Annotated in this window: 55 protein-coding genes and 1 tRNA gene (1 of these 56 running past the window's edge); 31 read left to right on the top strand and 25 right to left on the bottom strand. The window is 64.6% G+C overall.

From position 1 onward, the window contains the following. On the top strand, nt 1-395 hold the 3' end of the coding sequence (locus GH681_RS07785; RefSeq protein ID WP_153160908.1) for a VapE domain-containing protein. The gene continues 1921 nt to the left of window position 1, outside the view; the window shows 395 of its 2316 coding nt (coding positions 1922-2316); its start codon lies beyond the left edge, outside the window; it ends in the stop codon at nt 393-395. A gap of 495 nt (nt 396-890) precedes the next feature. Next, nucleotides 891-1385, top strand: a complete 495-nt coding sequence (locus GH681_RS07780) for a hypothetical protein (protein WP_153160907.1) — start codon at nt 891-893, stop codon at nt 1383-1385. A 227-nt stretch (nt 1386-1612) separates the two neighbouring features. On the opposite strand, the gene GH681_RS07775 is transcribed toward GH681_RS07780, so the two are convergent. The 3 genes from GH681_RS07775 to serS form a co-directional block, all read right to left on the bottom strand. Then, nucleotides 1613-1703, bottom strand: a tRNA-Ser gene (locus tag GH681_RS07775). A 47-nt stretch (nt 1704-1750) separates the two neighbouring features. Then, entirely contained in the window at nt 1751-2113 is a 363-nt protein-coding gene (locus tag GH681_RS07770) for a carboxymuconolactone decarboxylase family protein (RefSeq protein WP_153160906.1), read from the bottom strand. A gap of 88 nt (nt 2114-2201) precedes the next feature. After that, the gene (gene serS, locus GH681_RS07765) at nt 2202-3488 is read right to left on the bottom strand and encodes a serine--tRNA ligase (protein ID WP_153160905.1); all 1287 of its coding nucleotides are present in this window, start codon (nt 3486-3488) and stop codon (nt 2202-2204) included. 246 nt (nt 3489-3734) lie between these two features. Between serS and GH681_RS07760 the strand changes: the two genes are divergently transcribed. Next, nucleotides 3735-4004: a hypothetical protein gene (locus tag GH681_RS07760; protein ID WP_153160904.1), complete on the top strand. Its 270-nt coding sequence runs from the start codon at nt 3735-3737 to the stop codon at nt 4002-4004. On the opposite strand, the gene GH681_RS07755 is transcribed toward GH681_RS07760, so the two are convergent. The 4 genes from GH681_RS07755 to GH681_RS07740 all read right to left on the bottom strand — a co-directional run bounded on the left by GH681_RS07755 (nt 3970) and on the right by GH681_RS07740 (nt 9086). Continuing rightward, a complete protein-coding gene (locus tag GH681_RS07755) occupies nt 3970-5328 on the bottom strand; it encodes a replication-associated recombination protein A (protein WP_153160903.1) in 1359 nt (452 codons plus the stop codon). The two genes, GH681_RS07760 and GH681_RS07755, sit on opposite strands and share 35 nt — an antisense overlap. Before the next feature lie 21 nt (nt 5329-5349). Beyond that, nucleotides 5350-5982, bottom strand: coding sequence for an outer membrane lipoprotein chaperone LolA (gene lolA / locus GH681_RS07750; protein WP_368666701.1), 633 nt, complete (start codon nt 5980-5982; stop codon nt 5350-5352). After that, nucleotides 5982-8273 carry a DNA translocase FtsK gene (locus tag GH681_RS07745; protein WP_153160901.1) on the bottom strand — a complete coding sequence of 764 codons (2292 nt, stop codon included), beginning with the start codon at nt 8271-8273 and terminating at the stop codon, nt 5982-5984. Before GH681_RS07745 ends, lolA begins: the two co-directional genes overlap by 1 nt. A gap of 141 nt (nt 8274-8414) precedes the next feature. Then, nucleotides 8415-9086, bottom strand: a complete 672-nt coding sequence (locus GH681_RS07740) for a Crp/Fnr family transcriptional regulator (RefSeq protein WP_153160900.1) — start codon at nt 9084-9086, stop codon at nt 8415-8417. Nucleotides 9087-9322: 236 nt separating this feature from the next. Here GH681_RS07740 and trxB point away from each other — a divergent pair, with 236 nt between their 5' ends. From trxB to GH681_RS07700, 8 genes are all read left to right on the top strand, one after another. After that, on the top strand, nt 9323-10282 hold the full coding sequence (trxB, locus tag GH681_RS07735) for a thioredoxin-disulfide reductase (RefSeq protein WP_153160899.1): 960 nt from the start codon (nt 9323-9325) through the stop codon (nt 10280-10282). A 73-nt stretch (nt 10283-10355) separates the two neighbouring features. Beyond that, nucleotides 10356-11360, top strand: a complete 1005-nt coding sequence (locus GH681_RS07730) for a Smr/MutS family protein (RefSeq protein WP_153160898.1) — start codon at nt 10356-10358, stop codon at nt 11358-11360. 250 nt (nt 11361-11610) lie between these two features. Continuing rightward, on the top strand, nt 11611-13563 hold the full coding sequence (gene nosZ, locus GH681_RS07725; protein ID WP_153160897.1) for a TAT-dependent nitrous-oxide reductase: 1953 nt from the start codon (nt 11611-11613) through the stop codon (nt 13561-13563). 211 nt (nt 13564-13774) lie between these two features. After that, the gene (locus GH681_RS07720) at nt 13775-15982 is read left to right on the top strand and encodes a NosR/NirI family protein (RefSeq protein ID WP_153160896.1); all 2208 of its coding nucleotides are present in this window, start codon (nt 13775-13777) and stop codon (nt 15980-15982) included. Next, nucleotides 15979-16401 carry a transcription regulator gene (locus GH681_RS07715; RefSeq protein WP_153160895.1) on the top strand — a complete coding sequence of 141 codons (423 nt, stop codon included), beginning with the start codon at nt 15979-15981 and terminating at the stop codon, nt 16399-16401. Before GH681_RS07720 ends, GH681_RS07715 begins: the two co-directional genes overlap by 4 nt. 49 nt (nt 16402-16450) lie before the next feature. After that, nucleotides 16451-16852, top strand: a complete 402-nt coding sequence (gene arfB, locus GH681_RS07710) for an alternative ribosome rescue aminoacyl-tRNA hydrolase ArfB (protein ID WP_153160894.1) — start codon at nt 16451-16453, stop codon at nt 16850-16852. 175 nt (nt 16853-17027) lie between these two features. After that, nucleotides 17028-17237 (top strand): hypothetical protein, encoded by a 210-nt coding sequence (locus tag GH681_RS07705; protein ID WP_153160893.1) that lies wholly within the window; start codon nt 17028-17030, stop codon nt 17235-17237. Beyond that, nucleotides 17234-18109, top strand: coding sequence for a PA4780 family RIO1-like protein kinase (locus GH681_RS07700; protein WP_153160892.1), 876 nt, complete (start codon nt 17234-17236; stop codon nt 18107-18109). The genes GH681_RS07705 and GH681_RS07700 overlap by 4 nt, the downstream gene beginning before the upstream one ends. A gap of 24 nt (nt 18110-18133) precedes the next feature. Here GH681_RS07700 and GH681_RS07695 read toward each other — a convergent pair whose 3' ends face one another. After that, nucleotides 18134-18409, bottom strand: a complete 276-nt coding sequence (locus tag GH681_RS07695; protein ID WP_153160891.1) for a type II toxin-antitoxin system HicA family toxin — start codon at nt 18407-18409, stop codon at nt 18134-18136. 125 nt (nt 18410-18534) lie between these two features. Between GH681_RS07695 and GH681_RS07690 the strand changes: the two genes are divergently transcribed. Beyond that, nucleotides 18535-18837: a monooxygenase gene (locus GH681_RS07690; RefSeq protein ID WP_153160890.1), complete on the top strand. Its 303-nt coding sequence runs from the start codon at nt 18535-18537 to the stop codon at nt 18835-18837. 112 nt (nt 18838-18949) lie between these two features. Continuing rightward, nucleotides 18950-20605: an ABC-F family ATP-binding cassette domain-containing protein gene (locus GH681_RS07685; RefSeq protein WP_153160889.1), complete on the top strand. Its 1656-nt coding sequence runs from the start codon at nt 18950-18952 to the stop codon at nt 20603-20605. 12 nt (nt 20606-20617) lie between these two features. On the opposite strand, the gene GH681_RS07680 is transcribed toward GH681_RS07685, so the two are convergent. From GH681_RS07680 to GH681_RS07660, 5 genes are all read right to left on the bottom strand, one after another. After that, nucleotides 20618-21247 carry a response regulator transcription factor gene (locus GH681_RS07680; protein ID WP_153160888.1) on the bottom strand — a complete coding sequence of 210 codons (630 nt, stop codon included), beginning with the start codon at nt 21245-21247 and terminating at the stop codon, nt 20618-20620. Then, nucleotides 21225-24473: a PAS domain-containing protein gene (locus tag GH681_RS07675; RefSeq protein WP_153160887.1), complete on the bottom strand. Its 3249-nt coding sequence runs from the start codon at nt 24471-24473 to the stop codon at nt 21225-21227. The genes GH681_RS07680 and GH681_RS07675 overlap by 23 nt, the downstream gene beginning before the upstream one ends. 83 nt (nt 24474-24556) lie before the next feature. Further along, nucleotides 24557-25942, bottom strand: coding sequence for a GGDEF domain-containing protein (locus tag GH681_RS07670; protein ID WP_153160886.1), 1386 nt, complete (start codon nt 25940-25942; stop codon nt 24557-24559). A 150-nt stretch (nt 25943-26092) separates the two neighbouring features. Further along, the gene (locus tag GH681_RS07665) at nt 26093-26605 is read right to left on the bottom strand and encodes a hypothetical protein (protein WP_153160885.1); all 513 of its coding nucleotides are present in this window, start codon (nt 26603-26605) and stop codon (nt 26093-26095) included. Nucleotides 26606-26676: 71 nt separating this feature from the next. Beyond that, the gene (locus GH681_RS07660; RefSeq protein ID WP_153160884.1) at nt 26677-26928 is read right to left on the bottom strand and encodes a hypothetical protein; all 252 of its coding nucleotides are present in this window, start codon (nt 26926-26928) and stop codon (nt 26677-26679) included. A 337-nt stretch (nt 26929-27265) separates the two neighbouring features. Here GH681_RS07660 and GH681_RS07655 point away from each other — a divergent pair, with 337 nt between their 5' ends. The 8 genes from GH681_RS07655 (at nt 27266) to GH681_RS07620 (ending at nt 33695) form a co-directional block, all read left to right on the top strand. Further along, nucleotides 27266-27913: an HAD hydrolase-like protein gene (locus GH681_RS07655; protein ID WP_153160883.1), complete on the top strand. Its 648-nt coding sequence runs from the start codon at nt 27266-27268 to the stop codon at nt 27911-27913. Between the two features lie 449 nt (nt 27914-28362). Beyond that, nucleotides 28363-29604: a nitrous oxide reductase family maturation protein NosD gene (locus GH681_RS07650; protein ID WP_228111838.1), complete on the top strand. Its 1242-nt coding sequence runs from the start codon at nt 28363-28365 to the stop codon at nt 29602-29604. Beyond that, nucleotides 29585-30502 carry an ABC transporter ATP-binding protein gene (locus GH681_RS07645; RefSeq protein ID WP_228111820.1) on the top strand — a complete coding sequence of 306 codons (918 nt, stop codon included), beginning with the start codon at nt 29585-29587 and terminating at the stop codon, nt 30500-30502. The genes GH681_RS07650 and GH681_RS07645 overlap by 20 nt, the downstream gene beginning before the upstream one ends. 652 nt (nt 30503-31154) lie before the next feature. Beyond that, entirely contained in the window at nt 31155-31970 is an 816-nt protein-coding gene (locus GH681_RS07640) for an ABC transporter permease subunit (protein WP_153161103.1), read from the top strand. Next, entirely contained in the window at nt 31967-32503 is a 537-nt protein-coding gene (locus GH681_RS07635; RefSeq protein WP_153160881.1) for a nitrous oxide reductase accessory protein NosL, read from the top strand. The genes GH681_RS07640 and GH681_RS07635 overlap by 4 nt, the downstream gene beginning before the upstream one ends. 22 nt (nt 32504-32525) lie before the next feature. After that, nucleotides 32526-32795: a hypothetical protein gene (locus tag GH681_RS07630; protein ID WP_153160880.1), complete on the top strand. Its 270-nt coding sequence runs from the start codon at nt 32526-32528 to the stop codon at nt 32793-32795. A gap of 10 nt (nt 32796-32805) precedes the next feature. Beyond that, nucleotides 32806-33177, top strand: coding sequence for a hypothetical protein (locus tag GH681_RS07625; RefSeq protein WP_153160879.1), 372 nt, complete (start codon nt 32806-32808; stop codon nt 33175-33177). Beyond that, nucleotides 33174-33695 carry a nitrous oxide reductase accessory protein NosL gene (locus GH681_RS07620; RefSeq protein WP_153160878.1) on the top strand — a complete coding sequence of 174 codons (522 nt, stop codon included), beginning with the start codon at nt 33174-33176 and terminating at the stop codon, nt 33693-33695. Before GH681_RS07625 ends, GH681_RS07620 begins: the two co-directional genes overlap by 4 nt. A 119-nt stretch (nt 33696-33814) precedes the next feature. On the opposite strand, the gene GH681_RS07615 is transcribed toward GH681_RS07620, so the two are convergent. The 4 genes from GH681_RS07615 to GH681_RS07600 form a co-directional block, all read right to left on the bottom strand. Next, the gene (locus GH681_RS07615) at nt 33815-34243 is read right to left on the bottom strand and encodes a hypothetical protein (RefSeq protein ID WP_153160877.1); all 429 of its coding nucleotides are present in this window, start codon (nt 34241-34243) and stop codon (nt 33815-33817) included. Nucleotides 34244-34756: 513 nt separating this feature from the next. After that, nucleotides 34757-36109, bottom strand: a complete 1353-nt coding sequence (locus tag GH681_RS07610; RefSeq protein ID WP_153160876.1) for a hypothetical protein — start codon at nt 36107-36109, stop codon at nt 34757-34759. A 353-nt stretch (nt 36110-36462) separates the two neighbouring features. After that, the gene (locus tag GH681_RS07605; RefSeq protein WP_153160875.1) at nt 36463-36951 is read right to left on the bottom strand and encodes a hypothetical protein; all 489 of its coding nucleotides are present in this window, start codon (nt 36949-36951) and stop codon (nt 36463-36465) included. A 277-nt stretch (nt 36952-37228) separates the two neighbouring features. Continuing rightward, nucleotides 37229-37603 (bottom strand): hypothetical protein, encoded by a 375-nt coding sequence (locus GH681_RS07600; protein ID WP_153160874.1) that lies wholly within the window; start codon nt 37601-37603, stop codon nt 37229-37231. 900 nt (nt 37604-38503) lie between these two features. Between GH681_RS07600 and GH681_RS07595 the strand changes: the two genes are divergently transcribed. After that, nucleotides 38504-38989: a hypothetical protein gene (locus GH681_RS07595; protein WP_153160873.1), complete on the top strand. Its 486-nt coding sequence runs from the start codon at nt 38504-38506 to the stop codon at nt 38987-38989. Nucleotides 38990-39013: 24 nt separating this feature from the next. Here the strand turns inward: GH681_RS07595 and GH681_RS07590 are convergent, their stop codons facing one another. The 4 genes from GH681_RS07590 to GH681_RS07575 all read right to left on the bottom strand — a co-directional run bounded on the left by GH681_RS07590 (nt 39014) and on the right by GH681_RS07575 (nt 43473). Further along, on the bottom strand, nt 39014-39535 hold the full coding sequence (locus tag GH681_RS07590) for a hypothetical protein (RefSeq protein ID WP_153160872.1): 522 nt from the start codon (nt 39533-39535) through the stop codon (nt 39014-39016). Next, nucleotides 39532-40341, bottom strand: a complete 810-nt coding sequence (locus GH681_RS07585) for a peptidoglycan DD-metalloendopeptidase family protein (protein ID WP_153160871.1) — start codon at nt 40339-40341, stop codon at nt 39532-39534. Before GH681_RS07585 ends, GH681_RS07590 begins: the two co-directional genes overlap by 4 nt. Before the next feature lie 431 nt (nt 40342-40772). Next, on the bottom strand, nt 40773-41177 hold the full coding sequence (locus GH681_RS07580) for a cytochrome c5 family protein (RefSeq protein WP_228111818.1): 405 nt from the start codon (nt 41175-41177) through the stop codon (nt 40773-40775). Between the two features lie 91 nt (nt 41178-41268). After that, nucleotides 41269-43473, bottom strand: a complete 2205-nt coding sequence (locus GH681_RS07575; protein WP_153160869.1) for a TonB-dependent receptor — start codon at nt 43471-43473, stop codon at nt 41269-41271. A 278-nt stretch (nt 43474-43751) separates the two neighbouring features. Between GH681_RS07575 and GH681_RS07570 the strand changes: the two genes are divergently transcribed. Together GH681_RS07570 and GH681_RS07565 are read left to right on the top strand one after the other, a co-directional pair. Then, entirely contained in the window at nt 43752-44960 is a 1209-nt protein-coding gene (locus GH681_RS07570; RefSeq protein WP_153160868.1) for an exo-alpha-sialidase, read from the top strand. A 36-nt stretch (nt 44961-44996) separates the two neighbouring features. Further along, nucleotides 44997-45470, top strand: a complete 474-nt coding sequence (locus GH681_RS07565; RefSeq protein WP_228111817.1) for a hypothetical protein — start codon at nt 44997-44999, stop codon at nt 45468-45470. Nucleotides 45471-45473: 3 nt separating this feature from the next. Here the strand turns inward: GH681_RS07565 and GH681_RS07560 are convergent, their stop codons facing one another. Together GH681_RS07560 and GH681_RS07555 are read right to left on the bottom strand one after the other, a co-directional pair. Beyond that, a complete protein-coding gene (locus GH681_RS07560; RefSeq protein ID WP_153160866.1) occupies nt 45474-46820 on the bottom strand; it encodes a fused MFS/spermidine synthase in 1347 nt (448 codons plus the stop codon). Between the two features lie 52 nt (nt 46821-46872). After that, nucleotides 46873-47790 (bottom strand): alpha/beta fold hydrolase, encoded by a 918-nt coding sequence (locus GH681_RS07555; protein WP_153160865.1) that lies wholly within the window; start codon nt 47788-47790, stop codon nt 46873-46875. A gap of 122 nt (nt 47791-47912) precedes the next feature. Here GH681_RS07555 and pqqA point away from each other — a divergent pair, with 122 nt between their 5' ends. From pqqA to pqqE, 5 genes are all read left to right on the top strand, one after another. Then, nucleotides 47913-47987 (top strand): pyrroloquinoline quinone precursor peptide PqqA, encoded by a 75-nt coding sequence (gene pqqA, locus GH681_RS24110; protein ID WP_139379539.1) that lies wholly within the window; start codon nt 47913-47915, stop codon nt 47985-47987. 57 nt (nt 47988-48044) lie between these two features. Further along, nucleotides 48045-48962 carry a pyrroloquinoline quinone biosynthesis protein PqqB gene (pqqB, locus tag GH681_RS07545; RefSeq protein ID WP_153160864.1) on the top strand — a complete coding sequence of 306 codons (918 nt, stop codon included), beginning with the start codon at nt 48045-48047 and terminating at the stop codon, nt 48960-48962. Further along, the gene (gene pqqC, locus GH681_RS07540) at nt 48959-49669 is read left to right on the top strand and encodes a pyrroloquinoline-quinone synthase PqqC (protein ID WP_153160863.1); all 711 of its coding nucleotides are present in this window, start codon (nt 48959-48961) and stop codon (nt 49667-49669) included. The genes pqqB and pqqC overlap by 4 nt, the downstream gene beginning before the upstream one ends. Before the next feature lie 155 nt (nt 49670-49824). After that, nucleotides 49825-50085, top strand: coding sequence for a pyrroloquinoline quinone biosynthesis peptide chaperone PqqD (gene pqqD / locus GH681_RS07535; RefSeq protein WP_153160862.1), 261 nt, complete (start codon nt 49825-49827; stop codon nt 50083-50085). Continuing rightward, a complete protein-coding gene (pqqE, locus tag GH681_RS07530) occupies nt 50085-51224 on the top strand; it encodes a pyrroloquinoline quinone biosynthesis protein PqqE (RefSeq protein WP_153160861.1) in 1140 nt (379 codons plus the stop codon). The genes pqqD and pqqE overlap by 1 nt, the downstream gene beginning before the upstream one ends. Before the next feature lie 15 nt (nt 51225-51239). Here the strand turns inward: pqqE and GH681_RS07525 are convergent, their stop codons facing one another. Beyond that, complete coding sequence (locus GH681_RS07525) at nt 51240-52055, bottom strand: endonuclease/exonuclease/phosphatase family protein (protein WP_194271171.1); 816 nt, start codon at nt 52053-52055, stop codon at nt 51240-51242. 22 nt (nt 52056-52077) lie between these two features. Here GH681_RS07525 and GH681_RS07520 point away from each other — a divergent pair, with 22 nt between their 5' ends. Together GH681_RS07520 and GH681_RS07515 are read left to right on the top strand one after the other, a co-directional pair. Further along, nucleotides 52078-52614, top strand: a complete 537-nt coding sequence (locus tag GH681_RS07520; RefSeq protein ID WP_194271170.1) for a GNAT family N-acetyltransferase — start codon at nt 52078-52080, stop codon at nt 52612-52614. A gap of 72 nt (nt 52615-52686) precedes the next feature. Further along, the gene (locus GH681_RS07515; RefSeq protein WP_153160858.1) at nt 52687-54261 is read left to right on the top strand and encodes a peptide chain release factor 3; all 1575 of its coding nucleotides are present in this window, start codon (nt 52687-52689) and stop codon (nt 54259-54261) included. A gap of 15 nt (nt 54262-54276) precedes the next feature. On the opposite strand, the gene GH681_RS07510 is transcribed toward GH681_RS07515, so the two are convergent. Beyond that, nucleotides 54277-55272 (bottom strand): integron integrase, encoded by a 996-nt coding sequence (locus GH681_RS07510; RefSeq protein WP_153160857.1) that lies wholly within the window; start codon nt 55270-55272, stop codon nt 54277-54279. Nucleotides 55273-55511: the final 239 nt, after the last annotated feature.

The raw sequence follows: 55511 nt of genomic DNA, 5'->3' as shown, positions 1-55511 counted from the left end.
TCGCGCGCTATCAGGACGGCGCGCGTTGGTGGCTTGACGACGCTGACCCGCGAGACGAAGCAATCCTGAGGTTGGCCGAGGGCGAACAGGTGCGCCGGGTCGGCGGAACGGTCTGGGACGAAATCGCCGCAGACCTCGCGGACAAGCTCATAGCGGGCGGGTTGGTCGAGGACGTGGGCGGCGCTGCAAGCCCGTTGGCGCATTTCAGCGTGGCGCAGGTCCGCGCGTGGCTGGTGGCGGCGACGCGTAATGAACTTGAAGTTTCTGATGCGAACTGGGCGCGCGTCGCCGAGGGGCTACGGCGGGCGGGCTGGGAGGCGCGCAAGATCGGCGGGCGCATGCGCTGGGGGCTGACGACGGAGCGCAGGGAGGCCGGCACCCTTTTCAGGCAGTAGGGTCGGGGATAGGGTCGAAAGCGGTGAATTTCACATCGTGAAATGACGTGGGGAGGGGTAGCGGTGATTTTTGGGGAGCCCCCCCTCCCCAGCCGGAGAGCTATAGCCGGCGTGGTTTTCCGGGCTTTTTCGCCAAAAATGTGGGGAGGGGTCTGCGAGCGGGTTCAACCCTTGGAAACCTAGAGCTGGTGCGGGTTTTCGAGGATTGGGGAGGGAACACCCGTGGTTAGCTTAAAGGAAAAAATTGGGTTTTAGGTAGGGTCAATGAACCCAACCCTTTGAACGCCCATTGAGCAAACCCGTAGCGAGCCCTCCAAACCCTCCCCAAAACGCTGGGGAGCCGCGCCAGCGCTGGGATTGGACGTGGGGAGGGCTGGATTTTGACCCCTCCCCACAAAGTAAGACACAAACCGCCTGAAACCCAGCAGTGACGCGGGTTTCCGGCTGGGGAGGGGGAGCTCCCCCCCTGCCCTCCCCAAACGAACAGAGGAAAATATGGATCGAAGTGAACTGATCGCGGCGCAGACTGAAGCGGCGCGGGCGTTGGATGCCGGGCGCAAGATCGCGGAGCGTGCCGTCAGGGCGCGCAGCGGGCGGCGGGCCACGGGGGTGGCTTCGGGTGGGGCCGACGTGGGCGAGGTCAAGGGCGCGGACCTGGGCCGGCTCATCGGCAGTCCGTCGGCGTTCTGGGCTGCAGCCTGCGCCGCGCAGGCGATGGACGCGGACGCCGTTGAAGCGCTGGATGCTGAAATCCGCTTGACGGCGGCGCAGATGGCCGCAGGCAGCCTTGACCGCGTGCGGGAAGCGCTCGTAGGTCAGTCGGCATGGCTTGGCCTGCTGGCCGTCAATCTCGCCAGCGGTGCGGCAGGTGCCAAAGATGAGGACGGGCGCCAGATCATGCGGCTTGCCCTCGCTGCGCAGCGTCAGGCGGCGCAGACCCTCGCCAGTGCGGCGGCGCTGGCCCGCCTCGAAGTGCAGGTCGGGGACTGAGCCCTAGCCCAAAATGGGGAAAGTTGCCGAGGGCGCCCGGAATTTCGATGAGGACAGGGGGCGGTAGGCGCCGATCCGACCGGAAAAATGTCTATCCCCCTTATCGGAATGCTTCCCATTACCAAAACTCAGGGGACCGGGAACTAGCCAAGCACTTCCTGTTTTGTGGGGCGGGATGTGGGGTAGAAAGCAAAAACGCCCCGAAAGGGGCGTCTTTACTGGTGCTTTGGCGGAAAGGGAGGGATTCGAACCCTCGATACGGCTAAACCGTATACCGGATTTCGAGTCCGGCGCATTCGACCACTCTGCCACCTTTCCGCTCGAAGCGCCGGATTATAGACACTCCGCCGGAAAAAGCCAGAACTTTATGCAGGCTTTGCGGTGCGGGCGGTAAATTCATCGTAGGCGCGCACGGCTTCGGCCGCGTACATCAGGCTCGGGCCGCCGCCCATGTAGGTGCAGATGCCCAGGGTTTCCATCAGCTGCTCGCGGGTCACGCCCAGGCGGATCAGCGCCTTGACGTGGAAACCGATACAACCGTCGCAACGGGCCGAGACGCCGATGGCCAGCGCGATCAGTTCCTTCTCGAGGGCGGTGAGCGCCCCCTCCTTCATCGCCTCCTTGGCCATCACGCCGAAACCTTTCATGGTTTCGGGGATTTCGGCACGCAGGGCTTCCATGCCCTTGCTGAGGTCGCCGGTGATCTGGACGAAGGACTTGCTGCTCATGTTTGCCACTCCTTTTATTAGATTTTACTAATATACAGGATTGGCAATCCAAGGAAAACCGCCGGCATCAAGCCGGCGGCAATTTGTCTCAGTTGGCGGGCTGCAGCACCGTGATGCCGCCCATGTAAGGCTGCAACACCGTCGGCACGCGCACCGAACCGTCGGCCTGCTGGTAGTTCTCGAGCACCGCGACCAGGGTACGCCCCACCGCCAGGCCGGAGCCGTTGAGGGTGGCGAGGGTTTCGTTCTTGCCCTGGGCGTTCTTGAAGCGCGCCTGCATGCGGCGGGCCTGGAAGCTCTCGAAGCACGAGCAGGAGGAAATCTCCCGGTAGGTGTTCTGGGCCGGCAGCCAGACTTCCAGGTCGTAGGTCTTGGCGGCGGAGAAGCCCATGTCGCCAGAGCACAGCACGATCTTGCGGTACGGCAGTTCGAGCTTCTGGAGGATCGCCTCGGCGTGGCCGGTGAGCTCTTCCAGGGCGTCCCAGGCCTTTTCGGGCTGCTCGATGCGGACAAGCTCGACCTTGTCGAACTGGTGCTGGCGGATCATGCCGCGGGTGTCCTTGCCGTAGCTGCCGGCTTCGGAGCGGAAGCACGGGGTGTGGGCAACGAACTTGAGCGGCAGCTGATCGAGCGGCACGATCTCGTCGCGCACGATGTTGGTCACCGGGACTTCGGCGGTCGGGATCAGGTAGAACTTGCCGCCGTCGGCCTTGGGCACGGAGAACAGGTCTTCCTCGAACTTGGGCAGCTGGCCGGTGCCGAACATGCTGGCGGCGTTGACCATATAAGGCGTGTAGAGCTCGGTGTAGCCATGCTCGGCGGTGTGGGTGTCGAGCATGAACTGGGCGAGCGCGCGATGCAGGCGGGCCAGGCCGCCCTTCATCAGCGTGAAGCGGGCGCCGGAGATCTTCACCGCGGTCTCGAAATCCAGCCCGCCCAGGCGGGTGCCGATGTCCACGTGGTCGCGCACTTCGAAGTCGAAGCTCGGGATGGTGCCCCAGCGGCTGACTTCGACGTTGTCTTCTTCGGACTTGCCGGCCGGCACGCTCTCGTGGGGCAGGTTGGGCAGGCCGGCGACGAAGGCGTTGAAGCGCTCCATCAGCTCGGCCAGGGCCACTTCGTTGGCCTTCAGCTCGTCGCCGATGCCGGCAACCTCGGCCAGCACCGCGGAGGCATCCTCACCCTTGCCCTTGAGCTGGCCAACCTGCTTGGACAGGGTGTTGCGGCGGGCCTGGAGTTCCTGGGTGCGGGTCTGGCGCGTCTTGCGCTCGTCCTCGAGGGCCTGGAAGGCGGCAACGTCGAGGCTCATGCCACGGGTGGCGAGGCGCTCCGCGACGAAATCCAGTTTGGCACGGAGCAGTTGAACATCAAGCATGACAATCCCTATTCGAATCTGAAACCGGTCAATCGATGGCGCTTCCGGCAGCGGCTTTGCGCCTGCCTGGACTGGTTGCACCGCAGCACGGCGAAACCGCTTGCACCACTAGCAGAAGTTATGAAAATCAGAAAGTTAATAGCCCAGAATTTTTAAACTTTTCTTGATTTCCGCAGCTCAAAAACCACACTTAAAGAAAGACGTACGCAGATGACGTCGCGCACCCAAACCATTGAGGAGACACCCATGTTATCGATACGCGACTGCCTGGATTACTGCGACCTCACCGACGAGGATGTTGCCATCATTGCCGAACACCACGACATCCCTGATGTCGCCGCCGCCCAGATCGCCTGCGGGCTCGTCCAGACCCGGGAAGGCACGTTGCTGCTGACCCAGTTCATGCAGGAGCTCGTCGAGGAAGCCGAAGAGCGCGGTGACCGCGACAAGGCGAAGCGCTTCCGGGCAGCCTGCGCCCGTTTCATCGCGAGCCATCCCGTCCAGACGACCCACTGACGCCATCCTGCCCGGCGCGTGACTCGGCCTCGCGGTCGAGTTCGCGCAGGCGCGCCAGCTTTTCTCCAATCTTCGCTTCGAGCCCGCGGTTCACTGGTTGATACCAGTCGGGCCGCGCCATGCCTTCGGGCAGGTAGTTCTCGCCGGCCGCGTAGCCGCCGGGTTCGTCGTGGGCGTAGCGATAGGCCTTGCCGTAGCCCAGCTCTTTCATGAGCTTGGTGGGCGCGTTGCGCAGATGGATCGGAACCGGGCGCGAGATGTCGTTGGCGACAAACTTTCGGGCCGCATTATACGCCTTGTAAACCGCGTTCGATTTGGCCGCGCAGGCCAGGAAAACCGCGGCTTCGGCCAGTGCCAGCTCGCCTTCGGGCGAGCCCAGGCGCTCGTAGGTCGAGCAGGCGTTGAGGCAGATTTCCAGTGCCCGCGGGTCGGCCAGGCCGATGTCCTCGATGGCCATCCGCACCAGCCGGCGTCCCATGTAGAGCGGCTCGGCGCCCCCGTCGAGCATCCGGCACAGCCAGTACAGGGCGGCATCGGGGTCGGAGCCGCGGATCGACTTGTGCAGCGCCGAGATCTGATCGTAGAAGGCTTCGCCACCCTTGTCGAAACGACGCAGGTTGCGCGACAGGGCTTCGTCGATGAAGGCCGGCGTGACCGGGTTGACGCCGGCCGTCTCGGCCGCCGTCTGCACCTGCTCCAGCAGGTTGAGGAGGCGGCGGGCGTCGCCGTCGGCAAAGCCGGTGAGGCGGTCGCGGGCGTCGTCCTCGAAGGCGAGATCGGGGCAGGCGTGGGCCCGGGCGCGCTCGAAGAGTTCGGCCAGTTCTTCGGCGGTGAGCGGCTGCAGCACGTACACCGCGGCTCGGGACAGCAGCGCGGAGTTCACCTCGAAGGATGGGTTCTCGGTGGTCGCGCCCACCAGCGTGACCAGTCCCTGCTCTACAAAGGGCAAAAACGCGTCCTGCTGGGCCTTGTTGAAGCGATGGACTTCATCCACGAAGAGGATGGTGTGGCGCCCGCGGGCCCGGGCGGCTTCGGCCTGGGCGATGGCTTCGCGGATGTCCTTCACGCCCGAGAACACCGCCGACAGCGCGGTGAACTCCGCATCGAAGGCCTTGGCCATCAGGCGCGCGAGGGTCGTCTTGCCGACACCCGGCGGGCCCCACAGGATCATCGAGTGGGGCTTGCCCGACTGGAAGGCCAGCGCCAGCGGCTTGCCCGGCCCGAGCAGGTGACGCTGCCCGATGACCGCCGTGATGGTCTGCGGACGCATCGCCTCGGCGAGGGGCAGTCGCGGCGGGTCGAGGGAGTCGAACAGATCGGCCATCGAGGGCTGCGACCGGCGCGCTTACTCGCCGACCACGTCGGCGCCCTTGGGCGGCACGAAGCGGAACAGGCCGGCGTCGAGCGACGGGTTGCGCTCGATCTGACCGAATTGCAGCGAGGTGGTCTGGCCGAAGTTGTCGTGGAGCACCATCGCCTTGAGCTGGCCGCCGGCAAAGCCCATGCGGATGCGCTCGAAGCTGCTGTCGTCGGACTTGGGCGTGGCTTCGACCCATTCCAGGCCGTCGGCGTCGCCGGCGTCCTTGAGCACGAAATTCTTGTCCAGCGAGTTATCACCGGCAAGAATTGCCGCCGGCGTGTTGCCCAGGGCCTGGCCGAGCTTCTTGGTGGTGACCTGATTGAGCTCCTGATCAAACGCCCACAGCTTGCTGCCGTCGCCCACGAGCAGCTGGGCGTAGGGCTTTTCGTACACCCAGCGGAACTTGCCCGGCCGGGAGAACGCGAAGGTGCCGCTGGCCTGCTGGGGCTTGCGGCCGGACTTGGAGAGCACCTGCTGGGTGAAGCTGCCCCGCGCGGTGCGCGTGCCATCCATGAACTGCTTGAGTTGGGCCAGCGCGTCGGCGTGGGCCTGCCCGGCGGCGAGCAGGCCGGCCAGCGCCAGCCCACGGACGACGGTGGCAATTGAAGTGCGAATCATCATTCTCCTTCGCGGGCGGGGGCGATTACCTCCCGGTTCCCGTTGGCGCCCATGGGCGAGACGAGGCCGGAGCGTTCCATCTGTTCGATGAGGCGCGCGGCGCGGTTGTAGCCGATGCGCAGGTGTCGCTGGACCAGCGAAATCGACGGCCGGCGGGTCTTGACCACGATCTCGACGGCCTGATCGTAGAGCGGGTCGGCCTCGCTGCCCTCCCCGCCTTCGCCGCCGCCCAGCAGGTCGCCGCCGTCGTCTTCGGGCGAGGCCAGGATGCCGTCCACGTAGTCGGCTTCGCCAGTGGCCTTGAGGTATTCGACCACCTTGTGCACCTCGTCATCCGCCACGAAGGCGCCATGCACGCGCACCGGCAGGCCGGTGCCCGGCGCCAGGTAGAGCATGTCGCCCATGCCGAGGAGCGCCTCGGCGCCCTGCTGGTCGAGGATGGTGCGGGAGTCGATCTTGCTGGAAACCTGGAAGGCCATGCGGGTGGGGATGTTGGCCTTGATGAGGCCGGTGATCACATCCACGCTGGGGCGCTGGGTGGCGAGGATCAGGTGGATGCCGGCCGCCCGGGCCTTTTGCGCCAGACGGGCGATGAGCTCTTCGATCTTCTTGCCGACGACCATCATCAGGTCGGCCAGCTCGTCGATGATCACCACGATGTAGGGCAGCTTGTCGAGGGGCTCGGGGCTTTCGGGGGTAATCGAGAACGGGTTCTTGAGGGGCGCGCCGGCCTTGGCCGCCTCGGCCACCGCCTTGTTGTAGCCGGCCAGGTTGCGCACACCCAGGGCCGACATCAGCTTGTAGCGCTTCTCCATCTCGGCCACGCACCAGTTGAGCGCGTTGGAGGCGTGCTTCATGTCGGTGACCACCGGCGCCAGCAGGTGCGGGATGCCCTCGTAGATCGACAGTTCGAGCATCTTCGGGTCGACCAGGATCAGGCGCACGTCGGCCGGCTCGGACTTGTAGAGCAGCGACAGGATCATCGCGTTGATGCCCACCGACTTGCCCGAACCGGTGGTACCGGCCACCAGCAGGTGGGGCGTCTTGGCGATGTCGGCCACCACCGGCTGGCCGCCGATGTCCTTGCCCAGCGCCACGGTAAGCGGCGAGTGCATGTCGTGGTAGGCCTTGGAGCCGAGGATCTCGGACAGGCGCACCGTCTGGCGCTTGGGGTTGGGGAGCTCCAGCGCCATGCAGGTCTTGCCCGGCACGGTCTCGACGACGCGGATGCTCACCACCGACAGGGCGCGGGCCAGATCCTTGACCAGGTTCATCACCTGACTGCCCTTCACGCCCACCGCCGGCTCGATCTCGAAGCGGGTGATGACCGGGCCCGGGTAGGCCGCCAGCACCTTCACCTCGACGCCGAAGTCGGCGAGCTTGCGCTCGATGAGGCGGGACGTGAATTCGAGGGTTTCGGGCGACGGCGGCTCCACGTCGTGGGAGGGCTCGTCGAGCAGCGCCAAGGGCGGCAGTGCGCCGCCGGGGAGCTCGGTGAACAGCGGGGTCTGGCGTTCCTTCTCGACGCGCACGGATTTCTCGACCTCGACGATCGCCGGCTCGATGCGCAGCGGCGGCGGCGGTGCGGCCTCTTCCTTCTTGCGCTTGGTCTCGACGACGGCCTCGCGCTTCTGGGCGACCTCGCGGCCGATGCGCCGGTCTTCGAGGGTCTGGAAACCGTTGGTGGCAAACAGCCAGACTTTCTCGAGCCCGGTGCCGATGGCTTCCGACGCCTCGACCCAGCTCACGCCCGAGAACAGGCTCAGGCCGCCGGCGATCAGCGCCAGCAGTAGCAGCGTGCCGCCGGTGAAGCCGAGATACTGGAAGGTCAGCGCGCCCAGTTCGAGGCCGATCAGCCCGCCGGGTTCGAGGGGCAAGGTGGCCTTCATCGAGTGAAAGCGCATGGCTTCGAGCCCGCTGCTGGCCAGCAGCACGACGATGAAACCGAATACGACCACGAAGAAGGATCGCCGGTCGGCCCCGAAACTGCGCTGCAGGCGCCGGAAGCCGATGGCCAGACCCAAGCCGAGAAACGCCACCCACCACCAGGCCGAGAGCCCGAAGAGGTAGAGCAGCAGATCAGACAGCCAGGCGCCGAAGCGGCCGCCAGGGTTGCTCACCCGCTCCATCTGAACGGCGTGGGACCAGCCGGGGTCGGCCTTGGAGTAACCGAAAAGCACCATGGCCACGTAGCAGGCCAGCACGCCGAGCAACAGCCAGCGCGCCTCCTGTAGCAGGCTGGCGATCTTTTCCGGAAGGGGGAGCGGACGGGTGGAGGGGCGATTGAGCATGACTTGGCGATACGGGGCCTTGCGAGGCGCGGCAAAAAACAAAAGCGCGGTTGGAAGCCGCGCTTTCGATTATAAACCAGGGTCTCTGGTTGTCCCTTCCCGGTCGTCGTCCAGACCATCAGGGAAGGATTTACGAACCAGTCACAAATCGTAAATTTTTTCGCGCAGGATCACGCCGCTGTCGGTTTCCTCGATCAGGCCGCGCAGGCCGAGATCCTTCATGACGCGGCTGACCATCTCGCGGGACGCGCCGATCATCTTGGCGATGTCCTGCTTGGAAACCTTCTTGCGGACCACCTTGAGGCCGTCCACTTCCTCGGACATCTCAAGGAGCAGGCGCGCCACGCGGCCGTACACATCCATCAGCGCCAGGCTTTCGATCTTGCGGTCGGCGTCGCGCAGGCGGCGGGTGAGGTTGCACATGACGTGCCACGCAAGCTCGAAGTTCTCCTGCATGAGACGCTTGAAATCGGTCTTGGCGATGGTCACCAGATCGGACGGAGACACCGCCACGACCGAGGCCGAACGCGGGCTGTCATCGAGCACGCCCATCTCGCCGAACATCTCGCCCTGGCCGAGAATCGTCAGGATCACTTCGCGACCATCCTCGTCGCTGACCATGACCTTCAGGTTGCCGGTAAGAACAAAATAGACGAAATCGGTGCGATCACCTTCATGTACCACCGCGGACCCCCGCGGAACCCGTCGCATCATCGCGCAGCGCGCGACGGCAGCCAGCCGGTCATCGCCCAGCCCCTGAAAGATGGGGAAGGTACGCAGGGCAATTGTGGACACGGAGCTGGTAACGGTCATAGGGCCTCTCCTGAGCAAAGGGCTAAATTGATTCTTGGCAATGTGACCAAGTTGTCATGTTGCTATCAACGGCCAAGTATAAAGCAAACTTGAGGGTCTCCGAATGACGCACGGGCATGCCCGGTCATTGGCGGCCGACGGGCGTCTTCATTTAGAAACGGTCACCGGGAACTCTGCCCCTTATAATCGCTCTTTGCTGTTCCACCGCCCATCAGACATCAGAGAGACCCACCACGATGGCCACCCGTCACATCAAGCTGCTCATTCTCGGTTCCGGCCCCGCCGGCTACAGCGCCGCGGTCTATGCCGCCCGCGCCAACCTGAACCCCGTGCTCATCACCGGCATCGCCCAGGGCGGCCAGTTGATGACCACCACCGAAGTGGACAACTGGCCGGCCGACCCGGACGGCGTGCAGGGCCCCGAGCTGATGGCGCGCTTCGAGAAGCACGCCGCCCGCTTCAACACCGAGATGATCTTCGATCACATCCACACCACCCACCTGTCGGAAAAGCCCATCCGTCTGGTCGGCGATGCGGGTGAATACACCTGCGACGCGCTCATCGTCGCCACCGGCGCCAGCGCCCAGTATCTCGGTCTGCCCTCCGAAGAAGCCTTCTCCGGCAAGGGCGTGTCGGCCTGCGCCACCTGCGACGGTTTCTTCTACCGCAACCAGGAAGTCGCCGTGATCGGCGGCGGCAACACCGCGGTTGAAGAGGCCCTCTACCTCGCCAACATCGCCAGCAAGGTCACCCTTGTGCACCGCCGCGACAAGTTCAAGGCCGAGCGCATCCTGGTGGACAAGATCCATGAAAAGGTGGCCGCCGGCAAGATCGTGCTCGAGCTCGATTCCACGCTGGACGAAGTCCTGGGCGACGCCACCGGCGTGACCGGCATGCGCATCAAGAGTACCAAGACCGGCGAGACCAAAGATATCGCCCTGAAGGGCGTGTTCATCGCCATCGGCCACAAGCCCAACACCGACATCTTCGAAGGCCAGCTGGAGATGGAAGGCGGCTACATCGTCACCAAGGGCGGGCGCCACGGCAACGCCACCGCCACCAGCGTGCCGGGCGTGTTCGCCGCCGGCGACGTGCAGGACCACATCTACCGTCAGGCCGTGACCAGCGCCGGCACCGGCTGCATGGCCGCCCTCGACGCCGAGCGTTACCTCGACAGCCTGGGCCTCGCCGGCTAAGCCGCGCCAGCCCCACCGAACGGACCGGGCCATCCCCGGTCCGTTTCCATTTGGACAATCACCTTTCGCAAGCATGGGCAAGGACAAGCGCAACTCCGGCCTCGACGCCCTGAAGGCCCTCCGCGACCGCGTGCCGAACAGCGTCCTGAAGACCGTCATCGCCCGCCCGGCGCCCAAGCCGGCCCCGGGCAAGGCCGCACCGCCGCCGGACGAACCCGACGACGCCACGCTGTTCCGCGCCCAGGTGGGCCGCATCCAGCCCCTGCGCGCCGACAACCACGCCGACCTTTCCCGCCCCAGGCCGGCCCCCACGCCGCGCCCAAAGGTTGTCGAGCCCGAGCCGGAGGCCCCGCGCCGCGCGCCGCGCATCGACGAGAACGACCCTTCCGCGGTGTTCCGCGCAGCGCTGGGCGAGATCGCCCCGATCCGCGATTTCAACCGGGTCGACCTGAGCCACCAGCGCCAGCACGCCAACCCGAACGTGCGTGCGATCGAACACTGGGAGCCCATCGCGCCGACTGTGGACGCCAGCGCCCTCCACGACCCGGCCGAGCTCTTCCGCCACGCCGCCGGCGAAGTGGCGCCGCTGAAAGACCGCAACCTCGCCGACCTCGACCGCCCCACGCCCGCCCCGCTCCCCCGCAAGCGCGAGGAAGACGAGCGCGAGGTGCTGCGCGAGGCGCTGGAGTCGCCCCTCACCTTCGAAGACCGCCTCGACATGGGCGACGAGGCCGCCTACCTGCGCGTCGGGCTGCCCCGCCGGGTGCTCACCGACCTGCGCCGCGGGCGCTGGGTGGTGCAGGGCGAGCTCGATCTCCACGGCCTGACCCGCGACGAAGCCCGGGCCAGCCTCGCCCAGTTCATCGCCCTCGCCCTCCAGCAGGGGCGCCGCTGCCTGCGGGTGATCCACGGCAAGGGCCACGGCTCGCCCGGCCGCCTGCCGGTGCTCAAGCACCTCTCCCGGGGCTGGCTGGCCCAGCGGGAAGACATCCTCGCCTTCTGCCAGGCCCGCCCCCACGACGGTGGCGACGGTGCCCTGCTCGTGCTGCTCCAGGCCGGCGGCGGCCCCAGAAGCTAAGCTGCCAGCAGCCCAAAACCATTAGCATTTTCTGATATTTAGCGCCAACGCCAGGGTTTTCGGTAGGACGGCGCACGTTTTTGGTGCCTCGTCGGCGATTCTTGCCCGCCATCAATTTTTTTCGGTCTCCACACCCCTAGAGTGCGCTGCGACAGATTGTCGCAGTGACATCACGCCGCAGGCCGTCACCGCGCAGCCGCCCGATCAGGCGGCCCATCGATTTCGGTTAGGGACAAACGGAGACCAAGAAATGAGCACTGAAGACATCAAGCACGACGATCAAACCCTTGTTCCGGGACGCCGCAAGTTCCTGAACAGCGCAGCCCTTGCCGGCCTGGCCGGTGCCGGTCTGTCCGTGGGCCTCTCCTCCTGCAAGCAGGAAGCCGCGCCGCCTGCCGCGGGCACCGCACCGGCCGCACCGGCGCCTGCCGCCGCCCACGCCGCCGACGGCCTCAACATCCACCCCGCGCCGGGTCAGCTCGACACCTACTACGGCATCTGGTCCGGCGGTCACTCGGGCGAAGTGCGCATCCTCGGCCTGCCCTCCGGCCGCGAGATCAAGCGCGTCCCCACCTTCAACATCGACTGCATGAGCGGCTGGGGCATCACCAACGAATCGAAGGCCATCATCGGCACCAAGGCCGACGGCAGCCTCAAGTACAAGACCGGCGACACCCACCACGTCCACGGTTCGTACACCGACGGCACCTACGACGGCAAGTACTTCTGGGTCAACGACAAGATCCACGGCCGCCTGGCGCGGATCAAGGGCGACACCTTCGAGTGCGACAAGATCACCGAGCTGCCCAACATCCAGGGCTTCCACGGCATCTTCCCCGACCGCCGCGACCCGGTGGACGAGAAGATCAACCACACCACCCGCGTCTTCTGCGGCAACGAGTTCCACCTGCCGCAGCCCAACGACGGGCGCGACATGGATGATCCGTCCAAGTACAAGACGCTCTTCACCTGCGTCGACGCCGAGACCATGGAAGTGCGCTGGCAGTGCCGTGTTGACGGCAACATGGATCTGGTCGCCACTTCCTACGACGGCAAGCTCGCCGCCGCCAACCAGTACAACGTCGAGGGCGGTGCCAAGTACGAGGACATGATGTCCGCCGAGAAGGACGCCTGCGTGTTCTTCCAGGTGGCCCGCATCGAACAGGCCATCAAGGACGGCAAGTTCGTCACCATCGGCGACAGCAAGGTGCCGGTGGTGGACGGCACCAAGGAAGCCAACAAGGATCCGAAGACCGCCCTCACCTGCTACGTGCCGGTTCCCAAGAACCCCCACGGCGTCAATGCCAGCCCGGACGGCAAGTACTTCATCTGCTCCGGCAAGCTGTCGCCCACCGCCACCGTCATCGAACTCACCAAGATCCACGACTTCTTCGACGGCAAGCTCGACGACATCAACAAGAGCATCGTCGCCGAAGTCGAGCTGGGCCTTGGCCCCCTGCACACCGCCTTCGACGGCCGCGGCAATGCCTTCACCACGCTGTTCCTCGACAGCCAGATCGTCAAATGGAACGTGGACACCGCGATCAAGTTCCACGCCGGCGACAAGAACGCCAAGTACGTGGTCGACCGCATCGACGTGCATTACCAGCCGGGTCACATCAACGCCTCCATGTCCGAGACGAAGGAAGCGGACGGCCAGTTCCTGTGCGTCGGCTGCAAGTTCTCGAAGGACCGCTTCCTGCCGGTGGGCCCGCTGCACCCCGAGAACGAGCAGATCATCGACATCCGCGGCGAGAAGATGAAGATGCTGGCCGACCACCCGGTCTATCCGGAGCCCCACGACTTCGTGATCGTCAAGCGCGACAAGATCAAGACGCGCCAGGTGTACAACGTCGACGAGTTCCCCAACGCCATCAAGGACGCCAAGGATGGCGGCGTGTTCCGCAACGGCAACAAGGTCACCGTCAAGCTCGTGTCCCAGGCGCCGGCCTACAGCATGCGCGAGTTCAAGGTGAAGAAGGGCGACGAAGTCACCCTCATCCTCACCAACCTCGACAAGGTGGAAGATCTGACCCACGGCTTCGCGATCCCGAAGTACGACATCAACTTCATCGTGAATCCCCAGGAGACCAAGTCGGTCACCTTCAAGGCCGACAAGCCGGGCGTCTACTGGTGCTACTGCACCCACTTCTGCCACGCCCTGCACCTTGAGATGCGCACCCGGATGATCGTCGAGAAATAAGCGATGACGCCGTAACGATTCCTTATCGAGAAGTAATTTGGGGAGACGCACGCGTCTCCCCTTTTTTCGTTCCGGTTCGCAGGCAGCTGCCTCCGAACCCCGCGTGGCCATGACGCAAACCCGCGCGACTGCGTCAAATTGACTCAGCTTAAGGCGCCCCCCGGGCCCGTTCATCAGAATCCGGCCACATACTGATTTGTGGAGTCACCCGATGATTTCCCTGCGCGCCCTGCGCACCTTCGCCCCACGTTTTGCCGCCCGTCTCGGCGCTGGCATCGCCGCCCTGGCCCTCTCCGGCAGCGCCCTTGCCGACACCTACGAAGTCAAACTCCCCCCCGAGCTGGCCTCCTCGCCGAAGATGTGCGACTACGCGCCCTGCAAGGACGTGATGCCCGGCGCCACCCACTTCTCCGAGCGCAAGGGCCAGCCGCCCTTCGTCGAGGCCTACCGCGATGAAGCCGGCGAGCAGAAGCTCATCGGCTACGTGATGCTGTCCACCGACATCACCGACATCCCCGCCTACTCGGGCAAGCCGGTGGTCACCCTGATCGGCATGGACACCGCGGGCAAGTTCACCGGGGTGAAGATCCTCAAGCACTCCGAACCCATCCTGCTGCTGGGCATCCCCGAATCGGCCCTCATCAAGTTCAACAACCAGTACCTGGGCAAGTTCGTCGGCGACAACATCGAGATCGGCAAGTCGCGCCCCGAGGAAAATCTCATTGGCCTCGACGCCATCACCGGCGCCACCGTCACCGTCATCGCCCAGAACCAGGTAATGATGGTCTCCGGCGGTGAGGTGGCCAAGCAGGTGGGCATCCTCAAGCCGGTGATCCGGCCCCAGGCCAAGTTCCCGCCCGCCGGCCCGGCGCCCAGCTGGGCGCAGCTGGTGGAAGACGGCAGCGTCCAGCGCCTCACCGTGAAGCCCGAGGAAGTCGGCCTTAAGAGCGACGGCCGACCCTACATGGACCTGTGGTTCGGCTACCTCAACCAGCCCACCATCGGCCAGGCCATCCTGGGCAAGGACGGCTACGCCAGCCTGATGGCACGCCTCAAGGAGGGCGAGCACGCCATCTTCATCGTCGCCGACAACAGCATGGACTCCTTCAAGGGTTCCGGCTTCGTGCGCGGCGGCATCTACGACCGGGTGCAGGTGCGCCAGGGCGGCGACAGCTTCACCTTCCGCGATCTGGATTACCTCAACCTGTGGGGCATCTCGGCCGCCGGCGCGCCCTCCTTCACCGAATCGGCGATCTTCATCATCCGCGGCAAGAGCTTCTCGGGCGCCTTCCCGTGGAAGCTGGTCTTCCTGGGCAACAAGATCGACAAGGAAACCGCCGCCAAGACCTTCGCCAACTTCGACAAGGAATACTGGCTCGCCGCCAAATACCTGGAAGGCGGCCGCCCGGTGGTGGTCAAGCCCGACCCCACCTGGCTCAAGGTCTGGAAGGAGCGGGCCGTCGAGATCGGCGCCTTCATCGTGGTGCTGCTCGCCCTCTCCGCCGCCTACGCCAGCCGCGACAAGCTGGTACGCCGCTCCACCCACAAGAACAAATGGCCGGTGAATGCCTTCAAGTACACCGGCTGGGTGCTCTCCATCGGCTTCGTCGGCTTCTACGCCATGGCCCAGCCGTCGATCACCCAGGTGCTCACCTGGTTCCACTCGCTGCTGTTTCAGTGGAAGTGGGAGCTCTTCCTGTCCGACCCCCTGATCTTCGTGTTCTGGATCTTCATCATCGTCACCACCTTCGTGTGGGGTCGCGGCTTCTTCTGCGGCTGGCTGTGCCCGTTCGGGTCGCTCTCCGAGCTGCTCTTCAAGGTGGGCCAGGCAGTGGGCCTCAAGCGCTTCCAGTTCCACCTGCCCCAGGCGCTCCACGACAAGCTCAAGTGGGTGAAGTACGCCGTGTTCTTCGGCCTGCTGGCGGTATCGTTCTTCAGCATGGGGCTGGCCGAGAAGCTCGCCGAGGTCGAGCCCTTCAAGACCACCTTCCTGGTCGGCATCACCAACCGCAGCTGGCCCTACAGCCTGTTTGCGGCCAGCCTGCTGGGCCTGGCGATCTTCATGGAGCGGCCGTTCTGCAAGTACCTGTGCCCGCTGGGCGCGGCGCTCGCCATGCCCACCACCTTCCGGTGGTTCGGCCTCAAGCGGAAGGACGAATGCACCAGCTGCAAGGCCTGCGCCAAGGGCTGCGGCTCGCTCGCCATCGACGCCAAGGGCAACATCGACCAGCGCGAATGCATGCTGTGCCTCGACTGCATGGTCTTCTACTACGACGACCACGCCTGCCCGCCGCTGGCCCAGGAACGCAAGCGCCGCACCAAGGCCGGTCAGCCCCTCACCCCCATCAACGGCAAGGGCTATTTCATCCCCATCCACCCGGCCCCGGTGGACAAGAAGAAGGAAGGAGCCGCAGCATGACCATCGCCGACCGCAACGAACTGCGCCAGCCCGCCTACGGCGAAGCCCACGGCGTCGCCTGGCTCGCTGCCGAGCTGTGGGATCACCTGTGGCCCTGGGCCGGCCGCGGCCAGCCTGCCCGCAAGGCCATCCAGGGCGCCGGCTTCGCGCTGGCGATCGCCGCCACCGTCGCCTGGGTGCTTGCCGCCATGGGCCGCCTGGAGGCCGGCGCGATCATCGGCTGGTGGTTCGGCTGGAGCGTCTTCGAGGTGATCGTCCGCCTCGACGCCAAGCCCTACGTGAAGGAGGGCCCGTGGTGGGGCCATCTCTACCGCCGTGCCACGGTGATGGACATGATCTGCTACGTGAGCTTCAAGAACCTGCTGATCGGCGCCGCGCTGTTCATCGGGCTGCGCACGCTGGGCATCGTGCAGGTGTAAGCCGGCTTTGGGCGAAGGCGCGCGGCGGCCTTGAGGTAAAGTGCCGCCCATGCGCCCCGCTCACCCCATCTCCGAAGACGAAGTCGAGTTCACCGCCATCCGCGCCCAGGGCGCCGGCGGGCAGAACGTGAACAAGGTGTCGAGCGCGGTGCATCTGCGTTTCGACATCGCCGCCTCGTCGCTCCCCGAACATCTGCGGGAACGCCTGCTCCGGCTGGGTGACCAGCGCATCAGCAAGGGCGGCATCGTCATCATCAAGGCGCAGGAATTCCGCAGCCTCGAGAAGAACCGCGCCGAAGCCCTGCGCCGCCTGCAGGAACTCATCGACAGCGTGTCGGTGGTGGCCAAGCCCCGCCGCCCCACCCGGCCGACCCGCGGGTCGGTCACCCGCCGACTGGAGGGCAAGGCCCGGCGCAGCGCCGTGAAGGCCAATCGCGGGCGTGTCGAATGAAGCGCCAGGACTACCGCAATAGACGATAATCGCGGCCTCGAGTCCCCAGCCCGGTGCTGTTCATCCTGGCCCCGGCACCTCGCCCCCATCCTCCCGCACGCCCATCGGGCACCCCGCCAGTCGCCCATGCCGACAGGCCTTTCCCCCTTCACGCCCGACCGGGCAGGACCACCCAATGCAATCGGAAAGCCACATCTTCCGCCAGGACGCCGCCCTCGAACACTCGATCGCCAACATGCAGGCCGCGACTGAAGCCCTCGGCGCTCACATCGAGGTGCCCTTCTGCGGCAAAACGTCGCCTGGCCGTGACCGGCAAGACTGCGACATGCAACAACATCTGCTGACGGCCTACGCCAAGCAGCCCCCGACGAGCACCTGCGCATGAAGACACCCGCGAGACTCGAACCGCTGGTCACCGACGGGCTGGTGGACAGCGTGCTGCGCCAGCTCATGAGCGGCAAGGAGGCCACGGTATACGTCGTCCGCTGCGGCGACGACATCCGCTGCGCCAAGGTCTACAAAGAGGCCAACAAACGCGGATTTCACACCGCGGTGGATTACACCGAGGGGCGAAAGATCAAGAACAGCCGACAGGCCCGCGCCATGGCGAAGCGCTCTCGCTACGGCCGCCAGGAGCAGGAGGCCGCGTGGCAGAGCGCCGAGGTGGACGCCCTGCGCCGACTCGCCGCCGCAGGCGTTCGGGTGCCCACGCCCTACAACTTCCACGAAGGCGTGCTGTTGATGGAGCTGGTGGCCGACGCCGACGGCGAACCTGCGCCGCGCCTCAACGATCTATCCCTCAGCGAGGAAGACGCGCTGGCCTACCACGCGGCGCTGATACGTCAGGTCGTGCGGATGCTGTGCGCCGGCATCGTTCACGGCGACCTCTCTGAATACAACGTGCTGGTGGATGCGGGCGGCCCGGTGATCATCGACCTGCCCCAGGCAGTGGATGCCGCCGCCAACAGCAACGCAAAGCGGATGCTGGGCCGCGACGTGGACAACCTCGCCGACTACTTCGGCCAGTTCGCCCCGCAACTGCTCACCACCCGCTACGGCGAAGAAATCTGGGCGCTCTATGAAGCCGGCTCACTCCATCCGGACAGCGTACTCACCGGCCGCTTCGAGGACCCTACCGACGACGTGAATCTGGATGAGGTCATCCAGGTGATCGAAGCCGCCGACGCAGAACACGCCGAACGCCTGGCCCGCCAACAGGCCGCCGAGGCGGTCGACGACTGGACAGCAGACACATGAGGCCCGCAGCCTGAACCGGAGAACTCAGTGCGCCTCGTCGTAGGCCGACAGGCTCACCCCCGCCGCACCGAGGCATTCGCGCAGGTGCTTGACCTCCTGCTTGGTGAATTCGTTGCCGTGATGGGGATGATGGATGAAGAACTCATGCTTGTTGAGCACGATGCGAAAGCGCGCGCCGTGGTTCGGCTCCACGTCGGCGCCGAGGTGATTGAGCAGGGATTCGACCTCGCGCCACTGGATGTTGCTGCTCACCGGCTCGCGGAAGATCGCCTCAAGGACGTGACGGTGCTTGTTGCTCATGGTTTGCTCCTCCGGTTGATCGTTGGCGATATTCTTGCACTGTGGGCCCGGCCCGCATACGGGCCGCAGGCTTGATCGCGCGGCCTTCGCACCACCTTTGATCCACGACAAAGAAAGACGTCACCATGCCCGTGCTGCTGCAAGTCGATTTCCCCTTTTCCGGCCCCTGGGGCCCGGCGATGACCGAAGCCCTGCAAGGCCTCGCCGCCTCCATCGCCCAGGAGCCCGGCCTGATCTGGAAGATCTGGACCGAGAACGCCGCCACCAATGAGGCCGGCGGCATCTACCTGTTCGCCGACCGCCCCAGCGCCGAGGCCTACCTGGCGATGCACACCGCGCGCCTCAAGGGCTTCGGCATCCCCGAGGTGAATGGCAAGATCTTCGACGTGAACGGCGAGCTCTCCGCCATCGACCGCGCGCCGCTCTAAACCCGCCGATCCCGGCCCGCGTCACCAGCCCACAGCACCGGGCCGGCAAAATAGTCATGGGCCGATCCCGCCGCGGTCGCTATCATGCGCGACCCCCACGCGGCATTTCCCCATGATCACCCTCAAAAACGTCACCTTGCGCCGCGGCGCCAAGGTGCTGCTCGACAGCGCTTCCGTCACCCTCAACCCCGGCGAGAAGGTCGGCCTGGTCGGGCGCAACGGCGCCGGCAAATCGTCCCTGTTCGGCCTGCTCAACGGCAGCCTTCACGAAGACGCGGGCGACTACTCGATCCCCAGCCAGTGGCACATGGCCCAGGTGGCCCAGGACATGCCCGAGACCGAGCAGAGCGCCACCGACTTCGTGATCGAGGGCGACACCGTGCTGCTCGCAGCCCAGCGCGAAGTGGCCGCGGCAGAGGCCAGCGACGACGGCATGCGCATGGCCCACGCCTACATGGAGCTCCACGACGCTGGCGCCCACGACGCGGAAGCCCGCGCCCAAGCTCTGATCCTCGGTCTCGGTTTCAAGGTGTCCGAGCTTTCCCAGCCGGTGAACAGCTTCTCGGGCGGCTGGCGGATGCGCCTGCAGCTGGCCCGAGCGCTGATGTGCCCGTCGGACCTGCTACTCCTCGACGAACCCACCAACCACCTGGATCTGGACGCGCTGGTGTGGCTCGAAGCCTGGCTCAAACGCTACGCCGGCACGCTCATCGTCATCAGCCACGACCGGGAATTCCTCGACGCCATCACCTCAGTCACGCTGCACATCGACAACGCCCGGCTGGTGCGCTACGGCGGCAACTACAGCACTTTTGAAGACATGCGCGCCGAGCAGATGCTGCTCCAGCAGGCTGCGGTGGCCAAGCAGGCCGACAAGATCGCCCACCTCCAGAAATTCATCGACCGCTTCAAGGCCAAGGCCAGCAAGGCCAAACAGGCCCAGAGCCGGGTCAAAGCGCTGGAGCGGATGGAGAAGATCGCCCCGGTGCTGGCCGACGCCGAGTTCAGCTTCGAATTCCAGGAGCCCGCCAACCTGCCCAACCCCATGCTGGCGATGGCCGACGTGAGCGTCGGCTACCCGCCGCCCGACGACGCCCCCGCCGGCACGCCGCCGACGACCATCGTGCGCAACATCAACCGCTCGGTGCATGCGGGCCAGCGCCTGGGCATCCTCGGCGCCAACGGTCAGGGCAAATCCACGCTGGTGAAGACCGTCGCCCGGGCGCTGGCGCCCATCAGCGGCGAGCTCACCGAAGGCAAGGGCCTCAACATCGGCTACTTCGCCCAGCAGGAACTCGACGTGCTGCGCCCCGCCGACACCCCGATGGAGCACATGATCCGCCTCGCCAAGGACACCATCGCCGCCGGCCGCAGCGGCTGGGTGGCCGGGCGCGAGCAGGATCTGCGCAGCTTCCTGGGCACCTTCAATTTCAGCGGCGACATGGTCAAGCAGCCGGTGGGCACCATGAGCGGTGGCGAGAAGGCGCGGCTGGTGCTGTGCATGATCGTCTGGCAGCGCCCCAACCTGCTGCTGCTCGATGAGCCCACCAACCACCTGGATCTGTCCACCCGTGAAGCCCTGAGCGTGGCGCTCAACGAGTTCGAGGGCACGGTGATGCTGGTGAGCCACGACCGGGCCTTGCTGCGCGCGGTGTGCGACGAGTTCTGGCTGGTCACCCGCGGCGGCATCGAGCCCTTCGACGGCGACCTGGACGACTACCAGCGCTTCCTGCTCAACGAGGCCAAGCGCGCCCGCGAAGCCGCCTGAGCACCGCGGCGGTCAGCCGAGGCGGTGCTCGATCACGTAGCGGGTGAGTTCGGCGTTCGACTGGACGCCGGGCTTCTCGATGATCCGCGCCCGGTAGGTGCTCACCGTCTTCACGCTCACGTGCAGGATCTCGCCGATCCGCGTGAGCGAGGTGCCCTTGCTGAGCATCAGCAGCACCTCGGTCTCGCGGCGCGACAGGGCTTCGTGGGCAAGCTTGCGTCCGGTCGGCGCAACGCCGGCCAGCAGCTTCTCGGCGAGCGTCGGGCTCAGGTAGCGGGCGCCGCCCACCACGGTGCGGATCGCGGTGAGGATCTGGTTGGGCGGGCTGTCCTTGTTGAGGAAGCCCGACGCCCCCGCCTCGAGGGACGGGATCGCAAACTCGTCTTCCGAGAACATGCTGAAGATCAGCACCGGCAGACTGGGCCGCAGGCGCTTGATCTGCTTGAGCACCTCCAGGCCGTTAAGGTCCGGCAGCGCGATGTCGAGCAGCACCAGACTCCACTCCCCCTGCTCCACCAGCGAGATCGCATCGAGCCCCGACGCCGCCTCGGCGGTGATCTCCAGATCGTCGGTATCCGCCAGAAACTGCCTCAGGCCGCCCCGCACCACGGCATGGTCATCAACGATCAATACGCTCGCCATCCACTGCTCTCCAGCCTTCTGCCCAGTCTTCGAACGGAATGTGCAGGGTCAGGCAGGTGCCCGCCCCGGGTTCGCTGCTGATCGACAGCCAGCCGCCGAGATACTGGGCCCGCTCCTGCATTCCGATCAGACCGAAGGAATCCAATTTGTCCCGCTCGCCATCTGCGAGCCCGATGCCATTATCCCGCACCTCCACGTCCAGCATGCCATTCTGAATCTCCATCACGATGGAGGCCCGCGTAGCGTGGGCGTGCCGGGCGACGTTGGTCAGCGCCTCCTGCACGATGCGGAACACCGCCGTGTTACGGACTACCGAAAGCGTCAGACGTTCGGGCATCTGCAGGTCGATGGCGATGCCAGTCATGCGCGAAAAATCCGCCGCGTACCACTTGACCGTCGCGATCAGCCCCAGCGTGTCGAGCATCGCGGGGCGCAGCCCGGCCGAGATGCGCTTGACCGTCTTGAGCGCCGAATCCACCTGCTCGAGCAGACGATCGAAGCGGGCCTGGGTAGCTGCCGGCAGCGACAGCCCATCCACCGTGGTGGCCAGCCCGAGCTTGAGCATGGTGAGCGTGCCGCCGAGCTCGTCGTGCACCTCGCGGGCGATGGTGGTGTTCTGCTCCTCACGCACGGTTTCCAGGTGGGCCGCCAGTCGCTTGAGGCGCGCGGCGCTCTCGGCCTGCTCCTCGGCTGCCAGCTTGCGTTCGGTGATGTCCTCGTGCACGGCCACCAGACGCAGGGGGCCGTCACCCTGAAAACAGCTCAGGTTGAGCACGAACCAGCGCCGCTCAGTTGGCGAGGCGCACTCGTATTCGATGGACACATCGTCACGGCGCCCCGCCACCGCACTCCGGATGGCATCCGCCACCTGGCCGGCCACCGGACACTCCGCCAGGGTGACCGCATCGCAGATCGCCAGGTAGTTGGCGCCCTCGCTCATCAGCGACGGATCACCACCGTTGCCGGCTGCAAACTCGCGCCACGCACGATTGACCGCGATGATGACGCCGTTCGCATCCAGCACGCACAGGGGCGAATTGAGGGCGTCGATGGTGGCACGGGTGAAGCGTTCGGACTCCAGCAGCGCCCGGGCCCGCTCCTCCGCCTCGAAGGTGCGTTCGGCCACCTTCTCCTCGAGGGTGTCGTTCATGCGCATCAGCGCCGCTTCAACCTCCTTGCGGGCGCTGATGTCGGTCAGGCTGCCCACCAGCCGGATCACCCGCCCCCGGGCATCGCGGATGATCCGGACGCTGTCGGAAATGTGCACCCACCGCCCACCGTCGCAGAGCAGGCGGTATTCGGTATGCAGGCGGTCACTGCGCTGCTTCAGGCAGGCCAGCACCATCGGCCTGATCCGCCGCAGGTCTTCCGGGTGGATCCGCGCGTGCCACCAGCGCCGGTCGAACTTCACTTCGCCAACGCCACCAAAAACCTTGGTAAAGCCGGCCGAACAGTAGAACGAATCGCTCTCCCGATCCCAGTCGAAGACCATCCCGGCGACCGCCTCCATGGCCAGCCGGAAACGGGATTCGCTCGCCGCCAGGGCGGCCTCGGCCCGCTTGCTGTCGGAGATGTCCTGGGTGCAGCCCATGCCGGCGATCGCCTTGCCGCTGGCGTCAAACTCCAGCTCGACCCGCTCCTTCACCCAACGGATCTCGCCATCCACCACCAGGCGGTGCTCGATGTCGTAGGGCGCGCCGTTCATCGCGGCCTTCCAGGCGCTGTCCACAAACTCGCGGTCGTCCGGATGGACGACGGACAGAAAGCTCTCGTAGGTCAGCGGCACGCCCTTCGGCACGCCGAAGATGCGGTGGTTCTCGTCGGACCAGCGCAGCTCGTTGCGCGCGAGATCCAGCCGCCAGCTGCCCGTGCGGGCCACGGCCTGGGCGCGCTGCAGCTCTTCCTCGCTCTCACGTAGGGATTGCTCGACCCGCTTGAGGCGGCTGATGTCGAGGTTGATGCCCGCCCAGTGGGTGATCTCGCCGCGCTCGTTGCGCACCGGCACGCCCCGCGCCAGGATGTGGTGCCAGTTTCCGTCGGCGCCGCGAAACCGGTGCTCCACATCCCACAACGAGCCCCGCTTGACGCATTCCATCCAGCGGGCGAGGGTTCGTTCGGCATCATCCGGATGCAGCAGGCTGGACCACCCGAAATCCGAACACTGGGCCTGGGTCATGCCCACCAGCTTGAGGAAGGACTCGCTGGCGTAGATGTTGCGGCCGTCCGGCGCGCACACCCACACCCCGTAGTCGATGGATTCGCCGATGGCGCGGTACAGGCGCTCGCTGTCCCGCAGCGCGACCTCCATGCGCTTGCGTTCGGTCACGTCGCTGAGGAAGCCGTGCCACAGGATGCTGCCATCCGCCTCCCGCTGGGGCATCGAATGGCCTTCGATCCAGCGCTCGCCCTTGGTCGGATGGATGACGCGATACTCGGCCCGCCAGGCCGTCAGGGTGCTGGCCGAGGCCGCGACCGTCTCGCTCACGTAGCCCACGTCGCCCGGGTGTATCCGCGCGAAGATCGGCGCGGAGTCATCCACCACGTCTTCCGGCCGCAGGCCATAGAGCTGCTCCAGCGCCGCGCTGGCGTAGGGCATGCAGGACGAGCCGTCCGGCCGCACCCGGAACGAGCAGATCACCCCGGGCACCGTCGCGGCGATCTTGGTCAGCTGCGCCTGCAGCTCGTACTTCTCGCGCATCAGCGCCTCGGCTTCCTTGCGTTCGCCGATGTCGCTGAGGGCCAGATTGAGCACCGGCTGGCCGCCGGCGTCCCGCACCGCGCTGGCTTCCACCAGCATCCACACGCGGCGCCCGTCTTCCTGGCGCATGCGCACTTCGCAGGATTGCAGCGTGGCGGTATCAAAGATGCGCCGGCAATAGCGCGCAAAGGGCGCCCGGTCGCTCTCGCAGACAAAGCCCGCCACCGGCTGGGTGATCAGCCTGCCCAGCGAGACCCCCAGCAGGGTCGCGGCGCGGATGTTGGCCTGCAGGATCGTGCCCCGCTCGTCGATGGTCAGAAAGCCCACCGGCGCAAGCTCGTAGAAATCGAAGTAGTTGGCCCGGGCAGCCTCCAGGCCGATGAGTGCCTGCCGCAACTCGGCGTTCTCGAGCTCCAGCTGTACCTCGCGGGCCGTCAGCGCGTCGAGCTCGCGGCACATGTCTCCGAGGGGAAGCGCGTCGTCGTTCGCGCCCTCGGCCCATCTATCGTCGTCGGCCATCTGGTTCATCCATCGCTTGCCTTGCCGGGATTCTCGCGCCGTTCTGCCGCCGGTGGTGCGAAATCGCGCCGGAGGCTGGTCGATCGCTCGATCTACGCCAACCTGCCCTGATTCCCCGGCTGACGCAGCACCACCTGATTGCGTCCTTCGCGCTTGGCAGCGTAGCAGGCATCGTCGGCGATCTTCAGGGCGGCGGCGCTGCTATCCACCGACGCGTCGATCTCGGCCAGCCCGAAGCTGGCGCTCACCCTGAACTCGCGGCCTTCCCACCGGAAGCGCAACGCCGAGATCGCGCGGCACAGGCTGTCGACGATCCGGCAGGCGTCATCGGTGCTGCAGTTGCGCAGGAGCAGCGCAAACTCGTCGCCGCCGATGCGGCTGGTCAGATCCTCTGTCCGCACGCCTTGCTGGATCAGCCCCGCCACCTCGCGCAGCAGCGCATCACCGGCCGCGTGGCCACCGATGTCATTGACGGTCTTGAAGAAATCCAGATCGATGAAGCACAGCACGCAGCGGTCGGAAGCCCGCCGCGACGCCGCCACGGCCTCATCCAGCGCCTTGTCGAAGGCCCGCCGGTTGGGCAGCCCGGTGAGATGGTCGTGCATGGCCTGATAGGCGAAGCGGTCGCGGGCTTCATCGACCCCGGCCTGCACCGCGCGGCGTGTCCCCTCCAGCGTGCCGATCAGCGCGTTGATGCCCTCGTTCAGCTGCTGCACCTCGCGGCCGACCGCATCCACCGGCAGCCGCACGTCCCACTGCCCGGCACGTACGCGCCTCACCGCATCGGCCACCCGCAGCATCGGGTCACCCCAGGCGTGGCCCAGGCGCAGCGCCACATAGATGCTGCCCGCAAGCGCTGCCAGCGTCAGCAGGGCATGGCGCAGGAACAGCTGATCGCCCGCCGACACGGGCGCGGGCGCATCAATTTCCAGCAGCACCCAGCCTGCCGCATTGGGTTCGACGAGGGTGAACAAGGCATCGCCGATGCCATCGTCGCGGGCGGCCGGCATGGACATCACAGGCGCGGCAAAGGCCATCCGCCCGCCCCGTTCGTCGATGAAACTCGCGGTGCGCACCGCGCGAACCCGCTCCCGCGTGGCGACCGTCGGCCGGCCCCGCTCCACCAGCGGACGGCCGCTGTGGTCGTAGATCGCCAGGGCGCTCACGTTGTCGGCGCCACCAAGGGCATCGACAAACTGTTCAAGTTGATGGGGACGGCGGAAGTACACGCCGGTCTCTACCGCGGTGGCAAGCAGATGCACGGAGGCCACGCCCCGGGCCAGCCTCGCGGGCTCATGGGACACCTTCGGCTCCACCTCATGCACCATGAAAAACGCCACGAGCAGAAAAGGCAGTGGCGTCAGGGCCAGCAGCAGATGCTGGGTCAGCGAGAGGCTCCGCAGCCAGCCGGTGCAAACGGACCGGGACATGTCCCGCCATTTGACCTCATGTGCGAACTTGAGCAGGTCCATCGCCATGACTGCCTCCCGTCACGCTTTCGACTAGGCCCGGCAAGCGGCAGGCCCGTCGGTCGGCCGGGGCGACCCCGGCCGGAACAGTGCTGCGAGCGGCGAACCGTCGCGTCGCCGCTCGCCCCCAGCCGGCGACGCGACGGCCACCAACCCAAGCTACGCGGCTTTCTTCACGGTACCCGGGCGGGCCTTCTCGACCACCCCGAGGCTGGCCTCGGTGATCTCGCGGGACGTACCGATCAGCTTCTCGTAGGTGCTGCTGGCGGCGTTAAGCGCCGAATGCAGCGCGTCAGAGAAAGCCGTCTGACCACCGGACGCCGACGACAGGCACTGCTTTTCCACCTCGGCGGCGAGCCGGCGGGTGACTTCCTCGGCGTTGGCCGAACCCAGCGAGAACACTTCCGCCTGGGTTGCAACAAAGACCTCGCTCACATCGCGGAGATACTCGCTGACCCGTTCAAACTGACGGAGCTGCGTACGAAGCTGTTCCTGATAGTCGCTGCGGGTGTCGCCGACGGCGTAGCCTTCGATGAGGGCCCGGGCAAAATCAGTGTTGAGCGAATAGATGCGCTCGGTTGCCTTGAGGGTGACGCCATAGATCGACTTGCAGGCATCCCCGTTGATGGCGACGACTTCGGCAAATCCTTGCAGGGTGTGGGTAAAGTCCATGGTGCTGTTCTCTTCTAAAAAAATACATTGACCGCCCTGCGCGCGCTGCCCTGCGGCAGGGATGATTCTGGCTAGAGCAAACCCAGTGACAGGGCACTGGTACGGATGAAGTTCACTGCCTCGCTGGTGACGAAAGGCCCGAAGGCGCACAGGGTCACCAGCTTTTCGCTGGCGCTACGTGCTTTCCTGCGCCTTTTGGGCAAAAGAAAGTAGTAGCGGCCAGATGCACGCCCCCCTGCGCTGGAGGCCAGTTGATCCGCCGACAGGGATGTGACGGCCCCCCAGGTCGGAACGCACACCAACGGATTGCCATGATTGGTCAAGGTTGTCTCCTCCACGTCTCGCGTCTTTTTTTGGTCCGGGGAATCCCGAGCCAGGTCATCTCCCGCCACCGGCCTTCTTCGAGGCTTCCGGTCATGCGGGGTGACGGATTTGTGGAGTGAATGATTTCATTAGCGGAACACCATGTCTGTCAGCAGCTCACCAGATGTGTGTCGGAATTGAACAGTTGGGTTGTAGGATTTTTCTGACGCATCCGACGCGCGAGCCCATCCGGAAGGTGCGCCGGGCCGTCATCTCCCGCGTTTCGGGCCGGGCTGGCGCTGCCCGCAAAAAACAGCGATCCTTGCGCCCCGCTCCGCCGCAGCCAACCCCGCCTCCATGACCTGCAAGCTCGTCGTCTTCGACCTCGACGGCACCCTCGCCGACTCCTTCGACACCTTCCGCATCTGTCTCGACGAAGCGGCAGCGGAGCACGGCTTTCGCAGCCTCGCCGGTGAAGACACGCAGCGCATCCGCCGCATGTCGAGCCGGCAGCTGATGGACCACCTGGGCGTGCCGATCTGGAAGGTGCCCACCCTCGCGGTGGACATGCGCCGGCGGATGTTTGCGCGCATCGACGCCATCCGCCCCTTCCCCGGCGCCGACGCCACCCTGCGTCGCCTGCACGACGACGGCTTCGCCCTGGCGCTCCTCACCTCCAACACCCGCGACGCCGCCAGTGCCATGCTGGGCGCCGACACCCTGGCGCTGTTCCAGCACCTGCACTGCCGCACCAGCCTGTTCGGCAAGCGCTTCAAGCTCCGCGAGCTGCTGTGGACCACCCGCCACGCCCCCGAAGCCGTCACCTGCATCGGCGACGAGATCCGCGACGCCGACGCCGCCCGGGCGGTGGGCATGGGATTTCTCGGTGTCGCCTGGGGCTACACGCACCCCGAAGCCCTGCAGGCCCATTGCGACGCACCGCTGCTTACAAGTCTGGAAGCGCTGCCCGAACGCCTGTCCTGCACCTCAACAACGGCCGACTGAAGCCGCCCCCACATCACCCCCAACCCTGTAGGTCGGACTTCAGTCCGACACCACGGCTTGAGCCGGCCAAGCGTTGTCGGACTAAAGTCCGACCTACAGGCACAAGCCAGACCGAGGGCTACGGCCCGCAAAGCACCCATCCCTTCTGGAAGGCCGACTGAAACCGCCCCCGCACGGGACACAAAGCGGCTTTCGCACCCCGCCCCCAGATCACCCCACCCTGTAGGTCGGACTTCAGTCCGACACCACGGCTTGAGCCGGCCAAGCGTTGTCGGACTAAAGTCCGACCTACAGGTACAGGCCAGGCCGAGGGCTACCGACCGCATCGTCAGCCGGTCAACTTCACCCAAATCAAGGCCCGCTGCGACATTCCGCCGCACACTGCACGCCATCCGGACTTCCCCGTGCCTGTTGCCGTGCCCCTTTCATTCCGCCCGCTCCGCCTTGCTCTGGCCCTCCTCGCTGCAGGAACGGCCGTCGCTGCCCAGGCAGCCGGCTGGGACGTCAAGCCGGGTGAGTCGATCCAGGCCACGATCAACCGCGCTGCGCCCGGCGACACCGTGCGCGTTGCCCGCGGTCACTATCTCGAGAACCTGCGCATCGACAAGCCGCTCACCCTCGTCGGCATCGACCGCCCCACCATCGACGGCCGCGGCAAGGGCGACACCATCCGCGTGATCGCCACCGATGTCGCCATCGAGGGGCTGATCGTTGCGGATTCCGGCGCCGATCTGGGCGAGCAGAACGCCGGCATCTACATCCAGCCCGGCGCCCACCGGGCGCGTGTTGCCCACTGTGACTTCAGCTACACCCTGTTCGGGCTGTGGATCGAGAAGGTCGAAGATGTGGTGATCGAGCACAACCTCATCACCGGCAAGCGCGATCTGGATTCGTCCCAGCGGGGCAACGGCATCCAGCTCTACAACACCACCGGCGCGAAGATCATCGGCAACGACATCAGCTTCGTGCGCGACGCCATCTACGTGGATGTGTCCCACCGGGCGCTGTTTCGCGGCAACAAGATGCACCACAGCCGCTACGGCACCCACTACATGAACTCCTACCACAACGTGTGGGAGGACAACGACACCTACTTCAACCGCGGCGGCCTCGCGCTGATGGAAGTCCGCGACCAGATCGTGCGCAACAACCGCGCCTGGGGCAATTCGGACCACGGCATCATGCTGCGGACCATCCAGGACGCCGTGGTCGAGAACAACATCGTCGCCGGCAACGCCCGCGGCTTCTTCATCTACGACGCCGAATACAACACCCTGCGTAACAACCTGGTGGTGGATAACCAGGTGGGCGTGCACCTGTGGGCCGGCTCCAAGCACAACGTGGTCGAGCAGAACGACTTCATCTCCAACCGCGAGCAGGTGAAATACGTTGCCTCGAAGGACGAGACCTGGGGTGCCAAGGACGGCAACCACTGGAGCAACTACGTGGGCTGGGACCGCAACGGCGACGGCACGGGCGACGTGCCCTACGAGGCCAACGACATGGTTGATCGCCTGTCGTGGAAGCACCCGATGGTCAAGCTGCTGCTCGCCAGCCCGGCGATCCAGACCCTGCGACTCATCAGCCAGCAGTTTCCGCTGCTGCGCGCGCCCAGCATCGTGGACCCAAAGCCACGCATGCGCCCCGAACATTCCGACTGGAGAAACTGGCTTGGCAAGCACTATCGTTGAAGCCCGCGGGGTGACCAAGGATTTCGGCACCGTTCAGGCCGTCAAGGGTGTCGACCTCGACATCGCCCCCGGCGAACTGTTCGGCCTCATCGGCCACAACGGCGCCGGCAAGAGCACCCTGTTCAAGATGATGCTCGGGCTCATCCCCGTCACCCGCGGCCAGATCCGCCTCGACGGCGAATCCGTCACCGGCCCGCGTTTCCGCGAGACCCGCCGCAAGATCGGCTACCTGCCCGAGAACGTCGTGCTCTACGACAACCTCACCGGGCTCGAAACCCTGTTCTTCTTTGCCGACCTGAAAGCCGTGCCGCGCAAGCAGTGCGCCGCCCTGCTGGATAAAGTCGGCCTCTCCCACGCCGCCGGCCGCCGTGTGCGCGAATACTCCAAGGGGATGCGCCAGCGCCTCGGCTTTGCCCAGGCCCTGCTTGGCACGCCGCGCCTGCTGTTCCTCGACGAACCCACCACCGGCCTCGACCCCGGCGCCATCCGCGACTTCTACCGCATCCTGCGCGAGCTCAAGGCCGAGGGCGTGACCATGGTGCTCACCTCCCACATCCTCGCCGAGATTCAGGAGCGGGTGGATCGCCTCTCCATCATGGAAGGTGGCCTCATCCGCGCCACCGGCACCGTGCAGGATCTGCGCGAAGCCATGAACCTGCCCCTCACCCTCGAGATCGCCGGCGGCGCCGGCCTCAAGGAGCAGGTCACCCGCCTCCTCGAAGGCATGGCCGTCGAAAGCATCGAGGAAGCCGGCAGCGTGCTGCACATCCGCCTGCCCCGCGAAGCCAAGATGCCCGCCCTCACCCGCCTCGCCACCCTCGGCGACACCATGCGCGATCTCCACGTACGCGAACCGTCGCTCGAAGACGTGTTCTTCGGCTACCGGAGCGGCACATGAACAGCACCGCCGCCCCTGTAGGTCGGACTTCAGTCCGACACCCCACGCCCAGCCAAGCACCGTTTTGTCGGACTAAAGTCCGACCTACAGGACGGCAGCGCGGCGCCGGGATGCCTGGCCTCAACCAGCAGCAACACCGTGCACGAGCCGTTGCAGGAGAGTGTGTTCATCCGCAACCAGTCCAGTGCATGAGCACCACCGCCCCTGTAGGTCGGACTTCAGTCCGACACCCCGCGCCCAGCCAGCCACCGTTTTGTCGGACTAAAGTCCGACCTACAGGATGGCAGCGCGGCGCCGGGATGCCTGGCTTCAACCAGCAACAAAACGATGCACGAGCCGTTGCAGGGGGACGTGTTAATCCGCAACCGACGCAACGCATCAGCACCACCGCCCCTGTAGGTCGGACTTCAGTCCGACACCTTGCGCCCAGCCAGCCACCGACTTGTCGGACTAAAGTCCGACCTACAGGATGGCAGCGCGGCGCCGGGATGCCCGGCCTCAACCAGCAGCAACATCGCGTGCAACACGTTGCTGGACGATGCCTTCTCTGGATACCGCTCAGATAGCAGGTAACAGGACGTGGGACGTGGGTGAAACCACCTCCGCCCACTCCCCACTACCCAACCCCACTCCCCAAAACACCATGCTCTCCATCGACTTCAGACAGATCGGCATCATCGCCGGCAAGGAATTCTGGGACCGCATCCGCAATCGCTGGGTGCTGGCGGTGGCCATCGTGTTCACCGTGTTCGCCCTCGTCATCGCCTACTTCGGCGCGGCCCAGCAGGGCGCGGTGGGCTTCCGCTCCATCGATCTCACCATCGCCTCCCTCGTCAGCCTGGTGATCTACCTCATCCCGCTCATCGCACTCATCCTCGGCTTCGACGCCATCGTGGGCGAGCGGGAGCGCGGCTCGCTCGACCTGCTCCTCACCCTGCCCATCACCCGCAAGGAGCTCATCCTTGGCAAATACGCCGGGCTTGCCGCGGCGCTGGCGTTTTCCACCATCGCCGGCTTTGGCGCGGTGGGGCTGATCCTCTCGCCCCAGCTCGATCTCAACGCCCTCTTCCACTACGCCGGCTTCATGGGCTCGGCCATCCTGCTCGGCTTTGCCTTCCTCAGCCTGGCGGTGATGCTCTCGGTGTTTGCTGGTGATCGCACCCGCGCCTCGGGCCTCGCCATCGGCACGTGGTTCTTCTTTGTGCTGGTGTTTGATCTGCTGCTGCTGGGCGCGCTGGTCGTCACCGCCGGCGACTACGGCGGCGCGATCTTCCCCTACCTGCTGCTCCTCAACCCCGCCGATGTGTTCCGCGTGCTCAACGTCTTCAGCCTTGAAGAAGTGCGCACCCTCTACGGCCTTGCCACCGTCTTCCCCGAAGCCCTGAGCCACCCCGTCACCCTCGGCGGCGTGATGCTCGCCTGGATCGTCGGCCCCCTGGCCGCTGCCATCTGGAGATTTGAACGATGAAACTGCCCCGCTCCGTGCCGCCTCTCGTCCTTCACACCGCCGCCCTGCTGGTGGCCGTCAGCCTGCTCAGCGCCTGCGGCAAGCAGGCCGGCAACAGCGTTGGCCCCGCCGAGATCACCAAAGAGAGCGCCTGCGCCCTCGACGGCATGTACCTCGCCGACTACCCCGGCCCCAAGGCGCAGATCCTCTACGAAGGCGCCCCCGCCCCCGAGTTCTTCTGCGACACCATGGAAATGTTCTCGCTGTATCTCAAGCCCGAACAGGCCCGCAAGGTGGCCGGCATCTACGTGCAGGATCTCGACAAGACCCCCTGGGAAGCCCCCAAGGGCAGCTGGATCGACGCCCGCAGCGCCTTCTATGTGGTCGGCTCCAAGAAGCGCGGCGCCATGGGCCCCACCATCCCCTCGTTTGGCACCCGCGACGGCGCAACAAAGTTTGCCGAAGCCAACGGCGGCAAGGTCTATCCTTTCGCCGAAGTCACCGCCGACATGGCCCGCCTCGACGGCGGCGCCCTCCACGACCAGCGCATGTAACCCTCACCGCCCCCACACGCCCATGGACAGCTTCTACGACCGCCTCGACTTCGACGACGCCATCGAGATCGAACAGCTCTCCCGCCTGATGTACGAAGTCCGCGTAGCCCGCGACAACCTGCTCGCCCAGCTGGGCGCCGGCACGCCCGAACAAGCCCTCGCCGCCATCCGCAGCGGCAACCTGCCCGAGCACCCCGGCTACGAGCAATACCTCACCACCCGCCTCCTCACCGATCTCCACGCCAACGTGCGCGCCCGCCTGGCCGAACGCACCCAGGCCGCCAACCGCTGACCGCCCCGCCATGAGCCTGCACCTCGACCTCGCCGCAGCCATCGAAGAACAGTTTGGCGAACACCTGGAAGCCCCGGTGGACGTCAAGCTCGACGCCCTCATCGCCCGCCTCGACAACGGCGCCGTCCTCGAAGCCCGCATCGCCGCCCCCGACGCCTACGCCATCGCCTGGGCCTGGGGCGAAGCCGAACTGCGCATCGACACCGCCCCCCTGCACAGCGATCTGGCCACCTTTCCCAATCACCTGCACGCCGCCGACGGTAAACTGCGCGCCGATCCCCTCACCCACTGCGGCGATGCCCCCATCGACAACCTGCGCCGGGTGATCCACGCCATCCTGCAAGACCCGCTGCTCGACAACACCCCCGGAGCCCAGCCATGATCCGCCGCGTTCTGCCCGCAATCGGCACCGCCATCATCCCCGCACTCCTCGCCGCCACCGTCATCGGCCAGCCCATTGCCGCCCAGGCGGCCGATCTCTCCCCCCAATACGTCCAGCGCTCCACCCGCTGCCCCGTGTGCGGCATGTACCCCTACCGCACCCCCCAATGGACAGCCCAGATCGTCTTCAACGACCAGACCGCCAGCAGCTTCGACTCCCCCGCAGACATGTTCCGATTCGTGGGCAACATGATGCTCTTCGACAAAACCCACAAACCCGCCGACATCGGCGCCATCTGGGTTGCCGACTACACCACCAAAGCCTGGGTGGATGCGAAGAAAGCCTTCTTCGTCCTCGGCTCCAAAGCCCGCGGCCCCATGAACGAACCCAACCTCCCCGCCTTCGCCAGCCGCGAAGCGGCGGATGCACATGTGAAGGCGGAGGGCGGCAAGGTGCTGGGGTTTGGGGAGGTGACACGGGATATTGTGAAGAGCCTGGCGGGGGCGCATAACCACTAGGCTGGCGACTCCCAAAAACAAAGCGGGCTGGGCATCCTGAGATCAGGGATGACCAGCCCGCTTTTTTATTGACTCCGAAGAGCAGAGGTGGGACTGACCTGCCCCGCAATAAACTTAACTTAAAAGGCTGTTGGATTAATGTAAAAATCTCCATTCGAGCCATAGCCAATGCGAAAACTCTGCTCCCTACCTTTCACTAGCGTTAGCCTCGACTCGCTCATTCCGCCACCACACATACCATTAGGCCAAACACTCACGATATATTCACCCTCAAGCAAATGAAGCTCTACCTTCTCGCCACTGTCAATATCCGCAATTGGAGCCGCATTAAGAAAAAATCGACTTGAGCATGCCGAGCCTAAAACACCCACATCTCTCTTAACAGTCACCTTCGTGGTCAGCGAACCCGGCTTCGCGTAATCACTATTAAGCAATCTATCAACAGGAACAATCTTCGCCTCGAAACTCGAGACAGGACGGGTAGCACATCCCCATAAAAAAGAAACCAAAACAACGAAAACCAAGAAATTTACTTTATTCTCAATCATAATATTTCAAAGAAATAAAAACTCGACTTTAACCGACGTCCACCACCAAAAATTAAGATTACGTCAATCAGATTAGCGCAGCGTAACCTGACATGATCAACAAAAGCCCACCTGAATGAGCCTCACTGCGCGGTCGCCGCCAAATCTGGCCGCAGCACATCCAGCATTTCCCGCGTCACCGCCCCTAAAACGAACACCCTACGCGGATGAACGCCGTCTCCCCGTTGTAAGGCTTGCCCATCAGCTCCAGCTCCACCGACTTAGGTTGGGCAAGCCCCGCCCAGCCACCTCACTAACAAGCTGATTCAAAAGTAAAAATCATGGCCAATAAAAATATGACAACCTCTCAAAACGGCCTATATGCGGCATTTTTGTTCGGTAGGGGTGAAGAGCCCCCGGAAAACAACGTAAATGACGGCACCAAATAGTTTTGCATTAACCTGCTAACCCAGCCAAGCAAAGCGGGCTACCGCAAGGTTGACTTCTTGGAAAATTACATCGCCCCTCCGAAAATTAATTAACGTGAGTTTCCAGAGGACCGCCATTTTCGTCACGCGAAGGAACGGATGAGCGCGAGGCGTCTTCAACGGCTTTGGCTATTTCATCTCTAAAGCTGCGCCCATAGACATTCTGGTAACCTTCTTCAAATTCGTTAGAGTCTCTAAACTTTTCAAAAAGAGGCCATTGATGATAGGAAATTTCATTAACGATCTCACCGTTCTTTCCTATTTCCTGCATCAGACGATTTGCTAAACTGTAATCTTCTTTGATAACTGCCACCGCAAGCCGAAAATCACGGAGCGACGCTTTCCAGTCCATGCTATCTAAAAGTTCGTTCGCCTCATTTTTCTTGTTGATGCTATGAAAGGCAAAAGCTGTATTAATAATTCTTACCCGCAGACTTGTCTCACTAATTCCTTTCTTCATCCCTTCCGTTAAGGAAAACAAGCCAAAATGCAGCGCGGCATTCCATTTTTTCTTTGTCAACTTGTCGTATACAGCACTCTCCATTGACTCCGATATCAAATCTCTCTCAGACGGATTTGTCTTCATCCATAAAGTGTGACCGAGCATAAAACCTATTTTGCTAAGAATAGTCGTCGCGCGCAACAAGTACTCTGGCTCTATGTGGATAAAACTTCCAGCCTGACAACCCTTATCAATTTTAACACCCTCTTTCTTGCAGACGGTTAAGTATTGCTGACTAACTCTTCCGCCGTTATGAACAATTAAATTTCGGCGTTGCGTCATTTCAACGAACTCTTCCCACTCATCGAATTTGCGCAGAGTCCTAATATCAAACCGCCTCTCCAATTCCGCGAATTGCTCTACATAGCTCTCTCGCCGAATGGAGTCAATCTCCTTCTCCAGCATATCCATTTTTACTGCCTCAATATTGCCCAAATCTAGTATTTCGCATAGCGCAAGTTCTCTTCTTATCCCTTTAAAAAGCTCAGGCTTAGAAAGATATATGTTTGTCAACAAATCCCCGGTAAAAAAATCCAGCTCACTAAACAGACTGACAAACAAACTATTCAATACGGCTTTAATTGTATTTGATTTTTGCAGGTAACCCATAGAACGAACAGCACTCAACATCTTGCTAGCCGCATGAGCACCGCTAGCCGCAAGTACGGCTGTCCCATCTTCTTTCTTTTCGGATAGATAACTATCCAACAGCCTCTTAGTTTCTTTTAGCTCTTGATTGTGTTTGGTTATCAGCAAAGGCAGCGTCGTGATCACTGCGGCTTGATGATCTTCAATTGCAATTATAAATTTATGAATCGATTCACCGATTGGATGAGGTTGAGATAGCTCAGACTTTGACAAAGGATCAATTAATTCCGCTTTGATATTTTTATCCATGATCATGACTCTTATTTGATCTGAAATTTGGGCTTAACTTCGCCAACCCTGTCGGCCGGCAAGGAGGTTGATATGAATATAGTTAGTTAAATACTCAGGGGCTCACTGAGATTTGAGAATGACGCTGCTTCGTTGAATTCTAACGTTCGCCATCTTCTATATTGTGAAGATGCCACCCAAACCTGCTCAAACACGTCGACAAGCATTAGCATCGAAGCTACAACATAAGCCTGCCGCTTATGGCACATTGATTGCAGATAGGAAATATCGAGCTACGCTGCGCGAACCCAACTTACTCAGCTATTGGCCATTCAGCAAACGATACGATTATAAGTTGAGGAAAATTCTGTAATTCACCCCTGCCAAACTTGGAGATTCCCACTTCTCCATATCTCGCCATCCCAAGATATGACATCACTTAGGTGTTTGCACATCTTATGCTGACGAAGGCGAGGAGAGCCATCTTTCTTGAACCACTTGCTAACCAATGTTATTGGTTTGGGTGGAGACGCTTTCTTTTTCTCGTTAAGAGCTGGCTGCCAAAAGTATATTATTATTGATTCTGCAATTTCAAGATAGTGCCTTGAAGCATCGCTAGGATAATTTACGTAACCCAGCCAATATTCTTGCTCTCTGTTGATTTTGTGTATCTTATGATGAACTTTAAATCTGTTAACAAAACTTCCCTCGGTAATTCCACAGTATTGAATCGTAGCGTCCCGCCCATACCTTAGCTTTCCCGTAGCCAGATAGAGCCCATTACCCCATTCTGGATTCTCTTCAATGTCGGAATAATTGTATGGCCCCTTCCAGTCAATAATCACGGTGGTGTGAGATGTCACAATTTATCTCTCATATATAATCATTCTGGCAACAGCTCTATCGAACAACATAAAAAACCGGACATCAAGGCCGAAAAGTTATGGTTAAACAATGCACAATACAAAATAGAAAAGCAGCAGCCGACATCATATAAAGATGATTTGACCCATTTAGCCGTAGGGAAGCCCACGCCGTTCCGCCCGAACGGCCCCTATCTAGGCCGCTCTTGGCTAGTAGCCCCCAGCCAGCCCAACCGCACCGACCGGGGGTTCTTCACGCCTTACCTAGCGGTTCTCCTCACCCGGCATCCTTCCCCTTCTTCCCCCGGCCGCCGCCGGTCTTCTTTTCGGACTTCTTCTTCAGGCCCATCGACGCAACTTCGTCGGAGTCTTCGCCGTAGGTGGCGCGGACCTGGTTCTTGCAGCCGTTCATGACGTTGTGGCGCTTGTTTTCGGCGATGGCGCGGGCGTCGCGGATGGCTTTGAAGGTGTTGTAGGCGACGGTTTCGGCTTCGTTCAGTCGCAGGCATTCTTCATGGGCTGCGGTGGCGGCTTCGAGGCTGAATTCGGGATTGGAGGATTTGTAGTCGGCGATGCTCTTGAGGCCGTAGTAGGCGGCTTCGTCGGCGCGGAGGACGGCCGGGGCGAGGTTCTTGAGTTGCACTTTCGTCATGATGGCTTCCGATACTGGATTGAACATGGAATGTGGCGCCACAACGAAATGTTACAGTTGGGCGGCATGTTGAGGAATATGCCATAGGATATAGAACGCTCAAAAATCCGATAAAAAGTCGGGATTTTTTTGCACGGATGGAGGTTGTCTGCCGGATTTTTCTGGGTAAGTGGCGGGCATGGTGTGATTGCCGTAACGGCAATTGGACGATGCGGCGGCGCAGCAATGGTGGCTGGGGTTGACGGGCTTGTCGGGTATGGCGAGGGCCGGGTTTTGCGGGGGCCGTCTTCATGTTGGCGGTGCAAACCTTCATGTTGACCTGCGTAACCCTTATGTTGACCGTCGCTACCTTTATGTTGGGCCGTGCACTGTTCTTGTTGACGGCGCTAACCTTTCAGTTGACCGCCGTAACCTTTATGTTGGGTCGTCAACTAAAGGGTTAGGACGGTGCACTGTTTCAGTTGACGACCCAACATAAGGGTTTGGCTTGCCAACATCGTCTGTTGCGTCGTGCACTGCTTTCTGCGGTGGCTTGATCGCCTTGATCCGGGGGCCGGCAGACGATGTTGGGTGGCGTGATGAAGGATGGCGCCGCAGGATTGAAGGGCGTGGGCCGGCAACCGCCGGGTTGGCGGGTGCGACTGCCTGGGTGTGGGGGCGCTTGCTGCGGTCGTGGCGTTGCGAGGGGGCGTGGCGGGCCGCCTGCCCTTTTTCGTGGCTCGGTCAGGTGCTTCGTCGCCATACAATCCGTGCCCCCGGCGCCGCCTTCAGGCATCATGTCGGCCCTTACCGCTCACGGGGAAACGCCGGGGTCTTTCCGCGTTTCCTGGCCCCCTTGGGGGCGGGCCCGGCATCGCCCGGCCCCGGAGCCTAGAACAACCCGCCCACAAAGGCCCGATCATGTACCCCATCAACGACATCGACGCCCAGCTGCTGCTGGCCACCCTGATTGCTTCCAAGCGGCGCCCGGCCGAGCTGGTGGAGATTGTGGCGGCGGCCGATGTGCTGGGCTGCCCGGTGACGTCGGGCAACCTGTGGGCAGAATCCTTCCGGCGTTTTGCCACCCATGATTTGATGGTGACGGTGGATGGCCGCTACACGCTCACGCCCGCGGCCCTGGCGCTGGGCGAGAAGCTGCCCAAGAAGGCGGATACCGCTGAGCGGGTGTTTCTGGTGCGCGAGCGCCTGTCGGAATACACGCCAGCCGAAAAGACCGCATCGATTCCCATGAGCGTGGAGCAGATGGAAGCCGCCATGGCCGAGCATGCCGCCAATGCCAAGCAGGGCGGCAAGAACCTGCTGATGCCCAAGCCCAAGCTCACCGAAGAAGAAGAACAACGCCGCCGCGGCCCCCATCGCCGCTTCGGCGGCCGCGGCCGGGGCTGATCGCCCCGCGCGCGGCCTGATGGTTCAGGGTGCTTCGCTGCCCTGCGCCACCCACCAGCGCCGTCCGTTCCAGTAAAGCAATACGTCCGGCCCGGCTTCGGTGCCGAGCAGCACGCCATCGCCTTTCCAGCGGCGGGAGACGCGCGGCCAGTCCTTGATGGCGGGGTCGCTGCGCAGCAGCAGCTTGAGGGGCTTGTCGTCTTCTTCCCAGATGGGCGTGGCAAAGAAGCGCTGTTTCTGGATGAGGTCGCAGTGCTTGCCGTGGGCGATCACGATGGTGAAGAGCCCCGGCTCAAAGCGCCGCCGAAAGCCCGACCAGGGATCGGACGCCCGGTCCGCCACCGGGGCCGACACCGTGCCCGGCGGCAGCACCCACAGGCGGTCGGGTTTGCGGTCGCCATCAAAATCACCTTCCCAGACTTTGGCGGGTTGGCCGTTGTAGGTGGGCGGCCCCGCATCGCACAGGCTGGGGGTGGCAATGGCGGCGCCGCTGGCGGCAAGACTTGCGATGAAGGCCAGCGCGAGCCGGCGGGGGGCAAAACTCATGGGGTGGCGAGCCTCGTTTTCCAGTCGTTGAGGAAGGATGTCGGATCGATGAGATCGGTGCGACGCATGAAGGGTACGCCATCGCCGCGCCTGGCGGAGCCTTCCGCCGACTTGAGGCTGAGGCTGCCGCTGGCTTTGCCCGTGTACATCTCGAGGTGCAGCATGGCGCTGGGCACGTTGATGCCAATCAGCAGGCCCACCTTGGCAATCGGCTGGCCGATCTTCACGGTGTCGCCCTTCTTGAGGGTGCAGCCGGGCTTGATCTCGCCATAGCGCAGCACGAAGTCACCGTGGTCGATCTCCAGGGCATCGGTTTCGGCGTAGAAGGCGTAGGGGTCGCGCAGCACCACGCCATCCCGCACCGCGTAGATGGTGCGGCCCACCGGGGCGTAAAGATCGCAGCCGGCGTGGGCGCGCTTGCCGCCGTTGCGGTTTGATCCGAAGGATCGCGGCGAGTGGGCCCAGTCGGCCGTGGCGGGCTGGGCGAAGGGAAAGCACGTGTCGCCGGGCGGCGGCACGCTCACGCTGCCCTCCACCACCGCAGCAAGGCGCTGCCAGGTGCGCCCGCCGGGATCAATGCGGCCATCGACGCCAAAGCCCGAAAGGCTCTGGAAGGCGCGGATCGCCTTGACGGTACCGGACGAACGCGGCGGCCGCCCGATGGCGCCATCCACGCCGCCAGGGTCGAGCTCGGGCCGCCCGAGCAGTTGGGCGGCCTGGGTAAGCAGCTGCTGGACGACCGTGACATCCGGGGCGAGGTTCTTGGCGCCCTTCTCCCATGCGCCAACCGATGCGGTGATTTCCATGATGGGTTCTCCAGGGTTTGGGCATCAACAGCAAAGGACTGCATCGCCCCTGCTGTTTAGCATAGTCGCTGACGGCGGCTTTTTGATGCACGGCCTTGCATGTCATGCAGGTCATGTAGGTCGGACTTTAGTCCGACAACCGCGCGTCAATCGGGCCGCGATGTCGGACTGAAGTCCGACCTACAGGATGGTGGTTGGGGGAGCGTCGTTCAGCACGCACGGGCCTTGTTGCGGGCGGTGAGGCACCCGGACTGATCATGCACAGCCCTGTAGGTCGGACTTTAGTCCGACAGCGGTGCGTCGATCGGGACGCGATGTCGGACTGAAGTCCGACCTACAGGATGTTGATATCTGTGCGAAAAAAAGCCCGGTCATTGCTGACCGGGCTGTGGCGCGCTGGGAGGAACGCGCTTGAGGTAAACGTGGTGGGCTTATTCGGATCTGGCGATCATGAAGTCGACGATCAGCTTGACCTCGTCGTCCTTCAGGGCCGGGTTGCCGCCCTTGGCGGGCATGGCGCCCTTGCTGCCGTTGAAGCCTTCGATGGCGTGCTTGTAGAGGGTGTCCTTGCCCTGGGCGATGCGCGGGCCCCAGTCGGCCTTGTCGCCGAGCTTGGGTGCGCCGGCCACGCCGGTCTGGTGGCACATGGCGCAGGTCTTCTTGAAGAGGGCTTCGCCCTGGCCACCGTCGGCGGCAACCGCGGCAACCGGCGCAGGTGCCGGCGCGGCGGCGGCGGCGGGTGCGGCGGCGGGGGCTTCGGTCTTGGGGGCTTCAGACTTGCCGCAGGCGGCGAGCAGGCCAACGAGGATCAGGGGGAGCAGTTTCTTGGGCGACATGGTTTCTCTCATGATGAATCGGGGGTGAGGTGCATGGTATGCGGCCAGGCCGCCGCGCCTCATTGACCCGAATCAATTGCCGCATTGCGCCTCAGAAACGCACCCGCACGCCCGCCGTAAGCGTCCGCGGCTGCGACAGCGTGCGGTTGTAGGGCTGGTTGTAGGTGTAGGTGTTTTCGGAATAGCCGCGGTCGAAGAGATTGACCACGCTGCCAAACACATCGACGGATTTCTCGAGCGCGTAGGTGGCGCTGGCATTGACGATGGTGTTGGAACCCTGCCCGAAGCGCGTGGTGCTGCTGTTGCTGGTGGTGTCGAGCAGCATCGCGCCGATGTAGCGGACTTCGGCAAAGGTGCGCAGGCGCGGGGTGGGCTTCCAGTTGGCGCCCAGGCTGGCGAGATCCTTGGGCACGCCGGCCAGTTGCACGCGCAGCGGATCGGTGACGATGCCACCGTGACGTGTGAGGTAGGTTTCGGTGTGGGTGTACCAGGCGTCGAGGCTCAGGTTGTGGTTGATGCGCCAGTTGCCGGAGAGCTCGATGCCGTGGGAGCGGCCGTCCTGGTCGTTGGTGTAGTACTTGGCCGCGCCACCGCAGCCGGGCAGCGCCGCGCCGCCGCAGATGAGCTGTACCTGGGCCGGCGCGCTGCCGGCCTTGGCGGTGTAGGTGGCGATCATGTCCTTGATGTCGTACATGAAGTAGGTGGCCGAGAGGCTCAGCGGGCCCTTGCGGTAGTCGCTGCCCACTTCCCAGCCGGTGAGGGTTTCGGGTGCCAGATCGGGGTTGGCGATGGTGGTGCTGGTGCCGGTGCCGAAGGTGCGGGTGAGGTTGTTGAAGCCGGGCGCGCGGAAAGCCTTGTAGGCGGCGGCGCGCAGGGATGCGGCGTCGGTCAGCTCGTAGCGCAGCGCGAGGCTGGGGTTGAAGGCGGTCTTGTCGCTGGCGGGCAGATCGCCCCCGGTGGTGACGCCGGCGGCGGTGGTGCGGGTGTTGGCCCGGTCGCTGATGCGCCAGGTGTCGTAGCGGGCGCTGAGGGTGATCTCCAGCGGGTCGATGGGGAAGACGCGGGTCTGGCCGAAGAGGCCGGTGAAGGTCTGGCGGCCTTCGCCGGAGGTGGTGCTGTTGAAGTTGCCTTGCGGGTTGGCGGGCGATCTGGGCGTGGTGTAGAAGTATTCGGTGTCTTCGGCCTTGAGGCCGCGGTAATCCACGCCGGCCTCGAAGCCCGTCCATTTGCCCGACAGGCGCTGGCTGTAGGTGAGCGAGGCGCCCTGCTCCTGGTAACGCTGGTGGCCGTACTGGGTGTAGAACTCGACGACGTTGGAATTGACGCTGGCCGGGGTGAGGCTGGCGCTGTTGCTGTTCACGCAGCTGGTGCCGCCCTGGTAGTAGCAGCTGCTGCCGTTGTACTTCTCGAAGCGCACCTGCTGGGCCCAGGCGTTGGCGCTGAGGCTGCTGGTGCCGAAGGCCTTGGTGAGATTGGCGGCAAAATCCGGGCTGCGCTGGACGTTGCTGCCGTTCTCGTAGCTGATGTCCTGGTCCTGCACGTGGTAGCCCAGGCGCACGAAGCCCGACAGATCCGCCGCGGGCTTGAAGTAGGTGGTGAGCTGGACGTTGCGGTTCTCGGTGACCACCGCGCCCTTGTGGGGGAAGCGCCACAGGTATTCGGAGGGCGTCGTCTGGTAGCCGTCGGTGTGGTAGATGTCGGCCGCCAGATGGAAGCTCAGGGCTTCGGACACCGCAAAGTTCTTCGATACCGCCACGTTGGCCGTGCCACGGCTGCCCACCGACACCACGGCCTCGCCGGCGTTGTCCTTGACGCGCTTGCTCACCACATTCACCACGCCGGCCACGGCCATGTTGCCCCACAGGCTGGAGTTGCCGCCGCGCACGATCTCGACACGCTCGATGTTGGAGAGGGGCAGCTTGAACCACTGGGTGGTCATGTAGAACGGATCGTGGATGGGCACTCCATCGAGCAGCACCAGCACCTTGGAATTGCCCAGGCCGCGCATCTTGGTCTGGTGGCCGGTGGGGTCGGACTGGCTGGCCGGCACGCCGGAGAAGTTCATCCCGGGGATGTTGCGCAGGAGCTGGTCGAGGGTTTGCGCGGGGGATTCCTCGATCTCGGTACGGGAGATCACGGTGGTGTGGAGCGGCATCTCCTCGACGCGGGTTTCGCTGCGGCTGGCGGAGATGGTCACCGCGTCGAGCTCGCGCGGCTCGGCATTGTCGGCGGCCAGCGCGATAGGAGAATTCATCAATGCAATTGCGATGGCCAGCGGCCGGAGGGTGGTGTTCATGCCAGCTCCTATTTGTTCTTATTGGGGGTTTCAATTACAGGACTATTGGCAGGATTATCGACGCGACACTGCGACAGCCCGGTGCGGCATATCGCCACACCCGTGCCGCAGCGCGGCTGTAAAACACTGATTCATAAGAATTTGATGATAAACACAGGGCAAGAGAAGGATGGACGCCACCCACCCCGGCGGCTACCATTCATTTCCTTGGCCAATCTGGATTCGGAAACGCCAATTAACAGATGAAAATAGAACCGGAATTGATCTGAAATAAGTCGATGATTAAGTCTGCGCTGATTGAAATCCGTTCCGTGCTGGGCGCGAGCCTCATCGCCGCCATGATGGTGCTGCCGCCCTACACCCTCGCCCACGACGCGGCGATGCACGCTGCGCCCACCAAGGCCGCGCGGGTCGAACTCGCCACCGCCGCAGCTTTTGGCCCGGATGGCCAGCTCTACGCGGTGAGCAAGAATGGCGGCCACCTGCAGCTCATCCGCAGCCACGACGACGGCAACCACTGGAGCGCACCGCTGCGGGTGAACGCCCAGCCCGAGCCCATCGCCGCCGACGGCGACAGCCAGCCACGCATCGCCTTCAACCGCGATGGCGACCTGCTGGTGAGCTGGACCAAGCCCCTGCCCCGCCCCTACACCGGCGAGATCCGCCTCGCCCGCCTGCCTGCCGGCGCTGCCGCCTTCGATGCGCCGATCACCGTGCACCACGACCGGGCCGAGATCACCCACCGCTTCCAGAACATCCTCGCCAGCCCCGATGGCCGTGTGACTGCGGTGTGGATCGACAAGCGCGACCAGGAAGCCGCCAAGGCAAAGCGGGAGCCCTACCGCGGCGCGGCGATCTACGCGGCCGTCTCTACCGACGGCGGGCGCAGCTTTGCACCCGAGGTGCGAGTGGCCGATCACTCCTGCGAGTGCTGCCGCATCGCCTTTGCGGCAGACCGCGACGGCGCGCCCATCGCCCTGTGGCGCCATGTGTTTGCGCCCGACGAGCGCGATCACGCCATCGCCCGCCTGAAGCCGGACGGTTCGCCCGAGCGCGTCGACCGCGCCACCTTCGACCGCTGGCGGGTGGATGCCTGCCCCCACCACGGCCCGGCGCTGGCGGTGGATGAGGCCGGCACACGGCACGCCACGTGGTTCAACGTGAAGGACGACGAAGGCCGTGTCTTCTACGGGCGGATCGGCGTGAACACCGTCGAGGGGCAGATTCCGGTGGGCGGCCCGCGGGCGGCCCACGCCGACATCGCCATTGCAAGCGGCGTGCTGGCGATCGTCTGGAAGGAGTTCGACGGCGAGCAGAACCGCCTGCGGGGGATGCGCTCCACCGATGGCGGGCGCAGCTTTGAAACCTTCGAGATCGCTGCCACCTTTGGTGCCGCCGACCAGCCCCGGGCGCTCGTGAAGGGCGGCAAGCTCTACGCCTTCTGGCGTCAGGCGAACGAAGGCTTCAAGCTTTATCCGCTGCCCTGAGCACCCGTCACCCCACCCACTGGCCTGCTGATCCCGATGATGAAATCCACCCTCGCCGCCCTGCTCCTGGCCCTCGCCACCAGCGCGGGCGAGGCCACCGACGCCGGCAGCTTCACCCTGCTCGACCGCCACACCGCCAGGGCAGTGACCGCCCCGCGCAGCGACGCCCGCCCGACGGTGGTCGCCCTGTGGGCATCCGACTGCGCCTACTGCAAGCAGAACCTGCACACCCTGGCGACACTCGCCAAGACCAACCCGCAGCTGCGCATCGTCACCGTGGCGGCCGAGCTGCCCACCGCCGACACCCGGCCGGCGATCGACAAGACCGGCGTGAAGGGCGAGCGCCTCGCTTACGGCGACGACGTGCCTGAAGCCCTCGCCTACGCCATCGACCCCAACTGGCGGGGCGAGCTGCCGCGCACCTATCTCTTCGACGGCAAGGGCGGCATGCAGGCCCGCTCGGGCGTGATCGACGCGGCGGGCTTCAAGGCGGCGCTGGGGCTGAGGTAAGCCTCAGCGCGAGCGGGCCAGATCCACGTCGGCCCCGTTGCGCTCGTCGGTGTAGGGCGCGGTTTGCGCCGGCTGGCTGCTGGCGTGGCAGCTGACGATCACGTTGGAGAGCGGCTTGTCCCGGTGGAGCACCTCCACGGCACAACGCCCGAACACGCTCTCGATGGTGGCCAGCAGGTTGCGGGCGTAGGGTGTTTCCAGCCGCCCGTCGAGGATCAGGTTGGCGAGCAGCACGCCCTCCGGCGCCAGCACCTGGCGGGCGTCGTGCCAGAACTCCTGGGTCACCAGATGGCCGGGGATCGACGTGTGGCTGCTGAACACATCCACCACCACCGCGTCGAAGCGCCGCTCGGTGCTCTTCACGTAACGGCGGGCGTCATCCACCACAAAATCCCCGCGGATCGGCCCCCTGAGGAAGCGCGTCTCGGCGATCTCGCGGATCTGCGGGTCGATATCGACGAAGGTGTAGCGGTTGAAGGTTTCCCGGTGCGAGAGGGTGAAGCCGCCGGCGCCCAGCACGAGGATGTCCTTTGCCTTGAAGCCGAGGTCTTCCAGCAGGATGCGGCGCAGGTGGGTGACGTACTTTGCGTAGCGTGGCGGGTCGTCGGCGTCGATCAGCGAGGCCAACGAGTTGTTCACGAAGAAGGCGCGGGCGTCGACGCTGCCGGGTAGCGCCACGGGCGTCACGCTGTAGTCGGCGTAGGGTGTGTCGCGTACGTCGGTGGGCGGGAAGACGTTGATCGCCACCGCTCCCGCTGATGCCAGCACCGCGCCCGCCCAGCCCCGCCAGCCGGTCGCCGCCAGACGCAGGCTGCCCAGCGCCAACAGCAGCGCGCACACCAGCACCGCGGCCGACACGCCCATCCACTGCATCACCCCCAGCGACAGGCTCACCGAGCCGAGAAAGCTCCCCAGCGTCGACCAGTACAGCGCGTAGCCGCTCGCCTCGCCGGCGCGCATGTGCTTCATCAGGTTGGTGAGCACCGGCACCGTCTGCCCCAGCAGCCACGCCAGCGGGCACAGCACGCCGCCGATGAAGATCAGGTAGGCCACGCCGGCCGGTTGCAGGTGGGCGAACAGGCCATCCACCGTGAGCCGCGCCAGCCCGAGCCCGGCCAGCAGCGCCGAGATCAGGAAGTTGCGCGCCACCACCTGGGTGAAGCGCTCGCTCACCTTCGCGCCGGACGCGTAGCCCAGAGCCAGCGCCAGCAGGAAGAAACCGATGGTCGGCGCCGTGACCACGATGGCGCTGCCCACGTGGGGCACCAGCCGACGCAGGGCGATCACCTCGGCCCCGAGGGAGCAGAAGCCTTCGATGAAGACGATCAGGTAAAGCAGGTGTCGGGGCATGGCGGGCGATGCATGCAGGTTCGGCGGGCCGCCATTATGACGCCCGTCGGGGTCAATCCGCCCCGGCCAACGCAGCCTTCCACGCGGTTACCATCGCCGGATTAAAGGCCTGATGTCCGCAGCCTGCTATCCATACCAGCCGGCTGCCGGGGATTGCAGCGTGGAGGCGCTCGGCGTTGGCGGGCGGGCACACCCGGTCGTCGCGGCCGTGGATCAGCGTGACGGGCAATCCGCCGAGCGTGCTGCAGCCAGCCAGGAACTGAGCCTCGTCCAGAAAGCACCCCGCCGCCAGGTAATGGCCCTGCAGCCGGTACTTGCGCGCCAGACGGTCGAGTTCGTCTGCCGGCAGATCGGGCAAACGCGGCGCGGTGGGCTCGGCCACCGCGGATTCATAACGCGCCCAGGCCATCGCCGCGGCGCGGTTAATGGCCGGATCGGGGCTGGCGAGGCGACGCATCAGCGCGGCCAGCAGATCGCTCCGTTCGCCCTCCTCCACGCCCGCCGCCAGCGCCTGCCAGGCCGCCGGGCAGTGCTCGGCCAGCGCCTGGAAGAACCACCGCACATTGCCCATGCCCGGCAGAAAGCTGCTCCGCAGTACCAGCCCGGTCACCGCCTGCGGGTGCGCCATCGCATAGGCCAGCGCCAGAGTTGCGCCCCACGAGCCGCCCGTCACCCGCCAACGGGCGATGCCCAGGTGGCGGCGCAAGAGCTCGATGTCGGCGATGAGGTGGGCGGTGGTGTTGGCACGCGTCTCGCCCGCCGGCTGGGACTGCCCCGCCCCACGCTGATCGAAGGCCACGATGCGCTGCCGGGCCGGGTCGTAGAGCGACAGCAGGCGTGCACTGCAACCGCTACCCGGCCCGCCGTGGAGCACCAGCACGGGCTCGCCGGCCGGGTTGCCCGTCACCTGCACGGCAAGCTGGTGGCCGTGGCCGACCGGGAGGAAGAAGGAATCGTCGTGGGCTGTCATCGGGGCCGCCCCAGCGGAATCATGATTTTCGTGAGGCGCGAGTATGCCGCCCTTCGCAACAATCCGTCTCACGGCTGCGCCATTCCGGCGGGCCGCAATCAATCAACAATTGGAGACAAGCCATGACCTGGACCACCCCCCAAGCCTGCGATCTGCGTTTCGGTTTCGAAATCACCATGTACATCGCCGCCAAGTAAGCCACCCCGCGTTTGCGGCACGGCCCCCCGGCCGCAAACGCCCCTCAGGGCATCGCCATGTTCATCCGAGTTCTCGGCTCCGCCGCCGGCGGCGGGTTTCCCCAGTGGAACTGCAACTGCCGCAACTGTCAGGCCGTGCGCGCCGGTGAGCCCGGCTTCCAGCGCCGCACGCAGTCGTCCATTGCGGTGAGCGCCACCGGCCAGCGCTGGACGCTGGTCAATGCCTCGCCGGACATCCTTCAGCAGTTCCAGGCCTTCCCCGGCAGCTGGCCCGCGGAAGGGCTGCGCGGCTGCGGGGTGGAATCCGTGGTGCTGGTGGATGCCCAGATCGATCACACCACCGGTCTCTACATGCTGCGCGAAAAAGGCAGCCCGTGGCCGATCTGGACCACCGACCCGGTGTATGAAGACCTGACCCGCGGCAACCCGATCCTGCATCTGCTCGAACACTACTGCGGCGTGGACCGCCAGCCGATCCCCGACGACGGCGCGCATTTCCACCCGCAAGGCGCCGAGCGCCTCGACTGGCAGGCCCTGCCGCTGGTCTCCGCCGCGCCGCCCTATTCGCCCCACCGGGGCGCGCCGGTGCCCGGCGACAACGTGGGCCTGGCGATCGCCGACCCCGCCACCGGCCGCCGGGTGTTCTACGCCCCGGGCCTCGCCGAGATCGACGACGCGCTCTTCGCCACCATGGCCGAGAGCGACTGCGTGATGGTGGACGGTACCTTCTGGACCGACGACGAGATGATCGCGATGGGGCTCTCGAAGAAGCGCGCCCGCGACATCGGCCACCTGGCCCAGAGCGGCCCCGGCGGCATGATCGAACAGCTCGCCCGCCTGCCCCGCCACGTGCGCCGCATCCTCATCCACATCAACAACACCAACCCGATCCTCGATGAAGCCTCGACGGAGCGGGCCATCCTCGCCGCCGCCGGCATCGAGGTCGCCTTTGACGGCATGGAGATCGAACTGTGAACGCCCCCCAACCCTGGACGCCCGAAGAATTCGAAGCCCAGCTGCGCGACAAGGGCGCGGCCTATCACATCCATCACCCCTTCAACGTAATGCTCAACACCGGCAAGGCGAGCCGCGAGCAGATCCAGGGCTGGGTGGCCAACCGCTTCTACTACCAGATCATCATTCCCCAGAAGGACGCAGCGGTGATGTCCAACTGCCCGGACCGCGAGGTTCGGCGGGAGTGGATCCAGCGCATCCTCGACCACGACGGCCACGGGGACGACCCGGGCGGCATCGAGGCGTGGATTCGCCTCGGCGAGGCCGTGGGCCTCACCCGCGAGGAGATCGTCGACCAGCGCCACGTGATCCCCGCCGTGCGCTTCGCCTGCGACGCCTACCTCAACTTCTGCCGCCAGCGCCCGTGGCAGGAATCGGTGTGCTCCAGCCTCACCGAGCTCTTTGCGCCGACGATCCACAAACAGCGCCTCGCCAACTGGCCCGAGCACTACCCGTGGATCGAATCGGAAGGGCTGCAGTATTTCCGCAACCGCGTCACCCAGGCCCGCCGCGACGTGGAACAGGGGCTGGCGATCACCCTCGCCTACTTCGACACCCGCGCCGCGCAGCTCAAGGCCCTGGACATCCTCAAGTTCAAGCTCGACATCCTGTGGTCGATGAACGACGCGATGGCGCTGCGCTATGGCCTCGAAGGTGGCGTGAAGTAAAACCCACGCCCCTGCAGGTCGATCTGTAGGTCGGACTTCAGTCCGACAACCCCGTGCATTGCTGAACACGCGATGTCGGACTGAAGTCCGACCTACAGTCCGGCCTAAAGATCGACCTACAGTCCAATCCACATTCCGACCTACAGGAGCATCCCATGCGCCCCGCCATCAACCGCCTCTACCGCTTCCAGTGGGAGCCGGCCCAGCAGGCCCACGTGCTGCTCTACCCCGAAGGCATGGTCAAGCTCAACCAGAGCGCCGGCGAGATCCTCAAGCGCTGCGACGGGGCGCGCAGCGTGGCCGAGATCGTGGCTGACCTGGAAACCACCTTCAACGCCAGCGGCCTCACCGCCGACGTGGAGGCTTTCCTGACGATGGCCGAAGCGCAAAACTGGATCGTCTGGGACCCCGCGTAATGGAAACCCTGCTCGTCCCGCCCGAAGCCACCGCCCGCCCTGACCCCCTGTGGCTGCTGGCCGAAGTCACCTATCGCTGCCCGCTGCACTGCAGCTTCTGCTACAACCCGGTGGATTTCGCCCAGACCGGGCCCGAGCTTTCCACCGACGACTGGCTGTCGGTGATCCGCCAGGCCCGGGCGATGGGCGCGGCGCAGTTCGGCATCTCCGGCGGCGAGCCGCTGCTGCGGGACGACATCGAGATTCTGGTGGCGGAGGCGCGCAAGCTCGGCTTCTACACCAACCTCATCACCTCCGGCGTCGGCCTCACCGAGGCGCGCCTCGCCGCGCTCAAGGAGGCCGGGCTCGACCACATCCAGCTCTCTTTCCAGGACGCCACCCGCGAGGCCAACGACCTCATCACCAACACCCGCACCTTCGACCTCAAGCGCAAGGTGGCCGACCTCACCAAGGCCGCCGGCTACCCCACGGTGATCAACTGCGTGCTCCACCGGGGCAACATCGACCACCTGGACCGCATCATCGAGATGGCCGCCGAGATCGGCGCGGAATTCCTCGAGCTCGCCAACACCCAGTACCACGGCTGGGCCTTCCTCAATCGCGCCGCGCTGATGCCCACCGAGGCCCAGCTGGCCGAGGCCGAGCGTGTCACCGAACGCTGGCGCCAGAAGCTCGGCAAGGCCATGCGCATCCTCTTCGTCACGCCGGATTACCAGTCGAAGAAGCCCAAGAAGTGCATGAACGGCTGGGGCGAAGTCTTCCTCGCCATCACCCCGGACGGCCTCGCCCTGCCCTGCCACACCGCGCGGATGCTGCCGGGGCTGGAGTTCCCCGACGTGCGCCAGCACAGCATCGAGTGGATCTGGCGCGACTCACCGCTCTTCAACCGCTACCGGGGCACCGCCTGGCTGCCCGAAACCTGCCAGACCTGCGACGACAAGGAGAAGGACCACGGCGGCTGCCGCTGCCAGGCTTACATGCTCACCGGCAACCCGGACGCCACCGACCCGGTGTGCCCCAAGTCACCGGATCACGCCCTCGTCACCGCCGCGCTGGCCGCGGCGGAGCAGCCCGACAACACCCGCCCGCTGGTCTTCCGCGATCCCAAGGAATCCCGCCGCCTCGCCCGGCCGTTCTGATCCGGGCATCGTGCATCAGGCGATCTCCAGATACAGCGAGGCGTGATCCGACACGTCCGCAAGAAAACTGGCCTGGGCGGTGCCAGAGAGATCGGGCCAGCCCTTCACCTTTACCTGTGGCGAATCCGCCGCCGTGCCGAAGCGACTGAAGCTGAGGGACGCCGACGCGATGGCGTGATCGAGGTTGGCTTCCCCGCTCGCGCCCTTCCAGGTGGTGGGCCGGTCCTTGGCGAGCAGCTGCATCCCGGCGCCTTCCGCCGCCTCGGCCAGCGCGGCGATCTCGGTGGGCGCATCCACCCGCAGGAACTTCTTCGCCGGCCGCGGGAACATCAGGCCCATGGTGTTCAGGTCGCCCATCACCACCAACCGTGAGGTGCCCTCACCGCCGAGGTTGCGATCCAGCGCTGCCTTGAGGTTCCAGGCCTTGTCGAACATCTCGACCCGGTTGCCGAAGGCCGGCGCGTCGGTGCCGCTGTCGGTATGGAGAAACAGCAGGTTGTACCAGACCCCGGCGAGCTTCAAGCTCAGCAGCGCGCCGGGCCGCAGGCGGTCGTTGCCCACATCGAACTCCCGCTTCTGGGAGAACACCGCCTGCTCGAAGGCGGTGCGCCGCCAGCCCACCAGAATCTCCTGCACCTGGGGCCCGTCGGTCAACGCAAAGTCGTAGCCGGCAAACGCCTGCTCCATCAGCGCGCGCACGTTCACGTTCTCGATTTCCAGCAGGGCAAAGACATCCGGCTTCTGCTTCTTGATGTGGCTGGCCACCTTTTTCAGGCGGGTCGCACCGCCCTTGAAATGCTCGATGTTCCACGACAGGACCGAAAATTTCATGCGCATGTCTCCAGGCAGGGGAATGTCCCCGATTGTCGCACCGCCGCTGCAACATCACTGCAACAAGGCCGCGCTCCAATGCATGTCCCGCCACCGGCCCGCCAGGGGACACATCATCAAGGACGACATCCTCATCAGCGCGATGGACGACGCCGACCGCGAAGCCGCGGCGGACGTCCTCCTCGCCGCCTTTGCCGACCCGGACCGCTACAGCCGCGAGCGTCTCATCGACCAGCTCGCGCCCGCGCCGATGCCCTTCTACCGGCAGTTCTTCATCGCCCGCCAGCAGGGCGAGCTGGTAGGCGTGGGCGGCATCAAGGCCGCCGATTGGGCCAGCGAGACCCACATCCTGTATCTCTCCGCCGTGGCCGAGCAGGCCCGCGGCCAGGGCATTGCCCGGGCACTCATCGCCACCCGCATCGCGTGGCTGATGGAAAACTTCGAACACGGCCGGCTCCTCGTCTCCACCGCCCGCAGCCGGCGCTTCAACCGGCTGGGCTTTCGCATGGCTGGCAAGCACGACGCCGGCGGCCGACGCCTGATGTTGCTCGAGTTCTAAGCCCACACGGCCACCGGCCGGAGCGCATCGCCCTGTATAATCGCGGGTTTTTCGCATTCGCCGTATCCCGCCATGTCCGCAGCCGTCCAGCAAATCGCCCGCCGTCGCACCTTCGCGATCATCTCCCACCCCGACGCGGGCAAGACGACCCTGACCGAAAAGCTGCTGTGGTTCGGCGGCGCGATCCAGGTTGCCGGCGAGATCCGCGCCCGCAAGGCCGCCCGCCACGCCACCTCCGACTGGATGGAGCTGGAAAAGCAGCGGGGCATCTCGGTCACCTCGTCGGTGATGCAGTTTCCGTACCGCGACTGCGTCATCAACCTGCTCGACACCCCGGGCCACGAGGACTTCTCGGAAGACACCTACCGCACCCTCACCGCGGTGGATTCGGCGGTCATGGTCATCGACTCGGTGAACGGCGTCGAAGCCCAGACGATCAAGCTGCTCAACGTGTGCCGCCTGCGCGACACGCCCATCGTCACCTTCATCAACAAGCTCGACCGCGAAGGCCGCGAACCCATCGAGCTGCTGGATGAAATCGAATCCGTGCTGGGCATCCAGTGCGCGCCCATGACCTGGCCCATCGGCATGGGCAAGCGCTTCCGCGGCGTGTATCACCTCTACACCGACACCATCCAGTTCTTCGACCCCCAGGCCGAAAAAGGCACCTCCGAGATCATCCAGGGCCTCGACAACCCGCGCCTCGACGAAGTGATCGGCGAACAGGCCGACGAGCTGCGCATGGACATCGAGCTCGTGCGTGGCGCGTCCCACACCTTCAACCGCGAGGCCTACCTCGAAGGCAAGCAGTGCCCGGTGTTCTTTGGCTCCGCGGTCAATAACTTCGGCGTGCAGAGCCTGCTCGACGCCGTGGTCGAGCTCTCCCCCGCGCCCCTGGCCCGCCCGGCCAAGAGCCGCATGGTCGAGCCCATCGAGCCCAAGTTCTCGGGTTTCGTGTTCAAGATCCAGGCCAACATGGACCCGAAGCACCGCGACCGCATCGCCTTCATCCGCGTGTGCGCCGGCCGCTTCGAGCGCGGCGGCAAGCTCAAGCAGGTGAGTACCGGCAAGAGCCTCGCCATCAACAACGCCATCACCTTCATGGCGCAAGACCGCAACACCACCGACGAAGCCTGGGCCGGCGACATCATCGGCATCCCCAACCACGGCACCATCCATCTGGGTGACACCTTCACCGAAGGCGAAGACCTGCAATTCACCGGCATCCCGAGCTTCGCGCCGGAACACTTCCGCCGCGCCCAGATCAAGAACCCCCTCAAGATGAAACAGCTGCAGAAGGGCCTCGAGCAGCTCGCCCAAGAGGGTGCCACCCAGCTCTTCCGCCCCACCACCACCAACGAACTCATCCTCGGCGCCGTGGGCACCCTGCAGTTCGACGTGGTGGCCCACCGGCTGGAGTTTGAATACGGCGTAGATGTGATGTTCGAATCCTGCAGCTACGCCACCGCCCGCTGGCTGCGCGGCTCCGACGCCGACCTGCGCGCCCTCGCCGACAAATCCCCCGCCAACATGGCGCTGGACGGCAACGGCGACTACGTCTACCTCGCCCCCAACCGGGTGAACCTGCAGATGGCCCAGGAACGCTTCCCGAACATCAAGTTCCTGGAGACGCGGGAGATCTACTGAGGCCGGCGCGCCGGATCACTGCGCGATATCGAGGGGACTGACCACCCCTCGCCCACCCCGGTTGAGCACATGGGTGTAGATCATGGTCGTCTTCACATCCGAATGCCCGAGCAGCTCCTGCACGGTACGGATGTCGTAACCCGACTCCAGCAGATGGGTGGCGAATGAATGTCGGAAAGTATGCGGCGACACCATCTTGACGATGCCCGCTGCCTCCGCTGCCCTCTTGACCGCCCGCTGAACCCGCCGCTCATCAAGATGATGGCGGCGCACCACCCCACTCCGCGGATCCCGCGAGAATCCCGCCGCAGGAAACACGTACTGCCAGCCCAGCGCCGTGGCAGCGCCGGGATACTTGACCGCCAGCGCATCGGGCAACCACACCTCACCATACCCGTTCGCCAGATCCCTGGCATGCAGCTGCCTGACCGCTTCCAGCTGCACCAGCATCCGTGACACCAGGCTCTCCGGCAGCATCGTCACCCTGTCTTTCTGCCCCTTGCCATCGCGCACCAGAATCTCCCGTCGAGACGCATCCACATCCTTGACGCGCAAGCGCAGGCATTCCAGAAGCCGCAACCCCGCGCCATACAGCAGCCGCGCAGGAAGGACCACATCCGGATCATCCAGCGCACCGAGCAAAGCCGACGCCTCTGCCCGTGTCAGCACCGACGGCAAACGCCTGGGCTTCTTCGCGCGCACCAGATCATCGAGCCACGGCAGTTCGATACCCAGGACATCCCGATACAGAAAAAGCAAAGCCGACAACGCCTGTGTCTGCGTCGCCGCACTCACGTTGCGCTCCACCGCCAGGGCCCCCAGAAACGCCTCCACTTCTACCTTGCCCATGTCCCGCGGATGCCGCTTGTCATGAAAGAGGATGTAGCGTTTAATCCATCCCGTATAGGCCTGTTCGGTTCTCAGGCTGTAGTGCTTGACACGAATCCGCTCCCGGACCAGATCCAGCAAGCGGGGCGCCGGGGAAGAAGCGGCAAGAAGGGTAGACGACATGATGACGCAAAGCTCCGCGGTTGCTGTTTTTATATACAGCAACTTAGCACAATCTGACAGATTAGGCGACAGCCGCATAAGCCCCCAGACGCGACATTTGTCGTCTACTTCACGTTAGGCGGTTCGGATCGCTCATGAACAGTCGACCTCATTTTCCGTCGTCACTCATGCCAGCCATTGCGGCTTCGGCAACCGGTGCCGGCACGTTTTGTACATCGCGTCGGCCTCATCGCCTCGCC

This window comes from Zoogloea sp. 1C4 (assembly GCF_009469605.1).
GTDB lineage: Bacteria > Pseudomonadota > Gammaproteobacteria > Burkholderiales > Rhodocyclaceae > Zoogloea > Zoogloea oryzae.
Note: the sequence above shows the minus strand (reverse complement) of the source record. Positions and strands in the feature narration are given on the sequence as shown.

What these genes read in the sequence shown, in the direction of transcription:
- GH681_RS07525 (WP_194271171.1), bottom strand. Translation starts at nt 52,055, where the DNA reads ATGAAATTTTCGGTCCTGTCGTGGAACATCGAGCATTTCAAGGGCGGT.
- GH681_RS07715 (WP_153160895.1), top strand. Translation starts at nt 15,979, where the DNA reads ATGACCATCGCCGACCGCAACGAACTGCGCCAGCCCGCCTACGGCGAA.
- pqqD (WP_153160862.1), top strand. Translation starts at nt 49,825, where the DNA reads ATGCGCCCCGCCATCAACCGCCTCTACCGCTTCCAGTGGGAGCCGGCC.
- GH681_RS07705 (WP_153160893.1), top strand. Translation starts at nt 17,028, where the DNA reads ATGCAATCGGAAAGCCACATCTTCCGCCAGGACGCCGCCCTCGAACAC.
- lolA (WP_368666701.1), bottom strand. Translation starts at nt 5,982, where the DNA reads ATGATTCGCACTTCAATTGCCACCGTCGTCCGTGGGCTGGCGCTGGCC.
- pqqB (WP_153160864.1), top strand. Translation starts at nt 48,045, where the DNA reads ATGTTCATCCGAGTTCTCGGCTCCGCCGCCGGCGGCGGGTTTCCCCAG.
- GH681_RS07680 (WP_153160888.1), bottom strand. Translation starts at nt 21,247, where the DNA reads ATGGCGAGCGTATTGATCGTTGATGACCATGCCGTGGTGCGGGGCGGC.
- GH681_RS07730 (WP_153160898.1), top strand. Translation starts at nt 10,356, where the DNA reads ATGGGCAAGGACAAGCGCAACTCCGGCCTCGACGCCCTGAAGGCCCTC.
- GH681_RS07615 (WP_153160877.1), bottom strand. Translation starts at nt 34,243, where the DNA reads ATGATTGAGAATAAAGTAAATTTCTTGGTTTTCGTTGTTTTGGTTTCT.
- GH681_RS07720 (WP_153160896.1), top strand. Translation starts at nt 13,775, where the DNA reads ATGATTTCCCTGCGCGCCCTGCGCACCTTCGCCCCACGTTTTGCCGCC.
- GH681_RS07595 (WP_153160873.1), top strand. Translation starts at nt 38,504, where the DNA reads ATGTACCCCATCAACGACATCGACGCCCAGCTGCTGCTGGCCACCCTG.
- GH681_RS07610 (WP_153160876.1), bottom strand. Translation starts at nt 36,109, where the DNA reads ATGGATAAAAATATCAAAGCGGAATTAATTGATCCTTTGTCAAAGTCT.
- GH681_RS07670 (WP_153160886.1), bottom strand. Translation starts at nt 25,942, where the DNA reads ATGGCGATGGACCTGCTCAAGTTCGCACATGAGGTCAAATGGCGGGAC.
- GH681_RS07655 (WP_153160883.1), top strand. Translation starts at nt 27,266, where the DNA reads ATGACCTGCAAGCTCGTCGTCTTCGACCTCGACGGCACCCTCGCCGAC.
- GH681_RS07560 (WP_153160866.1), bottom strand. Translation starts at nt 46,820, where the DNA reads ATGCCCCGACACCTGCTTTACCTGATCGTCTTCATCGAAGGCTTCTGC.
- GH681_RS07565 (WP_228111817.1), top strand. Translation starts at nt 44,997, where the DNA reads ATGATGAAATCCACCCTCGCCGCCCTGCTCCTGGCCCTCGCCACCAGC.
- GH681_RS07515 (WP_153160858.1), top strand. Translation starts at nt 52,687, where the DNA reads ATGTCCGCAGCCGTCCAGCAAATCGCCCGCCGTCGCACCTTCGCGATC.
- GH681_RS07745 (WP_153160901.1), bottom strand. Translation starts at nt 8,273, where the DNA reads ATGCTCAATCGCCCCTCCACCCGTCCGCTCCCCCTTCCGGAAAAGATC.
- GH681_RS07600 (WP_153160874.1), bottom strand. Translation starts at nt 37,603, where the DNA reads ATGACGAAAGTGCAACTCAAGAACCTCGCCCCGGCCGTCCTCCGCGCC.
- GH681_RS07585 (WP_153160871.1), bottom strand. Translation starts at nt 40,341, where the DNA reads ATGGAAATCACCGCATCGGTTGGCGCATGGGAGAAGGGCGCCAAGAAC.
- GH681_RS07520 (WP_194271170.1), top strand. Translation starts at nt 52,078, where the DNA reads ATGTCCCCGATTGTCGCACCGCCGCTGCAACATCACTGCAACAAGGCC.
- GH681_RS07570 (WP_153160868.1), top strand. Translation starts at nt 43,752, where the DNA reads ATGATTAAGTCTGCGCTGATTGAAATCCGTTCCGTGCTGGGCGCGAGC.
- GH681_RS07620 (WP_153160878.1), top strand. Translation starts at nt 33,174, where the DNA reads ATGATCCGCCGCGTTCTGCCCGCAATCGGCACCGCCATCATCCCCGCA.
- GH681_RS07690 (WP_153160890.1), top strand. Translation starts at nt 18,535, where the DNA reads ATGCCCGTGCTGCTGCAAGTCGATTTCCCCTTTTCCGGCCCCTGGGGC.
- nosZ (WP_153160897.1), top strand. Translation starts at nt 11,611, where the DNA reads ATGAGCACTGAAGACATCAAGCACGACGATCAAACCCTTGTTCCGGGA.
- GH681_RS07685 (WP_153160889.1), top strand. Translation starts at nt 18,950, where the DNA reads ATGATCACCCTCAAAAACGTCACCTTGCGCCGCGGCGCCAAGGTGCTG.
- GH681_RS07510 (WP_153160857.1), bottom strand. Translation starts at nt 55,272, where the DNA reads ATGTCGTCTACCCTTCTTGCCGCTTCTTCCCCGGCGCCCCGCTTGCTG.
- GH681_RS07580 (WP_228111818.1), bottom strand. Translation starts at nt 41,177, where the DNA reads ATGTCGCCCAAGAAACTGCTCCCCCTGATCCTCGTTGGCCTGCTCGCC.
- GH681_RS07755 (WP_153160903.1), bottom strand. Translation starts at nt 5,328, where the DNA reads ATGGCCGATCTGTTCGACTCCCTCGACCCGCCGCGACTGCCCCTCGCC.
- GH681_RS07590 (WP_153160872.1), bottom strand. Translation starts at nt 39,535, where the DNA reads ATGAGTTTTGCCCCCCGCCGGCTCGCGCTGGCCTTCATCGCAAGTCTT.
- GH681_RS07780 (WP_153160907.1), top strand. Translation starts at nt 891, where the DNA reads ATGGATCGAAGTGAACTGATCGCGGCGCAGACTGAAGCGGCGCGGGCG.
- GH681_RS07740 (WP_153160900.1), bottom strand. Translation starts at nt 9,086, where the DNA reads ATGACCGTTACCAGCTCCGTGTCCACAATTGCCCTGCGTACCTTCCCC.
- GH681_RS07555 (WP_153160865.1), bottom strand. Translation starts at nt 47,790, where the DNA reads ATGACAGCCCACGACGATTCCTTCTTCCTCCCGGTCGGCCACGGCCAC.
- GH681_RS07575 (WP_153160869.1), bottom strand. Translation starts at nt 43,473, where the DNA reads ATGAACACCACCCTCCGGCCGCTGGCCATCGCAATTGCATTGATGAAT.
- pqqE (WP_153160861.1), top strand. Translation starts at nt 50,085, where the DNA reads ATGGAAACCCTGCTCGTCCCGCCCGAAGCCACCGCCCGCCCTGACCCC.
- serS (WP_153160905.1), bottom strand. Translation starts at nt 3,488, where the DNA reads ATGCTTGATGTTCAACTGCTCCGTGCCAAACTGGATTTCGTCGCGGAG.
- GH681_RS07630 (WP_153160880.1), top strand. Translation starts at nt 32,526, where the DNA reads ATGGACAGCTTCTACGACCGCCTCGACTTCGACGACGCCATCGAGATC.
- GH681_RS07695 (WP_153160891.1), bottom strand. Translation starts at nt 18,409, where the DNA reads ATGAGCAACAAGCACCGTCACGTCCTTGAGGCGATCTTCCGCGAGCCG.
- GH681_RS07770 (WP_153160906.1), bottom strand. Translation starts at nt 2,113, where the DNA reads ATGAGCAGCAAGTCCTTCGTCCAGATCACCGGCGACCTCAGCAAGGGC.
- trxB (WP_153160899.1), top strand. Translation starts at nt 9,323, where the DNA reads ATGGCCACCCGTCACATCAAGCTGCTCATTCTCGGTTCCGGCCCCGCC.
- GH681_RS07625 (WP_153160879.1), top strand. Translation starts at nt 32,806, where the DNA reads ATGAGCCTGCACCTCGACCTCGCCGCAGCCATCGAAGAACAGTTTGGC.
- GH681_RS07635 (WP_153160881.1), top strand. Translation starts at nt 31,967, where the DNA reads ATGAAACTGCCCCGCTCCGTGCCGCCTCTCGTCCTTCACACCGCCGCC.
- arfB (WP_153160894.1), top strand. Translation starts at nt 16,451, where the DNA reads ATGCGCCCCGCTCACCCCATCTCCGAAGACGAAGTCGAGTTCACCGCC.
- GH681_RS07675 (WP_153160887.1), bottom strand. Translation starts at nt 24,473, where the DNA reads ATGAACCAGATGGCCGACGACGATAGATGGGCCGAGGGCGCGAACGAC.
- GH681_RS07665 (WP_153160885.1), bottom strand. Translation starts at nt 26,605, where the DNA reads ATGGACTTTACCCACACCCTGCAAGGATTTGCCGAAGTCGTCGCCATC.
- GH681_RS07760 (WP_153160904.1), top strand. Translation starts at nt 3,735, where the DNA reads ATGTTATCGATACGCGACTGCCTGGATTACTGCGACCTCACCGACGAG.
- GH681_RS07700 (WP_153160892.1), top strand. Translation starts at nt 17,234, where the DNA reads ATGAAGACACCCGCGAGACTCGAACCGCTGGTCACCGACGGGCTGGTG.